This is a genomic window from Sphaerimonospora thailandensis, assembly GCF_016863115.1.
Taxonomy (GTDB): Bacteria; Actinomycetota; Actinomycetes; order Streptosporangiales; family Streptosporangiaceae; genus Sphaerimonospora; species Sphaerimonospora cavernae.
On the sequence record NZ_BOOG01000016.1, the window covers coordinates 1 to 55234 of the forward strand.

Annotated in this window: 63 protein-coding genes and 1 tRNA gene (1 of these 64 cut by a window edge); 49 read left to right on the forward strand and 15 right to left on the reverse strand. The window is 68.2% G+C overall.

All coding sequences use genetic code 11. The features are described 5' to 3' along the window. Positions 1-499 (reverse strand): SDR family oxidoreductase (locus tag Mth01_RS08920; protein ID WP_239089489.1); only part of this gene is annotated, 499 nt, incomplete at its 3' end. 181 nt (positions 500-680) lie between these two features. On the opposite strand from Mth01_RS08920, the gene mshA reads away from it, so the two are divergent. From mshA to Mth01_RS08945, 5 genes are all read left to right on the forward strand, one after another. Then, positions 681-1964 (forward strand): D-inositol-3-phosphate glycosyltransferase, encoded by a 1284-nt coding sequence (mshA, locus tag Mth01_RS08925; protein ID WP_239089490.1) that lies wholly within the window; start codon positions 681-683, stop codon positions 1962-1964. Positions 1965-1973: 9 nt separating this feature from the next. Next, positions 1974-2489: a type III secretion system chaperone family protein gene (locus Mth01_RS08930; protein ID WP_204014306.1), complete on the forward strand. Its 516-nt coding sequence runs from the start codon at positions 1974-1976 to the stop codon at positions 2487-2489. 48 nt (positions 2490-2537) lie between these two features. Beyond that, on the forward strand, positions 2538-3281 hold the full coding sequence (locus tag Mth01_RS08935) for a phosphoglyceromutase (RefSeq protein WP_204014308.1): 744 nt from the start codon (positions 2538-2540) through the stop codon (positions 3279-3281). A gap of 132 nt (positions 3282-3413) precedes the next feature. Then, positions 3414-4619 (forward strand): sensor histidine kinase, encoded by a 1206-nt coding sequence (locus Mth01_RS08940; RefSeq protein WP_407695928.1) that lies wholly within the window; start codon positions 3414-3416, stop codon positions 4617-4619. Next, on the forward strand, positions 4616-5305 hold the full coding sequence (locus Mth01_RS08945) for a response regulator transcription factor (RefSeq protein ID WP_204014310.1): 690 nt from the start codon (positions 4616-4618) through the stop codon (positions 5303-5305). Before Mth01_RS08940 ends, Mth01_RS08945 begins: the two co-directional genes overlap by 4 nt. Before the next feature lie 62 nt (positions 5306-5367). Here Mth01_RS08945 and Mth01_RS08950 read toward each other — a convergent pair whose 3' ends face one another. Next, a complete protein-coding gene (locus Mth01_RS08950; protein ID WP_204014312.1) occupies positions 5368-5991 on the reverse strand; it encodes a copper chaperone PCu(A)C in 624 nt (207 codons plus the stop codon). A gap of 263 nt (positions 5992-6254) precedes the next feature. Here Mth01_RS08950 and Mth01_RS08955 point away from each other — a divergent pair, with 263 nt between their 5' ends. The 3 genes from Mth01_RS08955 to Mth01_RS08965 all read left to right on the forward strand — a co-directional run bounded on the left by Mth01_RS08955 (position 6255) and on the right by Mth01_RS08965 (position 7611). Next, a complete protein-coding gene (locus tag Mth01_RS08955; protein WP_030510364.1) occupies positions 6255-6737 on the forward strand; it encodes a CarD family transcriptional regulator in 483 nt (160 codons plus the stop codon). Between the two features lie 2 nt (positions 6738-6739). After that, entirely contained in the window at positions 6740-7210 is a 471-nt protein-coding gene (ispF, locus tag Mth01_RS08960) for a 2-C-methyl-D-erythritol 2,4-cyclodiphosphate synthase (RefSeq protein ID WP_204014314.1), read from the forward strand. A gap of 131 nt (positions 7211-7341) precedes the next feature. Next, positions 7342-7611, forward strand: coding sequence for a GlsB/YeaQ/YmgE family stress response membrane protein (locus Mth01_RS08965; protein WP_204014316.1), 270 nt, complete (start codon positions 7342-7344; stop codon positions 7609-7611). Positions 7612-7884: 273 nt separating this feature from the next. Here the strand turns inward: Mth01_RS08965 and Mth01_RS08970 are convergent, their stop codons facing one another. Continuing rightward, a complete protein-coding gene (locus tag Mth01_RS08970) occupies positions 7885-9438 on the reverse strand; it encodes a DUF2637 domain-containing protein (protein ID WP_204014318.1) in 1554 nt (517 codons plus the stop codon). 214 nt (positions 9439-9652) lie between these two features. Here Mth01_RS08970 and Mth01_RS08975 point away from each other — a divergent pair, with 214 nt between their 5' ends. The 10 genes from Mth01_RS08975 to Mth01_RS09020 all read left to right on the forward strand — a co-directional run bounded on the left by Mth01_RS08975 (position 9653) and on the right by Mth01_RS09020 (position 18415). After that, positions 9653-10033: a PPOX class F420-dependent oxidoreductase gene (locus Mth01_RS08975; protein ID WP_204014321.1), complete on the forward strand. Its 381-nt coding sequence runs from the start codon at positions 9653-9655 to the stop codon at positions 10031-10033. A gap of 130 nt (positions 10034-10163) precedes the next feature. Then, a complete protein-coding gene (cysS, locus tag Mth01_RS08980) occupies positions 10164-11558 on the forward strand; it encodes a cysteine--tRNA ligase (RefSeq protein WP_204014324.1) in 1395 nt (464 codons plus the stop codon). Between the two features lie 46 nt (positions 11559-11604). Further along, positions 11605-12570 (forward strand): 23S rRNA (guanosine(2251)-2'-O)-methyltransferase RlmB, encoded by a 966-nt coding sequence (rlmB, locus tag Mth01_RS08985; RefSeq protein ID WP_204014327.1) that lies wholly within the window; start codon positions 11605-11607, stop codon positions 12568-12570. Between the two features lie 48 nt (positions 12571-12618). Beyond that, positions 12619-12691: transfer RNA gene (locus tag Mth01_RS08990), tRNA-Thr, on the forward strand. Positions 12692-12905: 214 nt separating this feature from the next. Beyond that, on the forward strand, positions 12906-13145 hold the full coding sequence (locus tag Mth01_RS30370; protein WP_204014329.1) for an N-6 DNA methylase: 240 nt from the start codon (positions 12906-12908) through the stop codon (positions 13143-13145). Positions 13146-13432: 287 nt separating this feature from the next. Further along, positions 13433-13876: an HAD family hydrolase gene (locus Mth01_RS09000; RefSeq protein WP_204014331.1), complete on the forward strand. Its 444-nt coding sequence runs from the start codon at positions 13433-13435 to the stop codon at positions 13874-13876. Between the two features lie 121 nt (positions 13877-13997). Next, positions 13998-14783, forward strand: a complete 786-nt coding sequence (locus Mth01_RS09005) for a hypothetical protein (RefSeq protein ID WP_204014333.1) — start codon at positions 13998-14000, stop codon at positions 14781-14783. A 165-nt stretch (positions 14784-14948) separates the two neighbouring features. Beyond that, on the forward strand, positions 14949-15554 hold the full coding sequence (locus Mth01_RS09010) for a GNAT family N-acetyltransferase (RefSeq protein WP_204014335.1): 606 nt from the start codon (positions 14949-14951) through the stop codon (positions 15552-15554). 1460 nt (positions 15555-17014) lie between these two features. After that, positions 17015-17563, forward strand: coding sequence for a hypothetical protein (locus tag Mth01_RS09015; protein ID WP_204014337.1), 549 nt, complete (start codon positions 17015-17017; stop codon positions 17561-17563). A gap of 468 nt (positions 17564-18031) precedes the next feature. After that, positions 18032-18415 (forward strand): VOC family protein, encoded by a 384-nt coding sequence (locus Mth01_RS09020; protein WP_204014339.1) that lies wholly within the window; start codon positions 18032-18034, stop codon positions 18413-18415. Between the two features lie 48 nt (positions 18416-18463). On the opposite strand, the gene lepB is transcribed toward Mth01_RS09020, so the two are convergent. After that, positions 18464-18985, reverse strand: coding sequence for a signal peptidase I (lepB, locus tag Mth01_RS09025; RefSeq protein ID WP_204014341.1), 522 nt, complete (start codon positions 18983-18985; stop codon positions 18464-18466). A 144-nt stretch (positions 18986-19129) separates the two neighbouring features. Between lepB and Mth01_RS09030 the strand changes: the two genes are divergently transcribed. Then, positions 19130-19633 carry a hypothetical protein gene (locus Mth01_RS09030; protein WP_204014344.1) on the forward strand — a complete coding sequence of 168 codons (504 nt, stop codon included), beginning with the start codon at positions 19130-19132 and terminating at the stop codon, positions 19631-19633. A gap of 18 nt (positions 19634-19651) precedes the next feature. Here Mth01_RS09030 and Mth01_RS30120 read toward each other — a convergent pair whose 3' ends face one another. From Mth01_RS30120 to Mth01_RS09040, 3 genes are all read right to left on the reverse strand, one after another. Then, a complete protein-coding gene (locus Mth01_RS30120) occupies positions 19652-19780 on the reverse strand; it encodes a hypothetical protein (protein ID WP_275408911.1) in 129 nt (42 codons plus the stop codon). Positions 19781-19849: 69 nt separating this feature from the next. Next, on the reverse strand, positions 19850-21289 hold the full coding sequence (locus tag Mth01_RS09035) for an MFS transporter (protein ID WP_239089492.1): 1440 nt from the start codon (positions 21287-21289) through the stop codon (positions 19850-19852). 66 nt (positions 21290-21355) lie between these two features. After that, positions 21356-22003: a LysR substrate-binding domain-containing protein gene (locus tag Mth01_RS09040; protein ID WP_239089493.1), complete on the reverse strand. Its 648-nt coding sequence runs from the start codon at positions 22001-22003 to the stop codon at positions 21356-21358. On the opposite strand from Mth01_RS09040, the gene Mth01_RS09045 reads away from it, so the two are divergent. The 9 genes from Mth01_RS09045 to Mth01_RS09085 all read left to right on the forward strand — a co-directional run bounded on the left by Mth01_RS09045 (position 21975) and on the right by Mth01_RS09085 (position 28595). Further along, on the forward strand, positions 21975-22688 hold the full coding sequence (locus tag Mth01_RS09045) for a Rossmann-fold NAD(P)-binding domain-containing protein (RefSeq protein WP_204014769.1): 714 nt from the start codon (positions 21975-21977) through the stop codon (positions 22686-22688). The two genes, Mth01_RS09040 and Mth01_RS09045, sit on opposite strands and share 29 nt — an antisense overlap. Next, positions 22673-23569 carry an aldo/keto reductase gene (locus Mth01_RS09050; RefSeq protein WP_204014351.1) on the forward strand — a complete coding sequence of 299 codons (897 nt, stop codon included), beginning with the start codon at positions 22673-22675 and terminating at the stop codon, positions 23567-23569. The genes Mth01_RS09045 and Mth01_RS09050 overlap by 16 nt, the downstream gene beginning before the upstream one ends. A gap of 202 nt (positions 23570-23771) precedes the next feature. Beyond that, on the forward strand, positions 23772-24197 hold the full coding sequence (locus Mth01_RS09055) for a DoxX family protein (protein ID WP_239089505.1): 426 nt from the start codon (positions 23772-23774) through the stop codon (positions 24195-24197). A gap of 118 nt (positions 24198-24315) precedes the next feature. Beyond that, positions 24316-25545: an NAD(P)/FAD-dependent oxidoreductase gene (locus Mth01_RS09060; RefSeq protein ID WP_239089494.1), complete on the forward strand. Its 1230-nt coding sequence runs from the start codon at positions 24316-24318 to the stop codon at positions 25543-25545. A gap of 122 nt (positions 25546-25667) precedes the next feature. Then, a complete protein-coding gene (locus tag Mth01_RS09065; protein ID WP_204014360.1) occupies positions 25668-25997 on the forward strand; it encodes a hypothetical protein in 330 nt (109 codons plus the stop codon). Positions 25998-26093: 96 nt separating this feature from the next. Beyond that, positions 26094-26597 carry a GNAT family N-acetyltransferase gene (locus Mth01_RS09070; RefSeq protein WP_204014363.1) on the forward strand — a complete coding sequence of 168 codons (504 nt, stop codon included), beginning with the start codon at positions 26094-26096 and terminating at the stop codon, positions 26595-26597. 163 nt (positions 26598-26760) lie between these two features. Then, the gene (locus Mth01_RS09075; protein WP_204014366.1) at positions 26761-27672 is read left to right on the forward strand and encodes a hypothetical protein; all 912 of its coding nucleotides are present in this window, start codon (positions 26761-26763) and stop codon (positions 27670-27672) included. A gap of 32 nt (positions 27673-27704) precedes the next feature. Further along, positions 27705-28112, forward strand: coding sequence for a PIN domain-containing protein (locus Mth01_RS09080; RefSeq protein WP_204014373.1), 408 nt, complete (start codon positions 27705-27707; stop codon positions 28110-28112). Between the two features lie 105 nt (positions 28113-28217). Next, on the forward strand, positions 28218-28595 hold the full coding sequence (locus Mth01_RS09085) for a VOC family protein (protein ID WP_204014375.1): 378 nt from the start codon (positions 28218-28220) through the stop codon (positions 28593-28595). Positions 28596-28669: 74 nt separating this feature from the next. Here Mth01_RS09085 and Mth01_RS09090 read toward each other — a convergent pair whose 3' ends face one another. Both Mth01_RS09090 and Mth01_RS09095 read right to left on the reverse strand, forming a co-directional pair. Continuing rightward, the gene (locus Mth01_RS09090) at positions 28670-29227 is read right to left on the reverse strand and encodes a Clp protease N-terminal domain-containing protein (protein WP_204014378.1); all 558 of its coding nucleotides are present in this window, start codon (positions 29225-29227) and stop codon (positions 28670-28672) included. A gap of 2 nt (positions 29228-29229) precedes the next feature. Continuing rightward, positions 29230-29463: an RNA polymerase subunit sigma-70 gene (locus Mth01_RS09095; protein WP_204014381.1), complete on the reverse strand. Its 234-nt coding sequence runs from the start codon at positions 29461-29463 to the stop codon at positions 29230-29232. Positions 29464-29650: 187 nt separating this feature from the next. Here Mth01_RS09095 and Mth01_RS09100 point away from each other — a divergent pair, with 187 nt between their 5' ends. Further along, positions 29651-30028, forward strand: coding sequence for a VOC family protein (locus tag Mth01_RS09100; RefSeq protein ID WP_239089495.1), 378 nt, complete (start codon positions 29651-29653; stop codon positions 30026-30028). Positions 30029-30147: 119 nt separating this feature from the next. Beyond that, positions 30148-30849 (forward strand): alpha/beta fold hydrolase, encoded by a 702-nt coding sequence (locus Mth01_RS09105; protein WP_204014401.1) that lies wholly within the window; start codon positions 30148-30150, stop codon positions 30847-30849. A 20-nt stretch (positions 30850-30869) separates the two neighbouring features. Here the strand turns inward: Mth01_RS09105 and Mth01_RS09110 are convergent, their stop codons facing one another. Continuing rightward, complete coding sequence (locus Mth01_RS09110; RefSeq protein WP_204014404.1) at positions 30870-32096, reverse strand: cysteine desulfurase-like protein; 1227 nt, start codon at positions 32094-32096, stop codon at positions 30870-30872. A gap of 93 nt (positions 32097-32189) precedes the next feature. On the opposite strand from Mth01_RS09110, the gene Mth01_RS09115 reads away from it, so the two are divergent. Next, the gene (locus tag Mth01_RS09115; RefSeq protein WP_204014407.1) at positions 32190-32936 is read left to right on the forward strand and encodes an SDR family NAD(P)-dependent oxidoreductase; all 747 of its coding nucleotides are present in this window, start codon (positions 32190-32192) and stop codon (positions 32934-32936) included. 2 nt (positions 32937-32938) lie between these two features. Here the strand turns inward: Mth01_RS09115 and Mth01_RS09120 are convergent, their stop codons facing one another. Next, positions 32939-33466 carry a GNAT family N-acetyltransferase gene (locus Mth01_RS09120; RefSeq protein WP_204014410.1) on the reverse strand — a complete coding sequence of 176 codons (528 nt, stop codon included), beginning with the start codon at positions 33464-33466 and terminating at the stop codon, positions 32939-32941. A gap of 132 nt (positions 33467-33598) precedes the next feature. On the opposite strand from Mth01_RS09120, the gene Mth01_RS09125 reads away from it, so the two are divergent. The 9 genes from Mth01_RS09125 to Mth01_RS09165 all read left to right on the forward strand — a co-directional run bounded on the left by Mth01_RS09125 (position 33599) and on the right by Mth01_RS09165 (position 42162). After that, complete coding sequence (locus Mth01_RS09125; RefSeq protein WP_204014413.1) at positions 33599-34549, forward strand: hypothetical protein; 951 nt, start codon at positions 33599-33601, stop codon at positions 34547-34549. A 93-nt stretch (positions 34550-34642) separates the two neighbouring features. Next, positions 34643-36703, forward strand: a complete 2061-nt coding sequence (locus Mth01_RS09130; protein WP_204014416.1) for a glycosyltransferase family 2 protein — start codon at positions 34643-34645, stop codon at positions 36701-36703. 88 nt (positions 36704-36791) lie between these two features. Beyond that, on the forward strand, positions 36792-37844 hold the full coding sequence (locus Mth01_RS09135) for an energy-coupling factor ABC transporter permease (RefSeq protein ID WP_204014420.1): 1053 nt from the start codon (positions 36792-36794) through the stop codon (positions 37842-37844). 13 nt (positions 37845-37857) lie between these two features. Next, positions 37858-38622: a cobalt ECF transporter T component CbiQ gene (gene cbiQ / locus Mth01_RS09140; protein WP_204014423.1), complete on the forward strand. Its 765-nt coding sequence runs from the start codon at positions 37858-37860 to the stop codon at positions 38620-38622. 41 nt (positions 38623-38663) lie between these two features. Further along, entirely contained in the window at positions 38664-39437 is a 774-nt protein-coding gene (locus tag Mth01_RS09145; protein ID WP_239089496.1) for an energy-coupling factor ABC transporter ATP-binding protein, read from the forward strand. Positions 39438-39477: 40 nt separating this feature from the next. Beyond that, a complete protein-coding gene (locus Mth01_RS09150) occupies positions 39478-39825 on the forward strand; it encodes an STAS domain-containing protein (RefSeq protein ID WP_204014426.1) in 348 nt (115 codons plus the stop codon). 33 nt (positions 39826-39858) lie between these two features. Beyond that, positions 39859-40638, forward strand: coding sequence for an SDR family NAD(P)-dependent oxidoreductase (locus Mth01_RS09155; protein WP_204014429.1), 780 nt, complete (start codon positions 39859-39861; stop codon positions 40636-40638). A 36-nt stretch (positions 40639-40674) separates the two neighbouring features. Next, positions 40675-41439 (forward strand): crotonase/enoyl-CoA hydratase family protein, encoded by a 765-nt coding sequence (locus Mth01_RS09160; RefSeq protein WP_204014431.1) that lies wholly within the window; start codon positions 40675-40677, stop codon positions 41437-41439. A 99-nt stretch (positions 41440-41538) separates the two neighbouring features. Next, complete coding sequence (locus tag Mth01_RS09165; protein WP_204014433.1) at positions 41539-42162, forward strand: rhomboid family intramembrane serine protease; 624 nt, start codon at positions 41539-41541, stop codon at positions 42160-42162. 71 nt (positions 42163-42233) lie between these two features. Here the strand turns inward: Mth01_RS09165 and serC are convergent, their stop codons facing one another. Continuing rightward, positions 42234-43352, reverse strand: a complete 1119-nt coding sequence (gene serC / locus Mth01_RS09170; protein WP_204014435.1) for a phosphoserine transaminase — start codon at positions 43350-43352, stop codon at positions 42234-42236. Positions 43353-43511: 159 nt separating this feature from the next. Next, entirely contained in the window at positions 43512-44618 is a 1107-nt protein-coding gene (locus Mth01_RS09175; RefSeq protein ID WP_204014437.1) for a citrate synthase 2, read from the reverse strand. 169 nt (positions 44619-44787) lie between these two features. Between Mth01_RS09175 and pdxH the strand changes: the two genes are divergently transcribed. Beyond that, complete coding sequence (gene pdxH, locus Mth01_RS09180) at positions 44788-45444, forward strand: pyridoxamine 5'-phosphate oxidase (protein ID WP_239089497.1); 657 nt, start codon at positions 44788-44790, stop codon at positions 45442-45444. Positions 45445-45573: 129 nt separating this feature from the next. On the opposite strand, the gene Mth01_RS09185 is transcribed toward pdxH, so the two are convergent. Then, entirely contained in the window at positions 45574-45735 is a 162-nt protein-coding gene (locus Mth01_RS09185; protein ID WP_204014439.1) for a hypothetical protein, read from the reverse strand. 78 nt (positions 45736-45813) lie between these two features. Here Mth01_RS09185 and Mth01_RS09190 point away from each other — a divergent pair, with 78 nt between their 5' ends. The 3 genes from Mth01_RS09190 to Mth01_RS09200 all read left to right on the forward strand — a co-directional run bounded on the left by Mth01_RS09190 (position 45814) and on the right by Mth01_RS09200 (position 49116). Beyond that, positions 45814-46518, forward strand: coding sequence for a metal-dependent transcriptional regulator (locus Mth01_RS09190; protein ID WP_204014441.1), 705 nt, complete (start codon positions 45814-45816; stop codon positions 46516-46518). A gap of 147 nt (positions 46519-46665) precedes the next feature. Then, a complete protein-coding gene (locus tag Mth01_RS09195) occupies positions 46666-48900 on the forward strand; it encodes an ATP-binding SpoIIE family protein phosphatase (protein ID WP_204014443.1) in 2235 nt (744 codons plus the stop codon). A 54-nt stretch (positions 48901-48954) separates the two neighbouring features. After that, positions 48955-49116 carry a hypothetical protein gene (locus tag Mth01_RS09200; protein ID WP_204014445.1) on the forward strand — a complete coding sequence of 54 codons (162 nt, stop codon included), beginning with the start codon at positions 48955-48957 and terminating at the stop codon, positions 49114-49116. 177 nt (positions 49117-49293) lie between these two features. On the opposite strand, the gene Mth01_RS09205 is transcribed toward Mth01_RS09200, so the two are convergent. Next, the gene (locus Mth01_RS09205) at positions 49294-50439 is read right to left on the reverse strand and encodes an acyl-CoA dehydrogenase family protein (protein ID WP_204014448.1); all 1146 of its coding nucleotides are present in this window, start codon (positions 50437-50439) and stop codon (positions 49294-49296) included. A gap of 238 nt (positions 50440-50677) precedes the next feature. On the opposite strand from Mth01_RS09205, the gene Mth01_RS09210 reads away from it, so the two are divergent. From Mth01_RS09210 to Mth01_RS09230, 5 genes are all read left to right on the forward strand, one after another. Then, positions 50678-52114: a hypothetical protein gene (locus Mth01_RS09210; RefSeq protein WP_204014450.1), complete on the forward strand. Its 1437-nt coding sequence runs from the start codon at positions 50678-50680 to the stop codon at positions 52112-52114. Positions 52115-52127: 13 nt separating this feature from the next. Beyond that, a complete protein-coding gene (locus Mth01_RS09215) occupies positions 52128-53006 on the forward strand; it encodes a class F sortase (RefSeq protein ID WP_204014451.1) in 879 nt (292 codons plus the stop codon). 226 nt (positions 53007-53232) lie between these two features. Continuing rightward, positions 53233-54153: a hypothetical protein gene (locus Mth01_RS09220; protein WP_204014453.1), complete on the forward strand. Its 921-nt coding sequence runs from the start codon at positions 53233-53235 to the stop codon at positions 54151-54153. A gap of 8 nt (positions 54154-54161) precedes the next feature. Next, positions 54162-55121, forward strand: coding sequence for a class F sortase (locus Mth01_RS09225; protein ID WP_204014455.1), 960 nt, complete (start codon positions 54162-54164; stop codon positions 55119-55121). Positions 55122-55210: 89 nt separating this feature from the next. Beyond that, on the forward strand, positions 55211-55234 hold the 5' portion of the coding sequence (locus Mth01_RS09230) for a hypothetical protein (protein ID WP_204014457.1). 858 nt of this gene lie beyond the right edge of the window; the window shows 24 of its 882 coding nt (coding positions 1-24); it begins with the start codon at positions 55211-55213; its stop codon lies beyond the right edge, outside the window.

A 55234-nucleotide genomic window follows, 5' to 3' on the forward strand; every position in this document is an offset into this window, starting at 1 on the left:
CGCCGCACAACTCCAGCCGCAGCGTCTCGGTCATCGACGTCTGGGCGTGCTTGGCGGCGCAGTAGCCGCCGCCCCCCTCGTAGGAGACGAGCCCGGCGACCGACGTCAGCATCACCAGCACGCCGTCGCCCGAGGCGATCAGCTTCGGCAGCAGGGCCCTGGTCATCCGCAGCGAGCCGAGCACGTTCACGTCGTACATGCGCTGCCAGTCGGCCACCCGTCCGGCGGCGACCGGTTCCAGGCCGATCGCGCCGCCGGCGTTGTTCACCAGCACGTCGCAGCGCTCGAGCGAGGCGGCCAGGGCGTCCACGGACTCCTGCGAGGTCACGTCCAGCGTCGCGGCCCGGACCCCGGGGACCTCGTCGGCCAGTTTGTCCAGCCGGTCGCGTCGCCGCGCCGCCGCCACCACCTCGAACCCCTCGGCGGCGAGCCGCCGGGCGGTCGCCTCGCCGATCCCGCCGCTCGCGCCGGTCACCACCGCGGTCCTGCGCTTCGTCACCGCAAACCGTCCTTCTCGCATCGCTCGGCACCTCGCTTCGGTCCCCGCGCGGGCGGCGTCGCGGGACACGTCCAGAGCGGGGACACCATCCTCTCAGGAGATGCATGTGGTCGGACGCACACGCACCCCCGGGAAGTTTGTGAAGAACTTTTCGGTTATAAGCGTCTCGGAGGTGGTTCGGGTGACGCTCAGACGGCGTCGGATCAACCGGGTCGCGACGATCAGCGTGCATACGTCCCCGCTGGACCAACCGGGCACGGGGGACGCGGGAGGGATGAACGTCTACATCGTCGAGGTGGCCAAACGCCTGGCGGCCCTTGGCATCGAAGTGGAGATCTTCACCCGGCGCACCGCACGCGATCTGCCGCCGGTCGCCGAGATCGTCCCCGGCGTCCTGGTCCGTCACGTCACGGCCGGGCCGTACGAGGAACTGGACCGCGCCGACCTGCCCGGCCAGCTGTGCGGCTTCCTGTCCGGCGTGCTGCGCACCGAGGCGATGTACGACCCGGGCCGCTACGACGTCATCCACTCGCACTACTGGCTGTCCGGTCAGGTCGGCTGGCTCGCCAAGGAGCGCTGGGGAGTGCCGCTCGTGCACACCATGCACACGATGGCCAAGGTGAAGAACCTGCTGCTGGCCGAGGGCGACCGGCCCGAGCCGAAGATGCGGGTGCTCGGAGAGGAGCAGGTCGTCGAGGTCGCCGACCGGCTGGTGGCCAACACCGAGGCCGAAGCGGGGGAGCTGATCGACCTCTACGGGGCCGTCCGCGAGCGGGTGGCCGTCGTGAACCCGGGCGTCAACCTCACCGTCTTCCGGCCGGGTTCCAAGAGCGAGGCGCGTCGCCGCCTCGGCCTGGCGCGGGACGCGCACGTGCTGCTGTTCGTCGGCCGCATCCAGCCGCTGAAGGCTCCGGACGTCCTGCTCAGGGCCGCGGCGCGCATGCTCGTCGAGAACCCGGCGCTGCGGTCGAGGCTGGTCGTCGCCTGCGTGGGCGGCCCCAGCGGCAACGGCCTGGCCCATCCGTCGCTGCTCGCCGACCTCGCCGCCGAGCTGGGCGTCTCCGATGTCGTACGGCTCGCGCCGCCAGCCCCGCAGGAGGAGCTGGCCGACTGGTACCGGGCGGCCGACCTGACCGTGGTGCCCTCCCACAACGAGTCCTTCGGCCTCGTCGCGCTGGAGTCCCAGGCGTGCGGTACGCCGGTGGCCGCCGCATCCGTGGGCGGGCTGCGCACGGCCGTCCAGGACGGCGTCTCCGGAGTGCTCGTCGGCACGCACGACCCCGGCGACTGGGCCCGGGCCCTCGGCCGCCTCGTCGAGCGCCCGTCGCTGCTCGACGAGCTGTCCGCGAACGCCGTACGGCACGCGACGGGTTTCGGCTGGTCGGCGACGGCCGCGCGGCTGGTGGACGTCTACGCCGGCGCGATCGCCCAACTCCATCGGATGCCCGTCGCGGTCAACTCGTAGTCTGGATGTATGAAACCGGACCAGGAAGGCCGCCGTCGCGCGGGTGCGGACCCGGAGGGCGTGATCGAGGCCGCGCTGAAGTCGGCGGAGCTGTCGTACGAACGGCCCAGGCCCGGGGCGTTCCTGGTCAAGCTGCCGGGCCAGCACAAGCTCACCACCATGACCTGGCTCATCGTCGGTGACCAGGCGCTCAACATCGAGGCGTTCTTCTGCCGGCAGCCGGACGAGAACCACGCCGAGTTCTACCGGTGGCTGCTGCTCAAGAACGGCTCGATGTACGGCGTGCACTTCGCCGTCGACTCCATCGGGGATGTGCATCTGGTCGGCAGGCTGCCGCTCGACTCGGTGACCGAGGCGGAGATCGACCGGGTCCTCGGCTGCGTGCTCACCTACTCCGACGAGTCGTTCGACCGTGCCCTGGAGCTCGGTTTCGCCTCGTCCATCCGGCGTGAGTGGGCGTGGCGGGTCAAGCGCGGCGAGTCGCTGGCCAACCTCGAACCCTTCGCCCGGGTGATCGACTCCTGATGCCGCTCGCCGACGGAGTGAAAACCGTACGTCGATAAGATTGGCCGCATGGCGACTTTGGTGCTGCTGCGGCACGGCGAGAGCGAATGGAATGTCAAGGGCCTGTTCACCGGATGGGTGGACGTCACACTCTCGCCGACCGGCGAGGAGGAGGCACGACGGGGTGGTCGGCTCCTCGCCGAGGCGGGTATCCACCCCGACGTGGTGCACACCTCCGTGCTCACCCGGGCGATCAAGACCGCCGACCTCGCCCTCGAGGCGGCCGACCTGCTGTGGTTGCCGGTCCGCCGCTCCTGGCGGCTGAACGAGCGCCACTACGGCGCGCTGCAGGGTAAGGACAAGGCCCAGACCCGCGCCGAGTTCGGCGACGAGCAGTTCATGCTGTGGCGCCGGTCCTATGACGTCCCGCCGCCGCCGATCGCGGACGACGACGAATACTCCCAGCTCGGTGACCGCCGGTACGGCACGCTGCCGCCGGAGCTGCTGCCCAGGACCGAGTGCCTGAAGGACGTCGTGGAGCGGATGCTGCCGTACTGGTACGACGAGATCGTGCCGGACCTGGCCGTCGGCCGTACCGTGCTCGTGGTGGCCCACGGCAACTCGCTGCGCGCGCTCGTCAAGCATCTGGAGGGCATCGGCGACGCGGAGATCGCGGGGCTGAACATTCCGACCGGCATTCCGCTGCGCTACGAGCTGGACGCCGACTTCCGCCCGGTCGGCAAGGGCGAGTACCTCGACCCCGAGGCCGCCGCCGCCGCCATCGAGGCGGTCGCCAACCAGGGCAAGAAGTAACCGGTCCGGCCGGCGCCCCGAACGTGGGCGCCGCGTATGCGACCAGCTGAGCGGCGTCCATGAACGAATATTGACCGCTGGGTGAAATTTGCCGGAAAGTCCTGGTCATGCCCAGTACGGCAGGGCAGGCGGATGGAATCGCCGCCTAGCATTCTTACCGTGAACGAGTTGTTGGCGAGCCTCGCGGCGATGGGCGGATTCGTCGCCGGCTCAGTCGTGATGCTCGCGATCCGCCGGCAGGCGAACACCGAGGCGCACGTGACGACGGCACGGCCAGCCGAAACCCTGCCGCCCGGCGTCGCGTCGGTCCTCGCAGTGCTGCCGTCCTCGGCCGTCGTCCTGGACCGGGAGGACCGCGTGCTGCGCGCGAGCTCGGCCGCCCGGGCCTTCGGCCTGGTCCGCGGGGACTCTCTCATGGCGGCCGAACTGCTCGCGCTGGCCAGGAAGGTACGCAGGGACGGCGAGATCCGCGAGAGCGAGATAGAGACGGCCGGTCGCGAGTTCGGGCAGGAGACGACCACGTTCGCCGTCCGGGTGGCCCCGCTGGGCGCGCACGGCCAGGTGCTCGTCCTCGCCGAGGACCAGACCGAGCGGCAGCGGGTCGAGGCCGTACGCAGAGACTTCGTGGCCAACGTGAGTCACGAGTTGAAGACCCCGGTCGGCGCGCTGAGCCTGCTCGCCGAGACCGTACAGGGCGCGGCCGACGAACCCGACGCGGTGAAGCGCTTCGCCGGACGAATGCAGCATGAGGCGTCCCGTCTGACCTACCTCGTACAGGACCTGATCACGCTCTCGCGCATACAGGGCGGCGAGCCCATCCCGGCTCCCGGGCCGGTACGGATCGACGAGGCCGTCCATGACGCCATCGACCGCTGCAACACCAAGGCCTCGGCGAAGGACATCACGCTGGCGGCGGGCGGCGCGGAGGACCTGGTGGCCTGGGGAGACGACGAGCTTCTGGTCACGGCCCTGCGCAACCTGATCGACAACGCGATCGCCTACAGCCCGGAGCACACGCGCGTGGTGGTGAGCGCGCGGGTGACGCGGGGCTCGATCGAGGTGAGCGTGAGCGATCAGGGCATCGGCATCCCGGAGTCGGCCCAGGAACGGATCTTCGAACGGTTCTTCCGGGTCGACCCCGCCCGGTCCCGGGCCACCGGCGGCACCGGGCTCGGGCTCGCGATCGTCAAGCACGTGGCCGTCGCCCACGGCGGCGAGGTCAGCGTGTGGAGCAAGGAAGGCTCCGGATCGACCTTCACCCTCCGCCTGCCCGCGTTCGAGGACGGTCAGGCGGTCGACGCATCGAGTACGACCAACCCCCTGGAGGCCGCCAAGTGACGCGGGTTCTCGTTGTGGAGGACGAGGAGTCCTTCTCCGACGCCTTGTCGTACATGCTCCGCAAGGAAGGGTTCGAGGTCGCCGTGGCGGCGACCGGACCGGACGCGCTGGACGCCTTCGACCGCGACGGCGCGGACATCGTCCTGCTCGATCTGATGCTTCCGGGACTTCCCGGGACAGAGGTGTGCCGAACGCTCCGGCAGCGGTCGAACGTTCCCGTGATCATGTTGACCGCGAAGGACAGCGAGATCGACAAGGTCGTCGGCCTGGAGCTCGGGGCCGACGACTACGTGACCAAGCCGTTCTCGTCAAGAGAGCTGGTGGCCCGCATCCGTGCGGTGCTGCGGCGGCGTGGCGACGTCGAGGAGCCGGAGTCGGCGGTGCTCACGGCCGGGCCGGTCCGGATGGACGTGGACCGGCACGTCGTGGCCGTACGCGGCCGGCAGGTGCAACTCCCGCTCAAGGAGTTCGAACTGCTCGAGGTGCTGCTGCGCAACGTCGGGCGGGTGCTGACCCGCGGCCAGCTCATCGACCGGGTATGGGGAGCCGACTACGTGGGCGACACCAAGACCCTGGACGTCCACGTCAAGCGCCTGCGCGCCAAGGTCGAGGCGGATCCCGCGAACCCGCGCTGCATCCTCACTGTCCGCGGCCTCGGCTACAAGTTCGACCCGATCGAGGACTGACAGCGATCCCAGGTTCCGGTTCCGGTACGGCTGTGGCGTACCGGAACCGGACGTCGGGTGTCTCAGGTCTGCTCGTTGAGATCCGGGGCCGGGGACCCGGACGGCGTGGGGCTCGCGGTCGGGGACTCCGACGGCATCGGGGTGGCGGACGGCGGGGCGGCCGGCGGAAGCGAGGCGAACTCGCGGCTCCTGGTGATCACCGGCACGTCGAGCGGGATGGCTCCGGCGTTCTTGAACTGCAGAGTGAGCCGCAGGGTCTCGCCGCCGCGCAGCGGCCGCTTGAGCCCCTCGACGGTGACGCCGGGCGTCTTGACGAGTGTGGCCGGCTGCACCTCGATCGGGCTGGGCACGTTGACGCGGACGGCCTGCTGGTCGTCCGTCGCGATGGAGGTGAGGGTGTCGGCGCCCTCGTTGTTGCTCACGAGCGTGAGGTAGACCGGTGCCGAGCCTCCGGCGGCGATCTGCTGACCCGAGTCCGGGCCGAGGACGAACGCCTGGCTGATCATGACGCCGTTCTTGCCGTAGCTCATGCCCGAGCCGGTGTTCTCCATGAGGACTCCCGCCTCCGTCGGGGAGTAGGGCATGTTGGTGTTGGCGTCGAAACCGGCGCCACACGCGGCCAGTGCAGGGATGGCGGTGAGGAGCGCGGCAATGGCGATCACCCTGCGGCGGCTGCTGCTGGTCACGGTTCGAGGTCTCCTTGGTACGGACGTGTATGGGGCAGCAATCACCTTATCCGCGCGGCTGACCGGTTCGACGGCCGCTCCCGGCGGTGTCGGAAAGGCCTGGCAGTGCAGGTCACCCTGTATGCCAGAAATGCCGATTCATAGAGTCGACGGCTTGTCAAGTCCCAAAACGAGGCTTTGACCTGCAGTTATGTTCCTTTCACTGTTCCGAGAGGCGGTGGCCACGTGGTACCCTGGAGTACAGCGGAAGGGGTACTCGTCACATGACTTTCCAGGTCGGCGACACTGTCGTCTACCCCCACCATGGGGCTGCTCGGATCGAGGCCATCACGACCCGAACCATCAAGGGTGAGGAAAAGACCTATTTGGTGCTGAAGGTCGACAAGGGCGACCTTACCGTACAGGTGCCAGCGGAAAACGCCGAACTCGTCGGGGTACGCGACGTCGTCGGCCAAGAGGGACTCGAGCGCGTTTTCGACGTGCTGCGCATGCCGCACACGGAGGAGCCCACCAACTGGTCCCGCCGCTACAAGGCCAACCTTGAGAAGCTCGCGTCGGGTGACGTCAACAAGGTGGCCGAGGTCGTACGCGACCTTTGGCGCCGGGACAAGGAACGCGGCCTGTCCGCGGGTGAGAAGCGAATGCTGGCGAAGGCACGGCAGATTCTCGTGAGCGAACTCGCCCTGGCCGAGAAGACCAACGAGGACAAGGCCGAAGCTCTGCTCGACGAGGTGCTGAACTCCTGAATATGACATCGCCAAGGGTGGGCGTCGGAGTCGATGTCCACCCTTTCGCGTTCGGTAGGGATCTCCACCTCGCAGGGCTGTACTGGCCCGGGGAGACCGGCCTCGCCGGGCACTCGGACGGCGACGCCGCCGCCCACGCGTGCTGCGACGCGCTGTTGTCGGCCGCCGGACTCGGAGACGTCGGCGGCCTGTTCGGCACCGCCGACGCGAGATGGGCCGGGGCCTCCGGTGTCGCACTCCTCGAGGAGACCGTACGGCAGGTGCGGGCGGCCGGTTTCGAGATCGGCAACGTGGCGGTGCAGATCATCGGCAACCGCCCGAAGGTCGCACCGCGACGTGCGGAGGCGGAGAAGACACTGGGGGCGGCGATCGGCGCGCCGGTCAGCGTCAGCGCCACCACCACCGACGGTCTCGGTCTCACCGGCCGGGGCGAGGGCATCGCGGCCATCGCGACCGCCGTCATTCTCCGTTGACGTCGACCGGGACCACGCGGTGAGAACGTCCGGGACCGCCACTCTTTTTCGTTTGCTGGACGCATATTTCCCGGACGTGGGGTATCCCTCCCCCCTGAGAGTGAAAGGGTCACCCTCAAGGGGAGGTCGATATGACAATCGGGACGATTTTCGGCGCCATCATCATCGGTGCGATCATCGGTGCTCTCGGGCGCCTCTTCCTGCCGGGCCGGCAGCCGATCGGCTGGATTCTGACGATCGTGGTCGGCATCGTCGCCGCGCTGATCGGAACCGCTCTCGCCCAGGTCATGGGAGTGTCGACCACGCCGGGTGTCGACTGGATCGAACTCGTCATGCAGGTGGTGCTGGCGGTCGTCGGCGTCTCGATCGTGGCCGGCATCCGCGGCCGATCCCGCGTCTAGGCAATGGGTAGCCCGCAAGCCGGCATGCGAGGCGGAACCGGCAAGCCGTGTCATGACCAGTGAGGGCCCGCCAGGCCGTTGAAGCGACCTGGCGGGCCGTAGCACGTTGTACGGGTGTCACGGGTGGTCCCCCGGTCACATCCGTCCGGATTCTCTCTGCTCCTCCGGGTCTGATTCCGCTGCCACGGATGGCGGCGTGATTCGTGGCGTGATTCAAACGGTTCACGCGGAATCGGCGATTATTGGCCGATCTGGTCCTTTCGGGGAGCTTCGTTATTTGGGCGGGAGCGGGGTGCTCCGCATGCGCCCGGACGGCGGGGCGAGCGGCACGTCGTCGCGTTCGTCGCCGTGGTCGGGGCGGGCGCCGCTGGGGGCGTGTTGTTCCTCCGGGTCGGCGGCCTCCATGTCATGGGCCGGGTCAGAGGCACCTGGGATGTCAGAGGCGCCGGGGATGTGGCGGAGCGGTTGCGTGTCGACGCCCGACTCGTCCATCGTCGCGGGTTCCATCGCCCGATCCGGCGCGGACGCGGGATCGGACACGACATCGGGCACCGGAGCGGGCAGTGGGCCGGGCGCCGGCGTGGACCCGGCGGTCGAGGCGTCATCGGGAGCCTCGGACGCCGCGGAGGCGTGTGCCGACTCGGGCTCGTCGGGAGGTTCGCCGGCGGCCCGGCGCCTGGGATGGACGAGCACGTCACCCGTACGGGGACGGACCAGGTCACCCCAGCGGAGGGGACGGTCGCGCGGCGGCTCCGATGACCCCGGGGACTCTGATGACTCCGGTGACTCCGATGACCCCGGGGATTCGGGTGGCTCTGGCGACTCGGGTCGCTCTGCCGACGGGGATGGCTCTGGGGACTCCGAGGGCTGTTGAGCCTTGGCCGGTTCAGCGGCCGAGGCTTCGGCGGCAGAGTTCCGGGTGTCGGGGCCTTGGGTGTCGGAGGACTGGGCGTCGGAGGACTGGGCGTCGGGGGACTGGTCGGTGGGCGGCTGCCCTGCCGTGGACCGGAGACCGGAGACCGCATCCGTCTCGCCGGGGTCGGCGGGAGCGGGTGGCGTAGCCGACGCGGCAGCCGTACCGACCGGGCCTGCCGGGGCGGTACGTGGAGGAACGGCAGGACTGGGTCCGACGCCGGGTGTGGGTTCGTCGCCGGGAGTGGACTCGAGGGGGAGGGCCCTCCGTTCTCGGTCGAACGGCACGAAATCCTCGTCCTCCCCGGCATCCTCCCCGGCATCCTCCCCGGCATCCTCGTCGTCGAGGTCGGCCCGGTTCGTACGTGCGTGTTTGAGAAGGAGCAGCAGGAGCCAGAGCCCGAGAACGAGCATCACCCAGGGAAGCATCGCCACGACGACGGCCGCCTGCCTCGGGTCGAAGGTCGTCTCGGTGGCGGTCGACACGGCGGCCGCGGCAGCGGCCGCCAGCAGGAGGATCAGGATGAAGCCGGCCTGTGACCGCACCAGCGGTCGCACGCCGCGCAGCAGGGGAACGCACACCAGGGCGACGATCAGCAGAACGTCGAACGCCGCGGGGTAGAGGTAGGCGAGCTGCGGATCAGCGCGTCCGGCGAGGGCCAGTTGACGCAGATCCTCGAAGGAAAGCGCGCAGGCCGCCCCAGCCAGCAGGGCAAGGGCGACGGCCGCCAGGCCGACGGCCGTACGGCGCAGCGCGAGGGGGGTCTCGGCGGCGGTGGATCGAGAGGAGCGGGAAGTGGACCGCACGACGGCGCGGGTTCCGGCGGCCGTGGTACGGCGTTCCGAGGTGCTGGCGACACCGTGTCCTCGAGAGTCGGCGCCACGGTGTCCTTGAGCGGGGGGAGTCGCGTTCATGGCTTTTCGAGCCTACAGAATGGGCCCGGTAGGTAGATCGGTACCGCAGGATCCAGTGGTGAAGTGGCGCTACGGGGCCGTCAAGAGCCGTCAAGAACCGTCAAGAGCCGTCAAGAGGCAGAGCCGGGCGGGAACGGAGTGGAATCATCTGCGATGGAAGAGCGTTAGGCGCTCTTCGTACAGCTGCTCTTCACATGAACGAAGGAGGATCCCGATGCTGCCGGACGGCGCCCGTGATCTGTTCGATGGAACCAACTTCGCCACCATCGCGAGCCTCAACCCCGACGGAAGCCCCCAGGCGTCGGTGGTCTGGGTCAAGGCCGACGGCGACGACGTCCTGTTCTCGACCGTGAAGGGCCGCCGCAAGCACCAGAACATCGTCCGCGACCCGCGGGTGTCGATCGTGGTCGTCGACGCGGCCAACCCCTATCGCTACGCCGAGGTCCGCGGTACGGCCGAGTTCGTCGATGACAAGACGGGCGAGCTGATCCAGGAGCTGTCCCGCAAGTACACCGGCCAGGACTGGGCGGAGGCCGACCCGAACGCCGAGCGAGTCATCGTGCGCATCACCCCGAACAAGACAATCGTCCGCTAGGTGATTTTTCCCTATTGACGGGACTTATGGGGCACGAGTGCTGGCCGTACGGTGGGAAATGCGCCCGCGAACGCGTCCAGGGGCTCACAAGTAGGCCAGGAGCGCGGCGTCAGGCGTTAGCCTTGCGTGTGTGAGCCTGCACCTCTACGACACCAGCACACGTGCTGTCCGCGAATTCGTTCCGGTCGAGCCCGGCCGGGTCTCGATGTACCTGTGTGGTGCGACCGTTCAGGCTCCGCCGCACATCGGTCACATCCGGTCCGGCGTCAACTTCGACGTGCTCCGCAGATGGCTGATGCGGCAGGGCTACGACGTGACGCTCTGCCGCAACGTCACCGACCTCGACGACAAGATCATCCGAGTGGCCGCCGAGGAAGGCGTCCCGTGGTTCGTGGTCGCCGAACGCAACCAGCGTGCCTTCTCCTGGGCGTACGACCAGCTCGGCTGCCTGCCGCCCACGGTCGAACCGCGCGCGATGGGCCACGTCCCCGAGATGGTCGAACTGATGCGGCGGCTCATCGACAAGGGCCACGCGTACGCCGCGGGCGGCGACGTCTACTTCGACGTCGTGTCGTACGCCGAGCGGTACGGCAAGCTCTCCAACCAGAGGCTGGAGAACATGCGGGCCGCCGGCGACACCGACACCGACTCGCTCAAGCGCGACCCGCGTGACTTCGCCCTGTGGAAGGGCGCCAAGCCCGGCGAGCCGACATGGCCGACGCCGTGGGGCCGCGGCCGTCCCGGCTGGCACCTGGAGTGCTCGGCGATGGCCACCAAGTATCTCGGAGAGACCTTCGACATCCACGGTGGCGGCGTCGACCTGATCTTCCCGCACCACGAGAACGAGATCGCCCAGTCGCAGGCGGCGGGCGACGGCTTCGCGCGCTACTGGCTGCACAACGGCCTGCTGAAGCTCGGCGGCGAGAAGATGAGCAAGTCGCTCGGCAACTCACTGCTGATACCCGAAATGCTCCGCAAGGTCCGCGCTGTCGAGCTGCGTTACTACCTCGTCGCGGCCCATTACCGGTCGGAGATCGACTACTCGGAGGAGGCCCTCCAGGAGGCCGCGGCCGGTTATCGGCGGATCGAGGGGTTCGTCACGCGGGCGGCGGAGGTGATCCACGATGTGGACGCCGACGCCCCGCTGCCGCAGGCGTTCGTGGACGCCATGGACGACGATCTGAACGTCTCCCAGGCGCTGGCGGTGATCCACGAGGTCGTCCGCGAGGGCAACGTGGCATTGGCCCAGGGCAACAAGGAGCAGGTCGCCCGACTGCTGGCCGAGACGCAGAACATGCTCGACGTGATCGGTCTCGACCCCAGGTCGGAGCAGTGGCGTGCGAGCGGCGGCTCGGGGATGCGCGAGGTGGTCGACGCGCTGATCGCGGTCGCGCTGGAGCAGCGCCAGGCCGCCCGAGCCCGCAAGGACTACGCCGCGGCCGACGCGATCCGCGAGCAGCTCGCCGCCGCCGGCGTCGTGGTCGAGGACACCCCCAAGGGCCCCCGCTGGGAACTGGCCCGTTAGGTCGTGTCTGACAAAGCTCCCCGGCGTGGGCCGTACGCTAGAGACCATGGCTGGACGGGCTTCAGGGAAGCCATCAAAGAAGCAGGGTCCGACTAGGGGTACGGGCGGGAAGGGCCGGCGTTCCCTGGAGGGCAAGGGAGCGACTCCGCCCGCGCACATGCGGCACTGGTACAAGGACAAGGCACGCGCCGAGCGGCTCGAGCGCGAGGCCGCCGGGCGTGCGTCCGGCGAGCGTACGGCTCGCACGCCGAGCCGCCAGCGCCGGGACGACGCTCCGGAGATCATCGGCGGGCGCAACCCCGTCCTGGAGGCGCTGCGCGCCGCTATCCCGGCGAACGCGCTCTACATCGCGCAGCGGATCGACAGCGACGACCGGGTCCGGGAGTCGATCAAGCTCGCGGCCGATCGCGGCATCGCGCTGCTGGAGGTCACCCGCGACAAACTCGACCGGCTGACGGAGAGCACCGTCCACCAGGGCATCGGCCTGCAGATCCCGCCCTACGAGTACGCTCACCCCGAGCAACTCGTCGAGCGGGCGCAGGACGCCGCGGAGGTGCCGTTGATCGTGGCCCTCGACGGGGTGACCGACCCGCGCAACCTCGGCGCCATCGCGCGTTCGGCGACCGCGTTCGGAGCGCACGGACTCGTCGTCCCGTCGCGTCGGTCGGCCGGCGTTACGGCGGGCGCGTGGAAGACCTCGGCCGGCACACTCGCCACCCTCCCGGTCGCCCGCGCGTCGAACCTGACCCAGACGCTCACCGCGTACCGCGAGGCCGGCCTGTTCGTGATCGGCCTCGACGGCAACGCGACCGTGGATGTCGCCGACGCCGAGTTGGCCACTGAGCCGCTCGTCGTGGTCGTCGGCTCCGAGGGCAAGGGCCTGTCCCGGCTGGTGCGGGAGGCGTGTGACCTGGTCGTACGCATCCCCATGAACGCCGCGGCCGAGTCGCTCAACGCGGGCGTCGCCGCCGGGATCGCCCTCTACGAGGTCGCACGTCGCCGTCGCCGGTGATTTCACCGTGACGATCGGGCCTCCGGCCCACTAAACTCGTCCCGGTAGGCCGCCTTAGCTCAATCGGCAGAGCATCTGTCTTGTAAACAGAAGGTCTGGGGTTCGATTCCCCAAGGCGGCTCTCACGTACAAGGCCCCTGACCAGCGGTTTCGCGGTCAGGGGCCTTTGTCTGTCCGGTGCATTCCGACGATCTTGCTGATCTTTCGCGCTCCCCGCGACAGCAGGGCCTGGAGTTGGGCGCGGCTGTCAGTCGACACCAGGCCAGGCACGTCGGACGCGTGGAACGTCCCGGTGATCTGAGTGTCGAGGTCGATCCGGTCGGTGAACGCGCGGTATGCATTCAGAAGGGAGTCGGGAAGGCGAAACGGTTTACGACCCCGCTTGTGGGACCGGAGGCATGCTGATTGAGGTGATCGAGCACGTGAAGGCCAATGGTGGACGACCTCAGACGTTGTGGGGCAAGTTGTACGGCCAGGAGAAGGTACTCGCAACCTCCGGCCTCGGCTGTACACAACTCCGCCCGAACGCACTCCGGACTGTATGGCGGCACGTACGATCAGCTGGCGCGCCATGATCAGGAGGATTCCGGTTGACGAGCATAAGGGTACGTCCGCATGTCGCCCGTGTCCTGGAGCGGACCCACGCCGTGCTGCTCCCCTTCGACGGCACGCTGCGATCTCTTCATCGACGTGGACACCGCGGCGATCACCGAGAAGATCTACAACATGCTCTTCTCCGCGGGACACAGGATGTCGATCCTGACCGCCGTCGTGGACGATCCCCTGTGGAAGATGGGACTACGCCCACCACGTCGGCCGGGACTACGGCGCGGAAGCCGAGAAGATGGTGCGGGAGGCCGAGATGGGTGCGGCCATAACGGCCGCACCCACACCTGGGGCGCTTGAGGTGTTGCAGGCCTGCCAGGCTAGCGGCAGGCCGGTCGCGGTAGTGGGTGACACCTGTTCCGCGGCCATGGAGACCTACCTCGATGCGCACCGCCTACGTCACCTGGTGGGACCGGTCATCGGGCGTGAGCGACGGCCGATCTCGTCGGAGATGCCGGGTGTCGACCTCGTACGGCAGGCGGTGAAGGTCCTGGGGGTGGAGCCGTCCAACTGCACGCTGGTCGGCAGGTCCTTCATGGGAATGTACGTAGCTGCGCAGGCCGGCATTCAGGCGATCGGTGTTGTGAGCAAAAACGGCAGCCGCAAGCATCTCGCGGGTGTCCATGGGTCGGTCGTCGTCTCTACGCTTCCTCAACTGGCCGATGCACTCACGACCGTCTCGGTGACCACTCCGCCTTGAGCGTTACCCGCAAGGTGTGGCAGTTGACCGCTGACCCGAGGGTTGGATCCCAGTTGATGTCGTACCGGGTGAGTAGGCTGTGCGCCACGTGTAGCGCCGTGCCGTTTCCCAGGAGAACCTCGTGCGACTGTTAGCCTCCACCGCTATTCTCATTCTCATCGCGACTGGTCCGACCGCCGCGCCGGCGCAAGCCTCCTCTCCCAGGATCGCGTACGGCTGGGCCTGGCCGGACGGAGCGGGAAAACTCCGTATCGTGCCGCGCGCAGCCAAGCTGGTCACAATGCACTACGGAATCAAGAGTTACCGTCTGAAGCCTCTGGCCGGAGCTAAAGAGATCCGGCTCGACTACTCCTCGGCCTCCTTTTACCGGACGTCGGTCACATGCGACGCCAGGGACAACGGAGGCAAGTACGCTGTGAGCGCCAAGGGCCTCGGCAAGACCGCGTGTGCTCCTGGCGACCTCGCTTTCATTTTCACTCTCGGACCCACGCTGGTCCGCATCGCCTATGACGGCACCAAGGCCACCACGATCCATCAGTTCTGGCCCGGCGTCGCGACTGAGAGACTCAAGACCGCGTTTGGCGCCCTTCGGTACCTCGGAGACGGAACTCCGGGCCCCAGCATCAGCGGCATAGTGAGTTTCACTCCGGAGGGCGGCCAGCCGATGAAACTCGGGTACGACGAAATGGCTGGCTTCACTCGGATCACTGAAGTATGTAGCGCCGACTGGCTCACCGGTGGTGATCCGCGCAACGCGGACGGGGAGGGCGTAGGGTCAATTGCCTGCAACGCCCGTCAGATGACCGCGGTTCTTAAGCGCCTGAAGCACCCCGTTCTCGTCAAAGTTAGCTACTCCCCTTTGGCAGGGGGCATCAGCCGGCTATGGGAAGTCAGCCGCGAAGCCTGACGGTCTAGTGGAAGCCGATATATCGCCCGCTAGTCTAAGTCCTGAGCGTCGGCAGCTCCGTGACGGCAACGTTGACGGCAACGTCCACCACCAACCGTTGAGCAGCTCAACGGCCGCCTTTTGCAGTCATCTCCAGTCTTGGTCAGCACGGGTTAGGTTGGTCGGGTGGGGACCTATGAGGATCTACCGGCGGAGCTGGTGACCGAGCGGCTGCGGTTGCGGCGGTGGGTACCGTCGGATGCCGAGGGGTACCGCGGGTTATGGCTTGAGCGGGATTCACGAGCGATACGTCGGATCGACGCCGAGGGACGCCCGACGGTCGAGGACATGCGCGGCTGGCTCCTCAACAATCCGCTGATGGCGGATCCGGGGCTCGGGTTGCTGCCGATCGAACTGCGAGACACCGGTGAGTTCATTGGGTACTGCGGATTGACTGTCGGCCAGGGGTCTTTCGACGAACCTGAGATCGCGTACGAGTTGGCACAACGAGCTCACGGCCATGGTTATGCGACAGAAGCCGCCCGTGCGGTCATCGAAGCCGCGACGCGAACAGGACGTCGACGACTCTGGGCGACCGTGCGGGAGTGGAACGCACCCTCGTTCCGCGTCCTCGAGAAGCTCGATTTCTATCGAAGCGACCGCATCACCGAGGACGCCGAACGGGGCAACACGATCTGGATGACGCGCGTACTCGATCCATCAGATCTAGCGAGGGGACTGTCGGATTCATCCGGCGGGGAATCGCTTGCCGCTGCCAGCCGCGCCCGATGAGCAGGGACTGACCACACCGTAGGCGGCTGCGGTCCTTCGCTGTGGGCCGGGGCCTGCTCAATCGTTAACGGAGCCGGATCGACGGGGACCCCTCGAAGATCACGATGGGGGCATGGCGGGAGGGAGAGACGCGGTGAGGGACACTGCCCATCCCCGATTGGCAGGCCATTGTATCGCCCCCCATCATGATCTTCCCTCGCCGATCCAGCACCACCGTAATGATTGCTCCGGCACCTCCTGGCCGTCGTCGGACAGCCGGAGCGCAGACAAAGAAGATGCGCCAGCCGTACAGTTCGACCATGACCCGCGACATGCACCCAAAACGCCTGTCCCTCACTCGTACACAATTAGCCTTGGTCACAGTCGTCGCCGCCCTCGTGGGCGGTTTCGTCGCGACATACCTTCCATTCGGGACGGTCCCTCTGCGCGTGGCGGAGGGGCAAGCATGGCTGATGGCTGATGGCAGGGTGGGGTCCTTCCAGGCGGACAACGGGGTCACGACGGCCTTCAGCGCAGACCTGGTGTGGACAAATGCCAACGGCCAGACCACAGCAGGCGTTCGCCCATCCTGTCTCTGGGAAACTCAGGCCCACGCACCACTCAGTAGAGGGGCCAAGGTCGAAGCCGGGTACCGCTGGGTCAAGACGCCGGATGGGGTCAGTTCCCCCATCGTTGCCTGGCTGAAGTGCCTTTAGCTACCTCATCGGAGCATCCGGAATATGCCCGGAATGAGCGGGGTGTGGTGCGTGACGCCGTACGGCGGGAGCGAGGGAAACCCGCAGGTCAGCCAAAATTTGCGGCAGGGCACGGCGATGTGTGATTCAGGGGCCCGTGAGCAGCTCAGAGGACGAGGTTTGGCCAGCCTATCTCGAGATCTTGAGCATACCCGCGATCTCGCGGGGCAGCTCCTCCGGCGGTCGGCCCTTACAATGTCGGCCTGCAATTCATGGGCGACGCGATACTCGTCCGAAAACGCAGCCTCTGATCAGGGAATCTCTTGATCGCTGCATGTGAGTTTCGCCGCAGCCCTACGATCAGTTCATGCGAGCTGCGTATAACGAGGCGTTGGTGATGCTCGGGTACGTGCTGGGCACGGTCATCACGCCCGTCGTCGGCGGTTGGGCGAGTGAGTGGGTTGGCGGGAAGCTGCTCAACGAGACCATGCTCATGTGTGCCCTGTTGTTCGAGGTTGCGTTCCTCTTCAGCCTTGCTCGGCTCCTCTTTCGAGGGTCGCGCTGGCTCGTCCGCACATCTGTACGGCGTTGGCGGACGCCGAAAGCGCAGGAACCCTCATCATCAGCCCTTAATCGCGTGCCATAAGCGTGCCAGTCACAGCGGGGAATCGAAGGTATGGTCGGGCAGGCCTTGAGCGCCTGCGACCAGCTCCGAAGCAGGTTGAGCGATAGTGACCGAACTCTTCCGAACTGGTGAACCAGCGTCGGGGTTGGTACCGTACGCCGGTGTTCACTATCCGTATGAACGAGGCGGCGGCATCTGCGCTTCAACCGCTGGCACCTGCCGATCCGACATCCGCCGTCCCAGTTGTCAGTCAGGCTCTACGTGACAAGTTCGCCCAGGGGCTCACGTACAACGAAGGCGCTCTGACCTTCGCTGAGCACGATGGCCAATGGGTGGCTGCGCCGGCTTCTGCGTCGGCAGCGATCGTCAAGATGGGCTGGCAGGATCTGACCGGCTATGAGTGCAACGTCAACGCTTTTCATTTGGAGGACTACGCGCCGGTACATGTGGCGATCAGCGATGACAGGCGACCTCAGATCAGGTACGAGGATCAGGTCATGTTGCTGCGGCTCGGCCTGGTTGTAGCGGACAGCCTGTTTGGTCTTATCCAAGCCCTGCCAGAGCCAGTTCCCGTCCGATGCGTTATCAACGCGAACGACACCGCCGCTACGTTTCGCTTTCACCAGATCCGCTCAGGGGAAGACTGGGTCAATCTTGAGTTGGATGAGTACCGGATGGACATGATGGTCGTCGTTGACCGCCATCCCTGATCAGAGATCAACTCCTGTAAGCGTGCCCGCTGGGAGTCGTTGTACGACCCGCGGATGAAGAGGCTCCGCGTCAGAGCGGGGTGAGGACGCAGAACTCGTTGCCTCCCGAAGCCTTCGGGATCGAGGTTGGTCACCCGGGCTCCTCGCTGGAGATACCCCAGCCGAGCGCAGAGCGGGCCAGAGGGGGCCATAGACCACTCCTGTGACGCCAACGATTGAGGCCGGGCCTTGCCCCGGCCATGGCTGGGCGCTAGGGTCAGCCGGGTGACTGCCGGGTCGGCCATGGGCCATTCACGAGTGAGGCACCCGGTCTCAGCGTGAGCATGAGGCGGGCAAGAGCCCCGCCGCTCTCTCCGTGTCTTCCCTTCCGGCGCCCCCGCACGCGGCGCCTCATCCCAGCGGAACCCAAGACCCGGAGAGGCACCACAGATGCCAGATGACCAGCAGCATCAGCACAAGCTCCCCATCATGACCGTCCAACTCGATCACACCGTTGTTCACGCCACGGATCGGCAACTGTCAGCCGAGTTCATCGCCGCGATCCTTGGACTGAAGGTCGGCACCCCTGTCGGGCCGTTCCTGCCCGTGGACCTCGGCAACGGCGTGACGCTCGACTACTACGAAAAGCGTGACGAGCCGATCCAGTCGCAGCACTACGCCTTCCTCGTGCCCGACGATCAGTTCGACGCCATGATCGACCGCCTGGAAGCGATCGCGGTCACCTACTACGCCGACCCCGACCACATCGAACCTGGCCAGATCAACCGCCTGTTCGGCGGCCGTGGAACGTACTTCGCCGACCCGGACGGCCACAACATGGAGATCATGACCCGGCCCTACGCCCGGCCCTGAAGCCTCGGGGGCCGTTAATGCCTGTTCAAGGGGCGCGCTGAGGATCAGTCATATGACGACGCCGACGACGTCCGACAGGGGGATTGTTCCGTGGTGGGGATCGGTCCGGTAGGCGCGCGAGTCCAACGCCTGGTCCCGGTTGTCGCCCATCACCCAGAGACGGCCCTGGGGTACGGTCACATCGAACTTGAGCAGGTAGATCGGAGGAGCGCCCAGGTAGGGCTCGTCCAGGGGTTCCCCGTCGAGGAGCACTTTGCCCGCGGGGTCACAGCAGGCCACTCTGCTCCCCGGAACACCGATCACGCGTGCGATATGCTCTCTCGCCCCTGATCGGCCGTCGCTCCACGAGCGGGGGGCGTGGAAGATGATGATGTCGCCGACTTTCGGCGTGTAGTCGCCATGGGTCAGGCGGGCGTCCACCCGGCTGCCGTGCTTGATCGTCGGTTCCATGGAGCGGCCCGGGACCGTGAACGCCTTCTGCCGTCCGGTGATCCTGTCGGCGACGGCACAACTGGCGGAAGCCGCTGTGAGCAGGATGGCGAGCAGTACGTGGAGCGCCCGGTTGGTCATCCCCGCATTGTCGAGCACGGACGGACAAGTGATCTTTCCGTTCGATCACGATCGCGTTGCGGGGTTACGCGGCATGCCGAACGCATCGAAGCCATGGGAACGCTCCTCCGGTTTCACGAAGGTCACGTACCCCGAAGTACCCATATGATCGTGATTATGCGTCGAGGCGTGGTGACGGTTGTGGCCGCACTGGTGGTGGCGGGCTGCACAGCCGAGTCGGAGCGGCCCGTGCCACCTCCTGCGGTCGCGTTCACGCGGGGGATGGCGGAGGCGGTCCTCGCCGAGGTCGTCGCCGGAGTCGGCAGGAACGGCGTCGCCGATTTCTGCGCCACGTTCGCGCGGAGCAAGGAGACATGCGACATTCTCCTGAGAGATGCCCTTCGAGGGTGTCTCCTGCCCGGAGACAAGCCGACCGTGAAGAGCGCGGTACGTCTGCCGGCCACAGGCAAGTCCGAAGAGACCTGGCGGTTGGTGGTTCAGGGGAGAACGCTCGACGGCCAGAAGTACGTTTCGGATTTTCCGGTCATCCGATCGGCGGGTGTGCCGAAGGCGGCATTAGCCATCTACTGGATCGGCTTGGGCTACGGCGAGGATATGGATGACCCGCCGGACTACACGGTCATCCCACAGAACGCCTGCCCCAAATAACAGTGTCACGCCGCCTCTCTACAGTTCGGCGGCGCGGTCGAGCAGCGCGCGGCGTTCGGCCTCCTGCGCGCAGTCCTCGGCCAAGGTCCAATCACCTGTGACACGGATCAGCGTCGCGACGATGCGGGGGTACGCGTCGACCGCCACGATCGACGGACCCTCGTCCGGACGACTATCCGGAAATGAATTGCTGCGGCGGCTGACCGAGCCCGATCGTCAGGAGACGGCCACCGCTTCGGTCGCGACGGCGTCGTCGTCCGAGGATCTGGCCGGGTGTGCGGGAATGGCCGAGGCGGTGGCGGCCGCGAGGAGCGCGATGCCACAGCCGATCAGCATGCAGGTGCGGAAGCCGCTTTCGGACGGCAGGGTGTGACCGCCCAGCCGCACGGTCATCTGGGCCAGGACGACGCCGACCAACGCGGCCGACACCGAGGTGCCGATGGAGCGCATCAGGGAGTTGAAGCTGTTGGCCGCGGCGGTGTCCGACGGGGGAACCGCCCCCATGATCAGTGCCGGCATCGCCCCGTAGGCCACCCCGATGCCCATGTTGCAGACGCAGGCGACGATGAGCAGGCCCCACGTCGACCCGAGCAAGGCCATCGAGGATCCGTACCCGAGCGCGATGACCAGGCTGCCGACGATCAGGGTGACCTTGGGCCCGCGGGCGGCCGACAGGCGTCCGCCGAGCGGTGAGACCGCCGTCATCACCAGGCCGGAGGGGGCCATCCACAGGCCGGCGGCCAGCATCGACTGGCCCAGGCCGTACCCGGTGGCCTCGGGCAACTGCAGGACCTGCATCACCACCAGCGACTGGGCGTACATCGCGAAACCGACCAGGATCGAGGCCAGGTTGGTCAGCAGCACCTGCTTGCGTGCGGTTACGCGCAGGTCGACCAGCGGGTCGCTCCGCCGCAGCTCCCACCAGCCCCACACCACCAGGATGATCGGCGATGCGGCGAGCAGCCCGATGGTGGTGCCGCTCGCCCAGCCCCAGTCGGCCCCGTTGGAGACCCCCAGCAGCAGGCACACCAGACCGGCGCCCAGGCCGAGCACGCCGACCACGTCGAGACGGCCGGTGGCCCGCGTGGGCGTGGCAGGCACGAGCAGCCAGATCAGTACGGCGACCAGCGCGCTCAGTGCGGCCGAGCCCCAGAACAGGGCCCGCCAGCTCGCGTACTCGGCGACCGTCGAGGCGATCGGCATGGCGACCGCTCCGCCGATGCCCATGGACGAGCTCATCAGCGCGATGGCGGAGTGCAGCCGCTCGGGCGGGAGCAGATCGCGCATGGCGCTGATGCCCAGGGGGATCACGCCCATGCCCATCCCCTGCAGGCCCCGACCGATGATCATCGGGGCCGCGGTGTCGGCCAGCGCACTGATCACCGACCCGGCGATGAGTGGAAATGTGCTGATCAGCAGCATGCGGCGTTTGCCGTACAGGTCGCCGAGCCGGCCGATCACCGGCGTGGTGACCGCTCCCGCCAGCAGCGTGACGGTGATCACCCAGGCGGCGCCGGAGGGCGTGGTGTGCAGCATGCTCGGTAGTTGACCGATCAGCGGCACCACCAGGGTGTGCATGAACGCGGCGACGACGCCGGTCACCGCCAGCACGCTGACGATCCCGCCGGAGCGTGTGGTGGGCGTGGAGTCGGCCACGTGTATCTCTCTTTTCAGGACAAATCTGAGCAAAACGCATGATACATAACTGTGATTTAGGCATTCCTAAGTGGTCGCGGACATGAGGAGGCAGCGGAGCGCGTCGAGGTACGGCTGTGCCGGACCACGTCGGCGGCGGGAGGTGGCGATGCCGATGAAACGGCAAGGGCTGGGCGGCTCGAGCGGGATCGCGACCAGGTCGTCGGCCTGCGTCAGGGCGATCGACGGAATGAGGGCGATGCCCACGCCCGCGCCGACCAGGGACTGGGCGAAGAGATAGTCAGTCGCGCCGCACGAGATCCGCAGTTCGAATCCGGCGAGATCCGCGTAGTGCCGGAGGAGATCGAGGGTCTTCATACAGCCGAGGACCCATCGCTCCCCGGCGAGCTCGGCCAGATGGATGCTCCTCCGGCGGGCGTGGGGGTTGGCGTGAGGAAGGACGACGCGGAGCGGGTCGCTGATCAGCGGCGCCCAGTCCAGGCCCGAACGGTCGCCGGGCCGCGCGGGCGGCGGACCGTCGAAGTGGTAGGCGAGGGCCAGATCGGCGCGTCCCTCGCGGACGAGCGGGAGGCTGTCTTCCGGTTCGCGTTCGAGGATCGTCAGCTCGACACCGGGATGGTCGGCGACGAAGCGGGAGAGCGCCGGAGGCAGGAGGGCACGGCCTCCGCTGGCGAAGGTCGCGATGGTGAGCCGGTCGCGGTCCGCGGCCAACACGCCCAGGCAGGCGGCCGTCGCGCGGCGGGTGTTCGAGGGGCGCACCCGACGCTACGTCATGACCTCGACGATCGAGGTGTACGCCGACCTCGATGGGCCGCCGTTCGCCGAGGACGCGATCGATCCGACCACATGGCCGGTGCGCATCGATGCGCCCTGGGACGATCCGGAGTATCTCGACCGCAACTACGGCGAGGGGAAGCGCCAGGCGGAGGCGGTCTTCACCCGGGACGCCGCGTTCGGCTTCGTCAGTGTGCGGTCCGCGCACGTGCTCGGCGGTGCGGACTTCACCGGTCGCCTCGACCACTACGTGCGGAGGATCCGTATGGGCCTTCCGGTGATCGTGCACGAGGATCCCCGGCCGTCGTCGTTCATCCACGAGCGGGAGATCGCGGAGTTTCTGGCCTGGGTCGCGGGAACAGGCTTCATCGGGCCGGTCAACGCCTGTTCGCACGGGACGCTGGACGTCCGGCAGCTGTGCCGGGCGATCGGGGAAGCCGTGTACGCGGTCGGCACGGACACCTCGCCGTTCTCCTTCGGCCGCTCCTATGCCATGGACAACGGACGGGCGGTCGGTCTCGGCTTCGCCTTCTCGCATATCGACGAGTGGCTGCCGCAGGTCGTACGGGACGTCCTCAAGAAGGACACCCTGAAGCAGGAGGACAGGACATGCGCATCCGCATGATCGGAGACGTACCCGTGTTCGCCGTCGGACTCGGGGCGATGCCGCTGTCCATCGAAGGCCGCCCCGACGAAGCCCAGGCGATCGCCACCATCCATGCCGCCCTCGACGCGGGCGTCACACTGCTCGACACCGCGGACTCCTATCACTGGCACCACGATGAGGTCGGCCACAACGAACGGCTCATCGCACGAGCACTGGCCAGGTATGGCGGGGATGCCGGCGGTGTCCTCATCGCGACGAAGGGTGGGCGTGGCCGCCTCGGAGACGGCTCCTGGACGGTGAACGGCGATCCACGCCACCTCAGACGGGCGTGCGAGGCGTCGCTCAAGCGCCTCGGCGTCGAGGTGATCGGGCTCTACCAGCTCCACAAACCCGACCCCGGCGTTCCCTTCGCCGAGTCGGTCGGCGCGCTTCGCGACCTGCTCGACGAAGGGAAGATCCGAATGGCCGGGATATCGAACGTCGACAGCGAGCAGATCCGCCAGGCGCGGCGGGAACTCGGCGGCGGCCTGGTCTCCGTACAGAACCGCTGCTCGCCGGCCGTACGGGACGGTGACGCCGAGCTCCGCCTGTGTTCCGAGCTCGGCATCGCCTTCCTGCCGTGGAGCCCCCTCGGCGGGATCTCCCGCAGTGCGCTGGATTCCGAAGGCCCCACCGGACGGACCGCGTTCCACGAGATCGCCGATGAACACGGGGTGAGCCCCCAGCAGGTCTGCCTCGCCTGGCATCTGGCCGCATCACCCCGGGTCATCCCGATCCCTGGCGCAAGCCGTCCCGCGTCGATCCGGGATTCGGCCCGGGCCGTGGAGCTGACGCTGACCGCCGAGGAACTCGCCAGGTTGCACTCGGCCGCGGATGGTTTCGCCGCGTCGGCCGGGTAGCACATCTCAGTCGGGAGGCCCGACCAGAGGGTCGCGAGGCGAATTGCTGGACGGAGCATTGACCGGCACAAGGTTGTACGGACGTTGGTCCGCCATAACGTTGGACGTGAAGCTCATCGATCCAATGGACTGCCCACGCTCTCATGGGGACCGGAACACCTCCGCGAGCGGCGGCAGGGAACAGGGGACTCCCGTGATCGAGATGGCACGGCCGATCGCGCTGCTGCTCGCCCGCGTCGCTCTCGGCTTCATCTTCTTCGCGCATGGTTGGGAGAAGTTCGTGGTGTCGGGCATCGACGCCACGGCCGCCTACCTTCGGTCGGAGAGTGTGCCGCTTCCCTGGGTCGCCGCTCTGGGAACGGCCATCCTCGAGCTGGTCGGAGGCGCGGCCTTGGTGCTCGGGCTGCTGCTTCCGGTGTTCGGCATGCTGTTCACGCTCGACATGCTGGGAGCGTTCATCTTCGTCCATGCCGACAAGGGCATTTTCGTGAGCACCGACGGCTTCGAGCTCGTCCTGGGGCTGGCCGCGGCCAGCCTAGCGATCGCCTTCAGCGGCGGTGGGATGCTGGCCGCCGACAGCCGGCTGCGGAGGCACCGGGCGAAGGCCGCCGAACACGCCGTGCGGTGAAGCGCGCCGGCCGTACTGGCCGTACCACCCAGGTCGCGAGAGACTGGCGACATCACTTCCGTCGCACCACTCACGGCAGCAGGGAGCACGCCTGATGGCACAGCCACAGCCTACGTTCGTGATCGTCGGAGCAAGCCTGGCCGGGGCGAAGGCGGCCGAGGCGCTGCGCGGGCACGGGTTCGACGGCCGGATCGTGCTGCTGGGGGACGAGCAGGAGCGTCCGTACGAGCGTCCGCCGCTGTCCAAGGGATTTCTGCAGGGCAAACAGGAGCGGGAGAAGATCTTCGTGCACCCGCCGGAGTGGTACGCCGACCAGCGCGTCGATCTGCGGCTGGGCAGCACGGTCGGCGCCATCGACCGGGACCGGCGGGTGGTGACCGTCTCCGGCGGCGACCGGGCCGGTGGGGAAGAGATCGGCTACGACAAACTGCTGCTGACCACCGGCGCATCCCCGCGCCGCCTTCCCGTCCCCGGCGCCGACCTCGACGACGTCCTCTACCTGCGCGGCGTCGGCGACTCCGAACGTATCCGGCAGGTCTTCCAGACCGCCTCCCGCGTCGTCTTCGTCGGGGGAGGCTGGATCGGCCTGGAGGTGGCCGCCGCCGCCCGGGAGGCCGGCGTCGACGCGACCGTTCTGGAGGCGGACGAGCTGCCGCTGCTGCGCGTCCTGGGCCCGCGGATCGCATCCGTCTTCGCCGATCTGCACCGCGAGCACGGCGTGGACCTGCGGCTCGGGGCGCAGGTCACCGAGATCGTGAACGATGGCGGTCGCGCCACCGGGGTGCGGCTCGCTGACGGCACCCGGATCGACGGCGACGCTGTCGTGGTCGGCATCGGCGTCACTCCCAACACCCGGCTCGCCGCCGAGGCCGGTCTGGAGGTCGACAACGGCATCGTTGTCGACGCCTCCCTGCGGACCAGTGACCCGGACATATACGCGGCCGGTGACGTGGCCAACGCCTTCCACCCCCTGCTCGGCAGGCACATCCGCGTGGAGCACTGGGCCAATGCCCTGAACCAGCCCCAGGCGGCCGCGCGTTCGATGCTGGGCGAGCCCGTGGCGTACGACCGTGTCCCGTACTTCTTCACCGACCAGTACGACCTCGGCATGGAGTACGCCGGCTACACCGAGCCTGGTCGCAACGACGACGTGGTCGTACGCGGCGACCTCGCCCGGCGGGAGTTCATCGCGTTCTGGCTGGCGGACGGCCGGGTGCTGGCCGGGATGAACGTGAACATCTGGGACGTCGTAGAGCAGATCCAGGGCCTGATCCACTCGGGCGTCCAGGTAGACCGGGACCGGCTCGCCGACCCCGACGTCCCCCTGGACCAGTTGACCGCCGGTTGACCGCCGGCCGGGCCGCCAGGTTGTCGTGGCCCGCGCAGCGTGCCGGTCAAGGGCATCAGCTTTCGTGCGCTGACCGACCTACAGGATGATCTCGAGCATGTCTTCGGGAAGGACTGGTTGCAGTGACCTCGATCTCCCACAAGGTGACCTTCCGCGTTAGCCGCGAACGCGCTCTCGATCTGGACGCTGAAATCTGGTACGCCGGTCCCGTAGACGCTCCGATCCGCTCGGGGGTGTCCGCGGAGACCCTTGTGGAACTGCGAGCGGCGGTCGAGTCGGTCAAGCACTTCGTGCTGGGTGTTCCAGAGGACGTGAACGTCACCGTCGAGTACCTCTACGATCTTCCTGGGGTCTCTGCCGAAGTTTGGCGGGCACACCGGGAGTTACGGGCTCGACTGTGCGATGCGGGTCTCTCCGAGGGTGATCGAGTCGAGTTGTTGCTGTCCGCTTGAGAGCTTCTGTCCATGGGCTCTCGATGGGTTCTCGTGACCCAATTCCTCTGACTCCTCCTATGCCTATGCCTATGCCTAGGCCGAGGATGCGGATTGATGAACGACTTCGTGATACGACGGGCCAGGGCTGCTGACCTTGAGCAGATCGTACGAGTGCTCGCCGACTCGTGGGGGAGTACGAGCGTCGTGGTCCACGGCCAGGTCTACAACGCGTCGACCCTGCCCGCGCTGCTGGCCGAACGAGACGGCGAACTCGCGGGCCTGCTCACGTACACGATCGTGGACGACGGCCTGGAGATCGTCACGCTGGACGCGCTCACGCGTCACGGTGGGGTGGGTACGGCGCTGCTGGAGGTGGTGACCGGGATCGCGGAGGAGGCGGGGCTTCGGCGGGTCTGGCTGGTCACGACCAACGACAACCTTGACGCGCTCCGCTTCTATCAGCGTCGGGGGTTGCGCATCGTGAAGGTGGATCCGGGTGCGGTCGATGTGGCGAGGAGGCACAAGCCGTCGATTCCGGCGATCGGTGACCACGGCATCGAGATCCACGATGAGTTGACCTTGGAGCTGCTCCTTCCGGCCGGATCCGCTCGACCCTGACCAACGATCTTTAATGTCGGCCTGGCCATTCATGTGCCGCTCGTGCGCGAAGCCTGCGCGGTGGACCCGGCTGCGGTACGGATGACCGACCATTGCCGACAGTGACCGGCGTGTTACTGAAATGGCACTACGGGCTGCGTTCGGTGTGTGTAAAGCTGACGAGGTGGAGACCCTGATCCGAGCGATATTGACGGGCGAAAAGGACCAGCTTGGCCAGATACCCGCGGCTGATGTGGCCAAGCTGATTCTGGGGCTGCAGCAGGCACTGGCGGCAGCCGCATCGACTGTGGTGCGTCAGCGTCGCAAGGGAGTAACCGGTAGGCATCCGGCAGCGATCGAGGCCGCCTCTCGACTTGCCTTCCGGGGGGTCGAGCCGGGGAGCGTTCAGACCCTGTTCGCTCTCCCGGACCTCGGCGCTGACGCCGACGGCGACTCATTCGAGTTCGGGGATATTCCGGATCTTGCTCAGCTGGCTTTCGACCGACTGGTGCGTTCATTCTCCTCCAGCGACCCTGACCCCACGCTCGCCAGGGCTATCGCCAAACTGGGCGATGAACTCAACGTGGGCTCGGGCGGCCGTACTCTGCGGCTTGTCTCCGGAAACGGCATGTCCTCCGGAATCCTCGACCATTCGGTACGGGTCCGCATGAATCGCTATATTCGCAAGCAACCCGTCCAGCGTGACGACGTCCTCGTCGGCAGTCTCGTCGAAGCCGACTTCGAGAGGCACACCGCTCGACTTCAACCCGCGGCGGGGCCACCCGTCCAGGTCACCTTCCCTGAAGAGATGGCGGACGCTGTTCAAGAATGTCTTCGGCGTATTACCGAATTTACCGGAAATGTCACATTTGATCCTGGGTCGCTGGTGGCCTTGAAGATCGAGCTTGACAGGCTGTCCGCAGCCGATCCTCTCGAGTTGGAGATCGAGAGTGATTCCTTCTGGCATCATCAGACGGTCGACCAGTTGGCGCGAGAGCAAGGGGTTCGCGGCCCGCAAAGGATCGAAGACTTGCATACTGATCTGAAGCTCACCTCGGAGGAGATCGAAGCGTTCTTCGCTGTGGTCGACGAATGACACCCGCAGACGTGCCAGGCGGTCCCCTCCTGGTGGACACCAATGTCGCCTCCTTCGTGTACCTTCAGAAGCCGAACAGCGGATGGGAGAATTTCGCGGCGCTGATGCAAGGCCACGTGCTGTGCATGAGTTTCGCCTCGGTCGCCGAGATGTTGGTCATGGCCCACCGGAATTCATGGGGTCCTGCGAGAAGGCGCGACCTGATCAACCACGTGCGCCTGTATACCGTGCTCAAGTTCGATATCGAAGTATGCAAGACATGGGCACCCATGTACGCGAAGCTGCGTGGGCAGCTAAAGGGCGAGGGCGTCAATGATCTGTGGACAGCTGCATGTGCCATGGCGCAGAACCCGCCGCTCCCGATCATCACCGACGATCTCACAGATTTTGGAACGATCGGAAAGCATTTCGAGCTTACGCTTGTCCACCCCACCCTTTGAGGTCGTGTTCCGACCCAGGGCTGATAATTAGACGAGCTGGAGTCGGCCTTCCCCCTGCGGCGATGTCCTCATCTTTTACCGGCCCTCCGATCGGGGAGGTAGCACATGATCGGCAGACTGCAGTGTGTGGTGGTGGACTGTCCTGACGCCTTGGAGCTCGCGCGCTTCTACCAGTCGGTCCTCGGAGGCGAGCTCAACCGGCCGGATCCCCGGTGGGCGCTCAGCGATGACTGGGCGACGCTGCACACCGACTCCGGCCTCGTGCTCGCCTTCCAGGGCGTGGATGAGTACGTGCCGCCCCGCTGGCCGGATCCGGCCCGTCCCCAGCATTTCCATCTGGACGTCGACGTGCCGGATCTCGACCGAGCCCAACGGCAGGTCCTCCGGCTCGGTGCCACGCTGCTCGACGACGGCGGCGGGACCCGTGGATGGCGGGTCTACGCCGACCCCGCGGGGCACCCCTTCTGTCTCGTACGCGGCTGAATGGGCGATGTGTATCACACCGCCGCAGTCCGAGGCGGTGTGCGCCACCCATCTGTTCTCACGGAGGCCCATCGTCAGGTCAGCCGGGTCCGGAGCATCGTGCGGAGAGATCGCGGGTCGATGCCGGCGTCGGTCATGACTCTCACCCCCAGGCCCTCGCCATCCCTGAGGATGCCGAGCAGGATGTGGCCATCGCGGATTTCCTTGCTCTTCATCGCGAGCGCCTCGCGCAGCGAAAGCTCCAGGGTTTTCTTCGCTCGGGAGGTGATGGGAATGTGGCGGCCGCTGCGCAGCGTCCCGCGATGATTCAGGCTGGGCGGGCGGTCGAGGGAGCCAGGACCGAAGGCGGCCTCGACCTTCTCCCGGACGGCTGACAGGTCGATGCCGATCATCTCCAGGGCGTCGGCGTCGAGGTCTTCGGCCGGACTGCCCAGAAGCCGGGTGATCGAGTTGAGTGCCCGTTCGTGGTCGAGCCCGTGGTCGTTCAGCAGCTGCGCCGACAGGCTCTCGGGCTGCCGCAGGAGGCCCAGGAGCAGGTGTTCGGTGCCGATGTGGGTGTGACGCAGCCCTCGCGCCTCTTCTTGGGCACGCTTGACCACCTGCCGGGCATCCTCGGTGAAACGCTCGAACATCGCTACTTCTCCCGCCTTATCAGTCCTCGTCCACCCGCGTACTTCTTGTGCACCGCCTGGCGCGAGACGCCCAGCAGCAGCGCGATGTCCTGCCAGGACCACCCCGCTTCACGTGCGTTCTCCACCTGGAGCGCCTCGAGCCGCTCGACCAGTAGTCGCAGTGCCCGTACGGCACGCAGGCCGATGGCCGGGTCCCGGTTGCTCGCGTCGGCGGCCAACTTCGCCGTGTCGTTCATGATGTCAACCTACGTTGACGCGACTCGGCTGTCAACCTACGTTGACGCCACTTTCTGCAGGGCTCGTGGGCGTCAGAGTTCGCCGAGGCCGAGGCAAGATCGACGAACTGACCGCCGGCTACCGGACAGGCCTCTAAGATCACGAGAATTCCGGCTTTTCCGGTCCAACTGATCAAGGGGGGAAGACGTGGTCGGCAACGTGCAGTGTGTGGTGCTGGACTGCTCCGATGCGGTGGCTCTCGCCCGCTTCTACCAGTCGATTCTCGGCGGCGAGGTCAACCGGCCCGATCCTCGCTGGAGGGTCAGAGACACCTGGGCGACACTGCACACCGCTTCCGGTCTGGTGCTCGCGTTCCAGGGCGTGGACGAGTACGTGCCGCCCTGCTGGCCGGATCCGGCCCGCCCGCAGCATTTCCATCTGGACGTCGACGTGCCGGACCTCGACCAGGCCCAGCGGCAGGTCCTCCGACTCGGTGCCGCGTTGCTGGACGACGGCGACGGGACACGCGACTGGCGGGTCTTCGCCGACCCCGCCGGCCATCCCTTCTGCCTGATTCGCAACTGAGCGCGTGATCTCGTACGGCCCCGCCGTTCAGGCGATCGCGCGGGCGGCGCCGAACGACTCCGCCAGGGCCGTACGGAAATGCGTGGTACGCGAATTTTTCGCAGCCGTATCCTTCGGAGATGGCTGATCACCAGAGGGTCGTCGTCAACGGCATCCGGCTTGCCTACCGCGTCTACGGCCGCGCCGACGCCCCGCCGCTGGTGCTGCTCCACGCGCTGGGCGAGGACTCGACGGACTGGAACGGCGTGATCGACGCCTTCGCCGCGCATCGACGGGTGTACGCCCTCGACCTGCGTGGCCACGGCCGGAGCGACTGGCCGGGGGAGTACGGCCTCGAACTCATGCGGGACGACGTCCTCGGGTTCCTGGACACGCTGTCGCTCGCTCGGGTGGACGTGATCGGACATTCGATGGGCGGGATGGTGGCCTACCTGCTGGCCGAGGAGCACCCGGGGCGGGTGGGCCGGCTGGCACTGGAGGACATCGGGGCCCCGATGCCGCGCGAGCGGCGCGTTCCCGCCAGACCGGACGGGCCGCTGCCGTACGACTGGGCGATGGTGACGGCCATTAGGGCCCAGATCGACGACCCCGACCCGGTCTGGCTGGAGCGGCTGCAGGAGATCACCGCGCCCACGCTCGTCGTGGGCGGCGGACCGGCCAGCCCCATGCCGCAGGAGCGGGTCGCCGAGTTGGCCCGCCGCATCCGCGACAGCCGGCACGTCACCATCCCCGCCGGCCACCTCGTCCATCAGGCCGACCCCGAGGCGTTCACGAGAGCCGTGCTGGCGTTCCTGCTGGGTACGGAAGATCCGCCGCGGTGACGGGTCCCGCCGGCTCCGGGCTACCCGCCGTTGACGTCGCCGTGGCGCGGCAGATCGTCGAGCGCCTCGAGGAGCCGGTCGACGTCGGACCGGTCGTTGTAGTGGACGAGCCCGGCCCGTACGGCGGAGCCCTCGTCGCGGATGCCGAGCGCCCGCGTCAGCTCCCAGGCGTAGCAGTGTCCGTCCCACACGTTGATCCTTCGGGCCGCGAGGTGCTCGGCGACCCGCTGCGGCGAGTGTCCGGCGACGTTGAAATACACGGTGGCGGTGCGACGGGCGGGCGAGCCGACCAGCCGTACGTATGACAGCGATGACAGCCCCTTGAGCAGGTGGGCCAGCTCGGCCTGCTCGTAGGCCTCGACCGCCGCCATCGAGGCGAGCAGCCGTTCCCGGCGGGTTCCGGTGGCGTCCGGGTCCAGATCGGCGAGGTGATCGACCGCTGCCGCGACCCCGGCCAGGTCGGCGAAGGGCAGGGTGCCGGTCTCGAACCGGTCGGGCACCTCCGACGGCGAGGAGGCCAGCTTGTCGGGCTGGAGCCGTTCCAGCAGTTCCGGCCGGGCGATGACCGATCCGATGTGCGGGCCGGACCACTTGTAGGAGCTGGTCGCGTAGAAGTCGGCGCCGAGCGCGGCCACGTCGATCGGCAGGTGCGGGGTGGCGTGGACGCCGTCCACGTAGGTCAGCGCGCCCACCGCGTGGGCCCGCTCGGTGATCCGCGGGATGTCGGGCATGGTCCCGAGGATGTTGCTCGCCGCGGTGACCGCGACCAGTCTGGTGCGTTCCGTCACGAGCTCGTCGTACTGCTCGGCGGGCAGTTCACCGCTCGGCACGTCGACGGACGCCCAGCGGACGCGCGCGCCGGCGCGGGTCGCCGCCTGCACCCAGGGGCGTACGTTGGCGTCGTGGTCGAGCCGGGACAGCACGATCTCGTCGTCGGGTCCCCACTCCTTGGACAGCGCGTACGCGAACCGATAGGTCAGGGTGGTCATGTTGGGACCGAAGACCACGCCCCGGGGATCGCCGCCGACGAGGTCGGCGACGGCCTGCCGGGCCTGCCCGACGATGGCGTCGGACCGGGCGCTGGCCGGGAACGCCCCGTGCGAGTTGCCGATGCCCGCGGTGTAGGCGGCGGCGATGGCGTCGATCACCGGCTGGGGCACCTGGGTGCCGGCCGCGGCGTCCAGCCAGGCGTAGCCGTCGGACAGCGCGGGATAAAGGGCGCGGACGCGTTCGATGTCGAAGCTCATGGCTCACCAGTGTCGTGAGATATCAGGCCGGTGGGAAGAGGGAATTTCCGTACGATATCGGGAGGAATATCACTAAACTGGTAACCTCTGCCGATGAGCGGAAGAGCAGTGCTGGTGACGGGGGCATCCCGCGGCATCGGACGGGCGATCGCGCTGGCCTTCGCCGCCCAGGGCGACCGGGTCGCCGTCCACCATCGAAACTCCCCCGACCTGGCCGAACGGCTCCGGGCCGAGCTACCCGGAGACGGCCACGTCGTCGTACGGGCCGACGTCGCCGATCCCGCCCAGGCGCGGCGGATGACCGAGGAGGTCGCGACCGCCCTCGGCGGCATCGACGTGCTGGTCAACAACGCGGGGATCTTCGTCCACCACCCGATCACCGAGGTGACGTACGAGGAGTGGCAGGCCGTGTGGCGGGAGACGCTGGACGTCAACCTCATCGGTCCCGCCAACGTCACCTGGAACGCCGTACGGCACATGGGCCGCGGCGGCAGGATCGTCAACGTCTCGTCACGCGGCGCCTTCCGCGGTGAGCCCGACAGTCCCGCCTACGGCGCCAGCAAGGCCGGCATGAACGCCATGGGCCAGTCGCTCGCCATCGCCCTCGCCCCGCTGGGCATCGCCGTGGCCACCGTGGCGCCCGGTTTCGTGGAGACCGACATGGTGACCGAGCACCTCAAGGGGGAGCGGGGCGACGCGATCCGGACGCAGAGCCCGTTCGGGAGGGTGGCCAGGCCCGAGGAGATCGCGGCAGCCGTGCTGTATCTCGCCTCCCCGGCCGCCGAGTGGGCCAGCGGCACGATCGTCGACCTCAACGGCGCCTCCTACCTCCGCAGCTGAACTCAGAGCGGGTTTTCGACACCTCGGGAGTATCTGAGCTCCGGAACGGAGGTCCCGCCGACGGGCCATTCGGCCTGCGAACCGTCGAAACGGAATCCGGCGCGCTCGTAGAAGCGTCGGGCACGGTGGTTCTCCGCCAGCACCCACAGCGTGAGAGCGGTGAACCCCGACTTTTCTGCCCGGGTGACCAGTTCTGCCATGAGGGCGCGGCCGACGCCTGTGCCGATCCGTGCCTGGGCCACGTACAACGCGTATATCTCGCCGTCGGTGTCGGCGGCGTCGTCGTCACGGCAGGGGCCCAGAGCTCCCCAGCCTGTCACGCCCTGATCGTCTTCAACGACGAGGTTCTGGATGCGGGAGTCCTGTAGAAACAGCCTCCCGCGCCGTTCCGCGTCGGCCTCGACGCTGAGCCCGTCCAGGTAGTCGTCGGGAATGATCCCGCGGTACGCCGTCTGCCAGCCGGTGACGCGGAGCGTCGACACCGCCCGGATATCGTGCTCGGTCATGTCCCGGACGTGGACACCGCTCACGAGGTGCTCCCCCTGTCAGGTGAATCCGATGCGGTGATCCTACGGTCGGGACGACATTTCGGTCGATCGGATACTCTCGTGGCCCTGATCGTCGCCTGACAGCGTGTTTACCGACGTGGGAAGAGGCAATTCGTGGCTCCCCGACATTTTCCGGCCCTTGCGATCGGCGTCCTGGTGGCGGGCGTGCTGACCGCGGGTGTGGCCACTGTTTTCAGCAGCGGGAGCGCCGAGACGGGCGGGCCCCCGGTGCCGGTGCCCACGTCCGCCGAGGACTTCGTCCTCCCGATGGACGCCTACGACCTGTCGCCCGCGCAGCATCTGGAGGTAGCGCGGGTTCACGCCAAGCTGGCTGAAGAGTGTATGCGGGCGTTCGGGCACCACTTACGGATCCCTGTGGCCGACTCGACCCCTTATCCGGGAAATATGGGCTATATCCTCTGGCTCGGTGACAATCAGATCGAAAGATACGGTTACGGCACACCACCGGGTCGAGTGGACGATCCATACGAGTCCTACGGGGTTTCGGACGCGGAGTTCCGCGTTCTGGAGGGCAAGACCACCCGCGTGGGCGGCAAGAAGGTTCCCGTCGGAGGGTGCAACGGCGCGGTCGAAGGAATCCTCAACGCCGGCGCGCCGGGTCTCGACGGCAGGGGGAGGCCGGGGAAAGCGGACGCCTCCCGCCTTGCCGTCTTCATGGACGACGCGTCGTTGTCCGCGTACAAGGACCCAGGACTCCGCGTTGCCGATGCGGCCTGGGCCGAGTGCATGCACCGGGTCGGTTACGCCTATGAGCACCCGATGGACGCCGTAGGCGACCGGCGCTGGGCCATCACCGCCAAGAACGACCACGATCCTCCCCCGCAGGGGACCCCGGCGGAGATCCGAACCGCGGTGGACGACCATCGGTGCCGCCTGGAGACCAACTACTACGGGAAGCGCCAAGCGATCTACGTCGCGCACCAGCAGAAGATCATAGATGCGGATCCTCATCTGTTCGCCAACCTGCGGATCCTGATGGACACGCGACTGCGTAACGCCCGGCAGGTCAACAGCGGCGCGCCGGTCGTACGCCCCTGGGGCTGATCGGCCGGCGGCGCCCCGCGTCAGAGGGAGCATCCGGCGGGTCGTGGCGGATGGTCGATGGTTTGCCGTGTCCACGTCACATAATGGTTGACGATGGATGCGGAGCGTGATGGAGCGGTCGACGTCAGCATTGTGGTGGCGGCGTACGACTGCCGTGCGCACCTCGACGACTGCCTGACCGCCCTCCTCGTGCAGCGCGTGAGCACAGAGATCATCGTGGTGGACGACGGCTCCCGCGACGGCACGCGCCGACTCCTCGAGCTCTACGCGACCCACCACCCCCGCGTGATCACCGTGATCCGTCAGCGGCATACGGGCCTGCGCGGCAGGGCACGCAACGTGGGGCTGGCGGCGGCGACCGGACGCTACGTCTTCTTCTGCGACCCGGCCGACCGCCTCGGCGTGGAGGCGCTGCGGCGGATGGTCGCCATGGGCGACCGGAACGGTTCCGACATCGTGCTCGGGAAGGTCGTCCGCCATGGCCGGGCGGTTCCCCGCCCGCCCGCCGCCCTCTACCGCGAGAACGCCGAGCGCGTGGCCTTACGCGGCAGCGCCGTCTACGACGATCTGTCCTGCGCCAAGCTGTTCCGGCGCAGCCTGCTCGAACGGCACGGCATCCGCTTCGACGAGGCGCTCCGCCTGGACGCGGACATGGACACGGGCGCGGACACGGGCGCGGACATGGACGCGGATGCCGGTGGGGACGTAGGGACGGGCTCGGCGGCGGATGCCGACACGGACGCCGCCTCGGACCTGGTCTTCTCGGTCCACGCGTACTGTCATGCCCAAGTGATCTCCGTGGTGGCCGATCACGACTGTTATCACCGGCTTTCTCATGCCGCCGGTCCCGACCCCGACGCCGCCGAGGCGGAACACGACGACCTCGATGCCGACGACTCCGATTCAGACGACTCCGATTCAGACGGCCAGGACTCCGGCAACGTGGAGTCCGGGCGGCAGGGGCCGATGGCCGGCCCCGACCCGCTCACCTGGCTGCGGGTGATCCGTACCCCCATCGCGTTGATGGCACGGCACATTCCGCCGGGGCCGCTGCGCGATCATCTGCTCCTGCGCCACTTCCGCCTGGACGTCTTCGCCCAGCTCGGCGCGCCGTTCCTGGCCGCGGGTGAGGCCGAGCGCGAGAAGATCGCGCACGAGGTGGCGGGCATCTGCGCGGACTGGCTGACCAGGGGCGTGCGGGACCGGCTGGACGGCGCCGACCGCGCCCGGGCCGGCTCGCTGCACGATCTCGACCGGCTCGTACGGCTCGCGCGCGTGGAGACGGCACGCCTCCGGCACCGCCTGACCGGTGTGGAGTGGCAGGGCGGACGGTTGACGATCTCCGGACGCGTCTCGCTCGGCGGCCTCGACGGACGGCCGGGTGTCGTGCTGCGCGAGCGGACCTCGCTGGAGGAGCGTCGGCCCCCGGTCACGCGGGTGGCCGACGTGTTCAGCGCCGTGATCGAGGCGGCCTCGCTCCCCGCGGGCGTGTGGGACGTGTACGCGGCGGTCGAGTGCGAGGGTGCGCGCAGGCTGGCCAGGCTCGGGCGGAGGCGGGCCACCGGCGTGTGCGTCCCCGGCCCCCGGTTCGCCGACGGCGTCGTGGTCGTGCCGTTTCTCACCCGGGCTCACGGTCATCTCACCCTCGACGTCGGCGGCCACGTCGTCCGGGTCCCCGGCTCGGTACGGCTCACGCGCAGCCAATGGGTGGGCAGACGTCTGCGGGTCGCGGGCCGCGTGCACGTGGGCAAGACGCCGGGGGCGGCAGCCGTACGGCACCTGATCTGGCGTGAGCGGTCCTCGGGCCTGGAACGGCGCGTGGCGGCGCGGGCGACCGGGCCGCAGACGTTCACGGCGGAGACGGGCCGCCTGCGCCCCGGGACGTGGGACGCGCATCTCGAGCTCGACGTCGGCGGGCCGCCCGCCAGGTTCCCGGTGAAGGTCGGCAGGCCGGAGGCACTGGAGCGGCCGCTGCGCTGGTGGCACGGCCCGGTGCGGTGGACGGCCAGGCCGTACGCGACGGCGGTCAACCGCCGCCTCAGCCTCGCGGTGCGCGCGGCCACGCCGCTCACGCTGCTCCGGCGGTCGCTTCGCCGTCTCCGTGCCCTTCGTGTCGGCCTCGGCCTCGCCATGCCCCGTCTCCGGCGTCACTAATGGGCCACATCACTAGTTGCAAGTAGTTTGCAACTACACTCTCTTGTCTTAGAGTTGAAGTAATTGCCCGTTTTTGAAGGGGTTTGGCATGCACGTGCCCGATGGGTTCTTCAACCTCCCCGTGTCCGTCGGCGCCGGTGCCGTCGCCGTGACCGGGGTGGGGGTCTGCCTCCGCGGCGCCCGGCGTGAGCTGGACGATCGGACCGCGCCGATGGCCGGTCTGGTCGCCGCGTTCATCTTCGCGGTGCAGATGCTCAACTTCCCCGTGGCGGCCGGGACCAGCGGGCACCTGTTGGGCGGGGCGCTGGCGGCGATACTCGTCGGGCCGTACACCGCGGTCCTGTGCGTGTCCGTGGTCCTGCTCGTCCAGGGGTTCTTCTTCGCCGACGGCGGCCTGACCGCGCTGGGGATCAACATCACGCTCATGGCGATCGTGACGACGATCGTCGGCTGGGCGGTCTTCCGGCTGATCACGCGTAGTGTGCCGGGCGGCCGTGCCGCCATCGTGGCCGCATCGTTCGTGGCCGCGCTGGTGTCCGTGCCGGCCTCGGCGCTCGCGTTCACGTTGCTGTTCTGGATCGGCGGCACCGCGCCCATCGACATCGCCTCGGTGGCCGCCGCGATGGGCGGGGTGCACGTACTGATCGGGATCGGGGAGGGGCTGATCACCGCGCTCACCGTGAGCAGCGTGCTGGCGGTCCGGCCCGACCTGGTGTACGGCGCGCGCGGCCTGGCCCGGCGCCTGGTGCTGCGCACGGCTGAGGGCGCCGAGGTTCCGGTCACCGAGGTCCCCGCAACCGAGGCCCCCGAGCCGACCGCCACCCCCTCCGCCGGTCGCCTCCGTCCGCTGTTCATCGGTGGTGGCCTCGTGGCCATCCTGCTCGCCGGTGTGGTGTCCTTCTACGCCTCCAGCTCCCCTGACGGCCTGGAGAAGGTGGCCGCAGACAAGGGGCTGAACGCGCACGAGCAGGATCACGGCCTGAGCGACGCGCCGCTGGCCGACTACGGCGTCAAGGGAATCGACGACGAACGCCTGTCCGTCGGTCTGGCCGGGGTGGCCGGTGTCGGCATCACCGTTCTCGCCGGCGGCGCCGTCTTCTACACGGTACGGCGCCGGCAGCGGCACAAGGCCGCGGTGTGATTGTGGGACGCCCGTGAGCGCCGGGCATCACCACCAGCTCTACCGGGCGGGCGACACGCCCGTCCACCGGCTGCCGCCGCAGTGCAAGCTGGTGGCGGTGGCGGCCTTCGCGGTGGCCGTGGTGGCGACGCCGCGTGAGCGCTTCTGGGCCTTCGGGGTCTACGCGCTGCTGCTGGCGGCCGTGGCGGTGGCGGCGCGGGTGCCCGCTGGGTTCATCCTGCGCCGGATGGTCATCGAGGTGCCGTTCGTGCTGTTCGCCGTGGCGATCCCGATCATCGGCACGGGTGAGCGGGCCGAGGTGCTGGGGATGTCGCTCAGCGTTCCGGGTATGTGGGCGGCGTGGAACATCCTGGCCAAGGCGAGCCTCGGAGTGGTCGCCTCGATCCTGCTCGCGGCGACCACGGAGCCCCGGATGATGCTCCTGGGCGCGGAGCGGCTCCGCCTGCCGCGGCTGCTCGTGCAGATCGCGGCGTTCATGCTGCGCTACATGGACGTGATCCTCGACCAGATGCGCCGGATGCGGATCGCCAGGGAGTCGCGGGCGTTCGTGGCCAGGGACATCCGCCAGGCCCCGGTGCTGGCCAGATCGGCGGGTGCGCTGTTCATCAGGTCGTACGAGCGCGGGGAGCGGGTGCATCTCGCCATGCTGAGCCGGGGCTACGCCGGAGAAATGCCAGCAATTCGGGATTTGTCGGCGTCTGGGCGAGACTGGGGTATGGCCGTCATCCTGCCCTGCCTCGCCGCCGCGACAGCCGTACTCGCCTGGAGCATCGCATGACGGAACCTCGCATGACGGAACCTCGCATGACGGAACCTCGCATGACGGGCCCTCGCATGACGGGCGCGGACTCGCCGCCGTCGCTGACGGTCAGCCGGCTGGCGTACGCGTACCCGGACGGGACGCAGGCGCTGTTCGGCGTGGACCTGACGATCCGGCGGGGGGAGCGGGTCGCGCTGCTCGGCCCGAACGGCGCGGGGAAGACCACGCTCGTCATGCACCTCAACGGCATCCTGACCGCGGGGCACGGCACGGTCGAGGTGGCCGGGCTGCCGGTGCGCAAGGACACGCTCCTGGAGATCCGCCGCCGCGTCGGCCTGGTGTTCCAGGATCCCGATGATCAGCTTTTCATGCCGACGGTCCGGGACGACGTCGCGTTCGGCCCCGCCAATCTCGGCCTGCGGGGCGACGAACTCGATCGGCGGGTGTGCGACGCGCTGACGCGGGTCGGCATGCTGGACGCGATCGACCGGCCGCCGCACCACCTGTCCTTCGGGCAGCGGCGGCGGGTGGCGGTCGCGACCGTGCTGGCGATGGAGCCGGAGATCCTCGTGCTGGACGAGCCGTCGTCCAACCTCGACCCCGCTTCGCGCCGCGAGCTGGCCGACATCCTGAAAAGCCTGGACGTGACCGTGCTGATGGTCACGCATGATCTTCCGTACGCACTGGAGTTGTGCGAGCGCTCGCTGATCCTCTCCGGCGGCGTGATCGCGGCGGACGGCGCGACGCACTCGCTGCTCGCCGACGCCGGCCTGCTCGCCGCCCATCGCCTCGAACTGCCGTACGGCTTCGCCGTCCCCGCTCTTCAGGAGTGATCCCCCAGTAAAGTGGGCCTCGTTGAGGAGGTACACGACGATGAAGCTGCGGCTCGCACGCCGTCCGCTCTCCGATGCCGTCGTCGTCGTGGCGGTGGAGGGGGAGCTGGATCTTTTTACCGCCCCGTTCCTGCGCGACGAGGTACGCGACGCCATCATGAATGACGGTCCGACGCTCGTTCTCGACCTCACGGATCTGTCGTTCATGGACTCGAGCGGGCTCAGCGTGCTGATCGAGGCGTGGCGGCTGGCCACCAGCGAGGGCGGCGTCGTCACCCTCGCCGCGCCGCAGCCACCCGTGGCCCGCATCCTCCGGACGACCGGGCTCGACCGGCGGATCAAGGTGTATCCGGACGTCGAGACCGCGATTTTGCCCGACCCCGAGTAGAACTTCATTCGGTTGTCGGGTTAGGGTCCGGCTATGGATCTGAACGGAGCATCAGCAATCGTCTCGGGTGGTGCCAGCGGCCTCGGCGAGGCCACGGCACGTGAACTGGCTCGGGTCGGCGCGACCGTGGTCATCGCGGACCTGAACGCCGAACGCGGCAAGGCGATCGCCGACGAGATCGGCGGCGTGTTCGCGCAGACCGACGTGTCCGACGAGGCGTCCGTACAGGCCGCCGTGGAGGCGGCCGTCGCCACCGGCCAGCCGCTGCGCGCCGTGGTCAACAGCGCGGGCATCGGCTGGGCGCAGCGGACCGTCAACCGCGACGGTTCGCCGCACGACCTCGCGTCGTACCGCAAGGTGATCGACGTCAACCTCATCGGCACCTTCAACCTCATGCGCGTCGGCGCCGCCGCCATGGCGAAGACCGAGCCGGCCGACGCCGACGGCGCGCGTGGCGTGGTCGTCAACACCGCCTCGGTCGCCGGCATCGAGGGTCAGACCGGCCAGGTGGCGTACTCGGCCTCCAAGGGCGGCATCATCGGCATGACCGTGCCGGCCGCACGCGACCTCGCGGCCATCGGGGTCCGCGTGCTGACCATCGCGCCCGGCATCATCGACACCCCGATCTACGGCAAGATCGGCGACAAGAACGCCGATGAGTTCAAGGCCAAGCTCGCCGCCCCCGTGGTGTTCCCCAAGCGGATGGGCAGCGCCGCGGAGTTCGCCCACCTGGTCCGCTCGCTGATCGAGAACGACTACATGAACGGCGAGGTCATCCGCTTCGACGGCGGCATCCGCTTCCAGCCGAAGTGAGCCCACACGACTCGAGTCCGATCGGCGGAGGTGTTCATGTCTGACGAGGTTCTTGTAGAAGCCGATGGCGGCGTGGCCGTCGTCACCATCAACCGGCCGCAGGCCAAGAACGCGGTCAACGGTGCGGTGGCGCGCGGAATCGCCGCCGCCCTCGACGAACTGGACGAGCGCCGGGATGTCTCCGCGATCGTCATCACCGGTGCGGGCGGGACGTTCTGCGCCGGTATGGACCTGAAAGCCTTCCTCGGCGGCGACTTCCCGGTCGTCGAGGGGCGCGGTTTCGGCGGGATCACCGAGAGGTCGGCGCGCAAGCCGATGGTCGCGGCGGTCGAGGGGTACGCCCTGGCGGGCGGTTTCGAGATCGCCCTGTCCTGCGACGTCATCGTCGCGTCGGAGGAGGCGAAGTTCGGCCTGCCCGAGCCCAAGCGCGGTCTGGTCGCCGCCGCGGGCGGGGTCATGCGGCTGCCGCGCCGGATTCCGTACCACGTCGCGATGGAGATCGCGCTGACCGGCGACTTCTATCCCGCGTCCCGGCTCTACGAGTTGGGGCTGGTCAACCGCGTGACACCCGCGGGCGAGGCGCTGGCCGGGGCGCTGGAGCTGGCCCGCAAGATCGCGGCGAACGCGCCGCTGGCCCTCGCCGCGACCAAGCGGGTCGTCACCGAGTCGGCCGACTGGTCACGGGAGGAGATGTTCGCGAAGCAGAACGAGATCACCAGTCCGATCTTCGCTTCGAAGGACGCGATGGAGGGCGCGGCGGCCTTCGCCGAGAAGCGCGCCCCCAACTGGTCGGGGGAGTAGCCCTTCCGGACCCTTCCCCGGCGATTCCGGCGCGGTTTCCGACGGCCCGCGCCGGGATCGTCGCGCCCGTCCGGCCACGCGGCTGCGTACGGTGAAGGCATGAGTGATTCCGGGCCGGGCCTTCCCCCGGCGGGCCGGCCGACGGGTGGTCGCCTCGTCGGCCTTGTGAGCGGGGCGCTGGGCAGCGCGGTCATGATGATCGCCATTGTGTCGGCCATGTGGCTGATCGAGTTCGTCGACTACTTCGGCCACCTCGGGCTGGACGACTACGGCATCCTCGCCCATGAGGTGGACGGCCTGCCGGGCATCCTGTTCGCCCCGTTCCTGCACGACGGGTTCGACCATCTCACGGCGAACACGCTGCCGCTGCTCATCCTGGGATTCCTGAGCGCCCTCCGGGGGCTCGGCAGGTTCCTCGCGGCCAGTCTCGTCATCGTCCTGGTCAGCGGGCTGGGCGTCTGGTTCACCAGCGCGCCGAACTCGTTGACGGTGGGCGCGAGCGGCCTGGTTTTCGGATATTTCGGATATGTCGTGGCGCGAGGGTTCTTCGACCGCCGGGTCCTCGACATCGTCCTCGGTGTGTTCGTCGCCGTGCTGTACTACTCGATCCTGTGGGGGGTCCTGCCCACCCAGCCGGGTGTCTCCTGGCAGGGCCACCTCTTCGGCCTCATCGGCGGCGTCCTCGCCGCCTGGCTGCTGCGCCGCCGCCCGACGCCTGTCTGAAGAGTTACGCCAAGCCGTACGGCACGGGCACGTGAGGCCGTGCCGTACGGCTCGAGCGGCGGAGGGGGAGGTCAGAGCCGGTCGACGACGTAGTCGACGCAGGCGGTCAGCGCCTCGATGTCGGCGGGGTCGATGGCCGGGAACATCGCGATGCGGAGCTGGTTGCGGCCGAGCTTGCGGTAGGGCTCGGTGTCGACGATGCCGCCCGCGCGCAGCACCTTGGCGACCGCCGCCGCGTCGACCTCGTCGGCGAAGTCGATCGTGCCGACGACGTTGGAGCGCTGCGCGGGGTCGGCCACGAACGGCGTGGTGTAGGAGGTCTTCTCCGCCCACGTGTACAGCCGGGAGGCCGAGTCGGCCGTCCGGGCCGTCGTCCAGGCCAGGCCGCCCTGGGCGTTCATCCACTCGATCTGGTCGGCGAGCAGGAACAGCGTGGCGACCGCAGGAGTGTTGTAGGTCTGGTCCTTGACCGAGTTGTCGATCGCGGTCGGCAGGCTGAAGAACTCGGGGACGAAACGGCCGCTCTCGGTGATCTCGGTCACCCGGGCCAGCGCCTTCGGTGAGAACAGCGCGATCCACAGGCCGCCGTCGGAGGCGAAGCTCTTCTGCGGCGCGAAGTAGTAGACGTCGAACTCCGACGCGGAGACGGGCAGACCGCCGGCGCCGCTGGTGGCGTCGACGAGCACGAGCGAGTCGTCGGCGGCGTTGGTCGGCCGCTGGATCGGCATGGCGACGCCGGTGGAGGTCTCGTTGTGGGTGAACGCGTAGACGTCCACGCCGTCCTCGGCGACGGCCGTCGGGTGGCTGCCGGGGTCGGACCTGATGACCGTCGGCTCGGCCAGCCAGGGGGCCTTCTTGGCCACCGTGGCGAACTTGCCGGAGAACTCCCCGAAGTGCAGGTGCTGCGACTTCTCCCGGATCAGCCCGAAGGCCGCGATGTCCCAGAACGCCGTGGTTCCGCCGTTGCCCAGCACGACCTCGTACCCCTCGGGGAGGGAGAACAGGTCGGTGAGGCCGGCGCGGACGCGGGCCACGAGGTTCTTGACGGGCTTCTGGCGGTGGGACGTCCCCATCACGCTCGCTCCGGCATCGGCGAGAGCGGCGAGCTGCTCGGGACGTACCTTCGAGGGCCCGCAGCCGAAGCGGCCGTCGGCGGGCTTGATGTCAGCGGGAATCACGATGTCAGCCACGTGTTCCAGGGTAATGAGCCCCGGCAGTGGTCCAGACCGCAGGTCCGGATGATGAGATCGAATGTCCGGAAAATCACATCGACCCAGGTGAAAGCCGGGGGAAACGGCGAACAGGGCCCGCGGCGGTCGCCGCGGGCCCTCCCGGGGTCGTGACGTCAGTCAGGGCTTGCCGATGACCTCGGAGGCGCCGGGGACGTCGCTGATCGAGCGCTGCGGCGGGCCCACATAGTTGGCGCTGGGGCGGACGAGCCTGCCCGTGCGCTTCTGCTCCAGGATGTGGGCGGCCCAGCCGGCGGTGCGGGCGCAGGTGAACATCGAGGTGAACATGTTGGACGGGACCTCCGCGAAGTCCAGGACGACCGCCGCCCAGTACTCCACGTTCGTCGCGAGCACCCGGTCCGGCTTGCGGGCGTGCAGCTCTTCGAGCGCGGCCGTCTCCAGAGCCGCCGCGACCTCGTAGCGCGGCGCACCCAGCTCCTTGGCGGTACGGCGCAGCACCCGGGCGCGGGGGTCCTCGGCCCGGTAGACCCGGTGGCCGAAGCCCATGAGCCGCTGGCCCTTGTCCAGCTCGCTCTGGACGTACTTGCGGGCGTCACCCACCTTCTCGACGCCCTCGATCATGTGCAGCACGCGGGCGGGGGCGCCACCGTGCAGCGGGCCGGACATCGCGCCGACCGCGCCGGACAGGGCGGCGGCCACGTCGGCACCGGTGGAGGCGATCACCCGGGCGGTGAACGTCGAGGCGTTCATGCCGTGCTCGGCCGCGGAGGTCCAGTACGCGTCGATGGCCTTGACGTGCTTGGGGTCGGGCTCGCCGCGCCAGCGGATCATGAAGCGCTCGACGATGCTCTCCGCCTCGTCGACGCGCTTCTGCGGCACCATCGGCAGGCCGAGACCGCGCGACGACTGCGCCACGAACGACAGCGCGGTCACCGAGGCACGGGCGAGATCTTCGCGCGCCTGGGCGTCGTCGATGTCGAGCAATGGCCGGAAGCCGTAGGTGGGCGCCAGCATCGCCAGCGCGCTCTGTACGTCGACGCGGATGTCACCGGAATGGACGGGAACGGGGTACGGCTCCGCCGGGGGCAGCCCCGGCAGGAACTCGTTGTCGACGAGCAGGCCCCAGACGTTGCCAAAGGGTACGTTGCCCACGAGATCTTCGATGTCGACGCCCCGATAACGCAGGGCGCCCCCTTCTTTGTCCGGTTCCGCGATCTCGGTCTCGAACGCCACCACGCCTTCGAGCCCGGGTTTGAAGTCGGACATTCTCGGCCGCCTCCCTCTCTTGTGAAGTCCAGAGCCTTGATGTCGAGATACCGGCGCGTCAATTTAACCCTCATGGTCACGTTGCCGTGCCGCCGCCCCTCCCGAACGCAGTTCTCCCTGGTAGGGGCGATGCGCCGGGCATGCGTTGAGCGCGCAACAATACCGTTCCGTGGACAGCGCGCATCTGCCGGGGCTCCGGCACAGCTACGAGGGCGAGCCCCTGCTCGAATCGGACATGGCCGACGACCCGGTGACGCAGTTCACGCTGTGGTTCGCCGACGCCGTCGCCGCGGGACTGCCCGAGCCCAACGCCATGATCCTCGCGACCGGCTCGGCCGGGGGGCGTCCCTCCGCCCGCACCGTCCTTCTCAAAGGTTTCGACGAGCGCGGTTTCGTCTTCTTCACAAACTACGAGTCCCGCAAGGGGCGCGATCTCGCCGAGAACCCGCTCGCCTGCCTGCTGTTCCCCTGGCATCCGATCAGGCGGCAGGTCCGCGTCGAGGGCCACGCCGTACGGCTCCCGCGCGAGGACAGCGCGGCCTATTTCCATTCTCGCCCGTACGGCTCCCGCATCGGCGCCTGGGCTTCGCGCCAGTCAGCGGTGGTGGAGTCGCGTGAGGCGCTGGACGTGCGCTACCGGGAGCTCGCCGGACGGTGGCCGGAGGATCCGCCGGTGCCGGACTTCTGGGGAGGTTTCCGGGTGGTGCCCTCGGAGGTCGAGTTCTGGCAGGGGCAGACCGACCGCATGCACGACCGCATCCGTTACCGGTTGACCGGTGGCGTCGGCGCGCGAGACGGCTGGACCCGCGAACGCCTCGCCCCCTGAGAGCGGCACTGAGAGCGGCCCTGAGAGCGGCCCTGAGAGCGGCACTGAGAGCGGCACTGAGAGCGGCCTTGGGAGCCGCTTTGGGAGCCGTCCCGCTCTTCGGCAACGAGGTAGAGACCCGGGCTGAGATCACGAGATCGCGGCGGCGGCCCGCAGATCGGCGAGGAACCCGGCGTAGGCCGCGTCCCGGTCGGGCGCGAGATCGCACCCCTGGCAGGATCGTGCCGCGCCGGCGAGCGCGGGCAGGCTCAGCTCGGCCGGAAGGAATCGTTCCGCACCGATGTTTCCCATCCTGACACGCTTCCCCAATAAGGTCGGCTGCGAACGCGCGGGAGGTCGTAGCATCGATTTACAAGGACTGGAGGAGCCTTGACCGCACACGGCCTGATCGATACGACGGAGATGTATCTTCGTACGATCTTCGAGCTCGAAGAAGAGGGCATCGTGCCGCTGCGCGCCCGGATCGCCGAACGGCTGCAGCAGAGTGGGCCTACGGTCAGCCAGACGGTCGCGAGGATGGAGCGTGACGGTCTCGTGAAGGTGCAGGGGGATCGGCACCTCACGATGACCGAGCTCGGGCGGCGGCTCGCCATCAGGGTCATGCGCAAGCACCGGCTGGCCGAATGCCTGCTGACCCAGGTGATCGGCCTGCCCTGGGAAGAGGTCCACGTCGAGGCGTGCCGCTGGGAGCACGTGATGTCGGAGGCGGTGGAAAGCAGGATCGTCGACCTTCTCGGCAACCCTCAGCTCTGCCCGCACGGCAACCCCATCCCGGGGCTCGCCGAACTGGGCGTGTCGCAGTCCGCTATGAGCGGAGATGAGGCGGTCTCGTCCATGGCGACCGTCGCCGGGGCGGGCTCGATCCCCGTTGTAGTGCGGCGAATCAGCGAACAAGTGCAAAGCGACCCCGCCGTGATGCTTAAACTCAAGCAAGTTGGGATACAACCCGGACGCGAGGTGACGCTCGCGGCTAGCGACGACGGTGTGCGGGTGACGGGTGATGGTGAAGCGGGCGGCACGGCCGTGGACCTACCGCGGGACGTCGCCGCGCACGTTTTCGTCACCAGACGATGACGGAAAGAGTTGTGCCTGGTTGAATCTGGACAGGAAGTCTCTCCTCCTCCTCTCCCAGACCCAGCGGTCCCTCATGACATCAGCGACCCCTGCAGGAGCGCACGTGGCAGGCATGGCGAACACGCGTCCCCGGGGGGTGGTCGCGGGATGAAACGTTGGGGAGACCTGTCTCAGGAGGCGGCCGACCATCTGACGGCCGGATCGGTGCTCGACCAGGCTGAGATGGCGGTGGTCGTCACCGACCGTTTCAGCAACGTCCTCTACTGGAATCCGTTCGCGGAACGACTGTTCGGCAGGGCAGGGGCGCCGTCGGGCAAGGAACCCCTGGTGTCCCTCGGCATCATGGAGAAGGACCACCCGCACGCCGTCGACCTGGCCAGGCACGTGCTGCGCGGCGGTGTGTGGGAGGGCACGTTCGACGTCGTCCGCGCCGACGGCACGATGGTCTACGTACGGGCCCAGGCCGTACCGCTGCGGCACCCGTCCGGACCGATCAGCGGCATCGTGATCATCGCACGCGAGGCGATGCGCGGCAACGAGCGGGAGAAGGACCGGTTCGGCCTGCTGGAGCGCATCGGCGAGCGGCTCGCCGGTTCCCTGTACGTCGAGGAGACGCTCAACCGGGTCGCCGACATGCTGGTCCCCCAGTTCGCCGACCATTGCTTCATCGAGTTGGTCCAGGGCGAGCGGCTCGTACGCAAGGTGTCCACGCACGTGCACGGCTGGACGCCGCCGCCCGGCACGTGGTTGCCGGTCGGCTCGGAGATCAAATATCCGCTCGGCCACTACGCCGACACCGCGCTGCGACGTCAGGAGACCATCCTCGTCGAGGACTTCTCCCAGGTGAGCTATCCGATGCCGAGTGAGGGCTCGGCCCGGCTCTTCGCGCAGGTCGGGATGACCTCGGCGATCGTCGCACCGCTGTGCGTGCGCGGCGAGACGCTGGGCCTGATGTACCTCGGGCTGTCCAACCTCACCGAGCGGCACTCCCCGCACTACGACACCTTCGATCGGGACTTCATGGGCGCGGTCGCCACCCGGGTCGCGCTCGCCGTGGACAACGCGCTGCTGTTCGAGGCGGAACGGCACACGGCGGAGTCCTTCCAGAAGCATCTGCTGCCGCGTGATCTCCCCACGTTCGACGGGCTGGAGATAGCCCACCGCTACTTCCCGGCCGCCCCGCTCGCCTCGCACGGCCAGGGCATCCAGACCCAGGTGGGCGGCGACTGGTACGACGTGATCCCGCTGTCGGCCGGCCGGGTCGGCATCGTGATCGGAGACGTGGAGGGGCGGGGGGCCAAGGCGGCGGCCGTCATGGGCCAGCTCAGGGCCGCGTTGCGGGCCTTCGCCCAGGACGACAAACCGCCCGCCGACATCCTCGCCCGGCTCGACGAGTGGACCCGCGTAGTGGCCGCGCCGGAGCGCGACGACTTCGGCGCCGACATCACCAATCCGCCGATCGTCACCTGTCAGTACCTTGTGTACGACGCGTGGTCGCGGCAGCTCTCCTTCGCCAACGCCGGTCACGCGCCGCCGCTGCTCATCGTCGACGGCAAGGTGACGGAGTTGGACATCACCGAGGTGGGGCAGCCGCTCGGCGTCCGGGCCAAGGGCGTGCACGCCGATCTCGTCTACAAGGAGGAGACGCTGACTCTGCCCCCCGGCGCGACCCTGCTCCTCTACACCGACGGCCTCGTCGACCGCCGGCCCCTCCGTGACTTCACGGGGCCCGCGTCGGAGGAGCCCGAGGAGGACGAGGCGCTGCGGATGCTCCGGGAGGCGCTCGCCAAGGTCTCCATCGAGTCGGTCGAGCGCATCGCGGACGCGGCGATCGTCGCCGTGCCCGGTGAGATCGACGACGACATGGCGATCCTCGTGGTCAGATCGGTCGGAGCGGAGCTGGAGCTACAGGAGCACACGTTCCCCGCGCAGCCGATCATGGTGGGGGAGGCCAGGCGGATGGCGTCCGAGGCGTTCGAGCGCTGGCGAGTGCCCGAAGAACGGGCCGACCTGGCCTGCCTGCTGGTCTCCGAGGTCGTGACCAATGTCGTGCTGCACGCCGCCGGCGCCGGCGTGCCACGCCGTGAGCTGGCGCTCGAAGGCCCGCCGCTGCCGTTCGACGAGTCCTGGGACGTGCCGGGCTTCGAGGAGGAAATCGCCGGCGAGAAGGAGTTCACGCTCCGGCTGCGCTGCGGCCGGGACTCGATCTGGGTCGAGGTGTTCGACCAGGATCTGCGCCTGCCCCGCATCCGCAGCGCCGCCGAGACGGACGAGGGCGGCCGCGGCCTCTACCTCGTCGATCAGCTCGCCCGGCGCTGGGGTTCCCGGCCCACCAGGGAGGGTAAGGCCGTCTGGTTCGAGATCCCCATGGGTGGTCGCTGAGCGTCCCGCCGCGATACCCGCGCGCGCCGCGGGAAACGGCCGCATACTGATCACATGGACCCCGGACTCATCCTTCTGGTCTTCCTGGCGTTCCTGTTCGCGTGGCTGCTGAACCGGGTCCGCAGGTTCTTCCGGCTGGGCCCCATGGGCTACGCGGGCGTGATGATCGTGTTCGTCATCGTCATGCTCGCCATCTGGAGCCGGCACATCACCTAACCCCACCCCCCCCCATTCCCCGTGACCTTGCAGAAGCTCGCACACGGAGCTTGTGACCATGGATGCCGTTCGTGATCTTGCAGTGCGAGATAACGTACGAGCAGCCGCAGGCGCGCGGCCTTCCGGCGAATTCCCGCGAGTTCAAAGAGCTGACACAAGTGGGGCCGGGCGCATCCACTAGAGGTCGAAGGAGCGTCCGATGATCTCCTTCATGATCTCGGTCGTGCCGCCGTAGATGGTCTGGACCCGGCTGTCCAGCCAGGCCCTGGCCACCGGATATTCGAGCATGTAGCCGTACCCTCCGTGGAGTTGGAGACAGCGGTCGACCACCCTGTTCTGCAGCTCGGTCGTCCACCACTTGGCCTTGGCGGCGTCCACGACCGTGAGCTCACGCGCGTTGAGGGCGAGCACGCACCTGTCCACATAGTGCCGCGCGATCTCCACCTCGGTGGCCAGCTCGGCCAGCAGGAACCGGGTGTTCTGGAACTGACCGATGCTCCTGCCGAACGCCTTGCGGTTCCGGCAGTATTCGATGGTCGCCTCCAGCACGCTCTCGGCGGCCGCCACCGCCGCGACCGCGATCGACAGCCGCTCCTGCGGCAGATTGTTCATCAACTGGACGAAGCCCCGGCCGTCCTCGTCGCCGAGGCGGTTGGCGACCGGGACGCGGACGTTCTCGAAGAACAACTCGGCGGTGTCCTGGGCGTGCATGCCGATCTTTTCGAGGTTGCGCCCGCGGGTGAAGCCCGCCATCCCGCGCTCGACCACCAACAGCGTGATGCCGCGGGCGCCCGCCGCGGGGTCGGTCCTGGCGACGACCACGACCAGGTCGGAGTTGATGCCGTTGGTGATGAACGTCTTCTGCCCGTTGACGACGTAGTGGTCGCCCTCGCGTACAGCTGTCGTACGGATGCCCTGCAGGTCGCTGCCGGCCCCCGGCTCGGTCATCGCGACCGCCGTGATCAGCTCGCCGGAGGCGAACCCGGGCAGCCAGCGCCCCTTCTGCTCCTCGTTCGTCAGGTCCACGAAGTAGGGAGCCATCACGTCGTTGTGCAGCGAGAAGCCGAGGCCCGTCGCGCCGGCCCGGATGATCTCTTCGACGATGACCGCGTTGTAGCGGAAGTCCGTGATGCCGGCCCCGCCGTACTCCTCCGGGACGGAGAAGCCGAACACGCCCAGCTCGCCGGCCTTCTTCCACACCTCGCGGGGGACGATGCCGTCCTTCTCCCACTGACCGTGACGCGGGGTCACCTCGCGGGCGATGAAATCGCGAACGGTCTCGCGGAAGAGCAGGTGCTCCTCGTCGAAGAGGTCTCGCCGCATCTGGTACGCCTCCGGCTCGGGGACTGTGCTGCACGGGGATCGGACGACCTGACCAGAATACAATTCTGTTACCCATCGGTCGATCGAGGCGGGCCTCTCGCTCCAAATCGGGCCAGGTGATTACAAATCCGCCACCATCGACGCATTCACCCGTACGGGCCTTGACCCAGCCCGTAAGATCTACCTTCGATTTACTTGCTTTCGCCTGTCTGGGCGGCCCTCGCGATCGGAGTGTGCGGTGGTTCGGTGGAAAGCGGGGCGGCGTGGTGTGCTCGCCGCCGCGGTCGTGAGCGTGATCGGAGGCGGGCTCCTCGCACTTCCGCTGACCTCAGCCCAGGCGGAGATGGCCCAGGTCGACCTCATTTACCGATGCAGGGATACACCCGGCCAGCCCAACCTTCCCAACCCTCTCGTGTCCAACCCGGTCGACCTGAAGATCACCCTCACGGTGCAGACCGCGCTGTCCGTCGGCCAGCCGCTGGACGTCAAGTGGAACATCGCCTACGAGAACGGCACCAGGTTTCTGTCCCCCGGCCTGTTCCAGCCCGGCGCCCGTCTCTCGGCGACGGGTAAGGTCGGCGTCCTGGGCGAGAAGTGGCAGGGCGAGCTGCACTCGCTCGGTGCGAAGGACCAGGAGCTTCTGCAGGCCGGCGGTCCTCTGACCCTGCCCGAGCTGATCTCCGGCGCGGTGAGCACGACGGACAAGGGCGTGTTCGAGATCGAGCCTCGCGATCTCCTGATCGACTTCACCCCGCCGCCTTCAGAGAAGGTCGTCAACGACGACGACCTCTCGAAGATCAGTTACGACGCGAACTGGATCGACTTCAACGACCGTGACCCCAAGTTCCACGACATCCACGAGGACGTACACGCGACCGAAGTGGGGGGCGCGAAGGCGACGTTCCAGTTCACGGGGACGGGCGTCGACTTCATCACCGAGCAGGACCACCGCGCCGGCGAGGTGGACTTCAAGATCGACGGGAAGCCGGGCATTCCGGCGACCGCCGACGCGTCGAAGGACGCCGACGGCAACCCGGTCGTGGTCGTCAACCAGGGAAACCACACGCTGTGGGGCATGCGCGGCCTGCCGTACGGCCCGCATACGCTCGAGGTGACGAACCTTGAGAACAAGTGGATGATGGTGGACGGCTTCAGGGCGGTCACGGAGCAGCTCCTCGGCCCGCCGAAGCAGTTCCAGGCGACGTGCAAGCCGGTGAAGAAGCCGACAGCCATCAGGGTCGTCATCGGCGGCGGGAATTCGACCTCTGGCCCGTCGACCAGTCCTTCGGGTCCGGACGGTCCCCCGGCCAGCCCCGACCAGAGCCCGAGCGGCACCCCCGGGGAACACAGCCCCGGTCAGAGCACCCCGATGAGGACGCCCTCGTTCAGTCCGCGTCCCACCGTGACCGTCACCGCCACCGCCACCGCCGCCGCCGGCGCCTCGCCCAGTCCGACCGCGACGACCACGGTGACGATGACCGCGACGCCCACCGTCGCCCAGGTGGAGGTCACGCCCAAGGGTGGGGCGCAGACCGGTGAGGCCCCGGAGCAGACCTCCTCCGGGGGACTGCTCCTCGGCTCGGGTGGTCTGATGCTGCTCGTCGGCGTGTGGGGTGGCGTGGCGATGCTCAGGCGCAGGGCCGCCCATTCGGGTGACTCGTCGGCGACGCGCTGAGGGGATCGCGACGATGACGTCCACTCCAGACGGCGCCCCCGCCGCGGGGGAGAGCTCCGTACCCGCTGAAGGTGCTCCGGTCGCGGAAGCCGCCAAGCCGACGCGCAGGGCGCTGCCGCAGCCCGTCCTCGCGGCGCTGCTGGTGGTCGGCTCCTTCGGCGGGATCATCGCGGTCATGATCGGGATGCTGGCCGTGCTGTCCCCGGCTGAGCCGGAGTCGCCCGGCGGTCGGGTGGACATCCAGGGCGCGGGCAACATCGCATATCTTCCGGCGACCGTCGGACCTGGTGGGCCGGACGCGCCGCTGACCGCGGCCGACCCGGCGGCGCCCCCGCCGGATCCCGCGCTTCAGCCGTTTCCTCCGCTCACGCTGACCCCGAAGACGGCCTCGGCGGCGACGTCGCGGCTGTCCGCGCTCAAGAGGGCGAAGGGCAGGCCGACCAGGATCAGGATCCCGTCGATCGGGGTGTCCGCCCCGATCGGTTCGATCGGCGTGGACAAGAAGGGTGAGATCGAGGCTCCGCCGCTGAGCAAGCCCAACCTCACCGGTTGGTACCGTTTCGGGCCCGCCCCCGGCGACCAGGGGCCGGCGGTCATCCTCGGTCACGTGAACACGCGACAAGGCGCCGCGGTGTTCAGCCGGCTGCGCGAGATCAAGCGCGGCAACAAGATCGCCGTATACCGCGCGGACGGCAAAACCGCCATTTTCACCGTGGACGGGGTCGAACAGGTCAGCAAGCTGAAATTTCCGACCAAGCGGGTGTACAGCAACACCGCCACGGCGTCACTCCGCCTGGTCACGTGTGGCGGAGTGTTCAACGCCAAGGCGCATCACTACACCGACAACATCATCGTGTACGCCACGCTGACCTCGACCCGCGGCAAGAAGTGACCCCGCGGTTCGAGAGGTCTTTCCGAGCACCATCGCCACGAACGCTGGACAAGATCAGGCCGGAGGGAAGTTGACTGGTAGATTACCCTCCTGTGGGGAGATCGTGACAATTTTACGACTTGTGCGGGCCCCGGCGCGGGTCCTGCGCGTGCCCGATTGAGGATTCTCTCTCCAAGAGAGTCCGAATCCTGAGATCCTGGTGCGCCGGTTATTGGGGTGATTTGGGATGGGAGACAAGCCAGTGTTGAGGTCAGGGGCGCGGGGTCCTGTCGTCAGGAAGGCGGCCCTGGCCGGAGCGGTCGGCGCCGGCATCATCTTCTTCGGGCTGCCCGCCCTGGGCGCGCTGGCGCCGGCTCCCAAGACCGTGTCGTACGTATGCGTCCCCACGCCGTCGATGGAGGTCCCGCCCTCGCCCGATCTGTCGGTCACGCTGGGCGGCCCCGCGAGCGCGACACCCTCCCAGGCGGTCACGCTGTCGTGGTCGAACTCCCAGTCAAACGATACGAACAAACAAATCAAGGCCGTTGCCGAGATTCCCACCACCGATCGCATCGTCATGATCGGTGAACTCGTCATCACGGGCCCCGCGGCCAACGTGACGGCCACGGTCACGGCCACCAGCACCTACACGCCCCCGACGAAGATCGTCGCCGGTGCTCCCCTCCCGTTTCCGACGATCAGCGCGACGGTGACGCCCACGGTGGCCGGGACGCTCGTCGCGAAGGCCGAGAAGTTCACGCTTCAGGTCGTTTCGGCTGCCGCCGGCGGCGGTGGTGGTGTCATGTACATCTGCACGATCGGGACCGCGGGGGCGAACATCGCCCCGGCGGAGGCCTCCGTCACCGTCACGCCCGCCGCGTCGAGTTCGTCCAGCCCGTCGCCCAGCCCATCTCCGAGCGCCACACCGAGCGCGACCCCGACACCCCGGCACACGAAAACCGTGTACGAGACGGTGACACTCGGCGCGTCACCGAAGCCGAAGAAGAAGGGCCAGGTGAATACGCCCGACGGCGGCGTGTCCACGGGCGGGGGTGGTGAGGCCGGCCCGGACGCGAGGGTCCTCATCCTCACCGGGGCGGGACTGATGCTGGCGGCGGCCGCCGGAGGACTCGTGCTGCGCACCCGCCGCCGGGCCGTACGGCAGTAGGGCAGCCCATGGGCACGCCACCGCCTGGGCGCTATCCGCCGGATGGGTCCGGCGGGCCGTTCGGGCCGCACACAGGGGACGCCGGCGCCCAGGGCGTTCCCGGTGCTTTCGTGCCGCAGGGTTATCCCCAGCCGGTGTACGGTCAGCCGATCTTCCAGCCGGTCGTGTTGCACCAGCAGGTCCAGCCGCAGACTCGGCAGGATGCCGAGGCGCGGGCCGGGAGCGGCGTGGAGGGGATCGGCACCCAGGCGATCAGGGGTGTGCTCATCCTGGCCGCCGTCGTGGGCCTGGTGATCGTTCTCATCGGGGCCGGATTCATGATCATGTCGCCGGACCAGTACACCACGCCGGACCGTACGTCGCTGCAACGGCCGGGCGGCGTGAACCAGATGGCGGCCACCGTCGGCCCCGGGGGCCCCGGGAACCCACTGACGCAGGCCGATCCGACCGCACCTCCGCCGCTCCCGTCCCTGCCCGCGGCTCCGCCGATGCAGCCCTCCTCGCCCAAGCGGCTGATCATTCCCAAGCTGGGCGTCAACGCGCCGATCAGATCGGTCGGTACAGACAAGTCCGGCGCCATCGAAACTCCGCCGATCAACAATCACAACCTCGTCGGCTGGTATCGGGGCGGCCCGACGCCGGGCGAGGTCGGTCCGGCCATCATGCTCGGCCACAAGGACACCCGGACCCGCGGCGCGGTCTTCAGCAGGCTGCACGAGATGCAGTACGGCGACCAGATCGAGGTCGTTCGCATGGACGGCACCATCGCGGTCTTCACCGTGGGCGGCATCGAGCAGGCGGCCAAGCAGACGTTCCCGACCAGCCGGGTGTACGGCGATGCCAAGAACGCGGAGCTCCGGCTGATCACCTGCGGGGGCACGTACAGCCATGCGACCGGCCATTACGTCGACAATGTCATCGTTTATGCCGTCATGACCGGAACCCGGCTCGCCAAGGCGGACTCCTGAACGTCGTGAGTGCGCGCAGGTCCGCGGAACGGCTCGTGTATCGCGCCGGGTGAGGCTATCGTCTCAACAAGCGATCAAGAGGAGGGGCTGTGGGCTGGTTCTCCGATCTCCTG

Coding starts and splice junctions, on each gene's coding strand:
- Mth01_RS08930 (WP_204014306.1), top strand. CDS start 1,974: ATGAAACCGGACCAGGAAGGCCGCCGTCGCGCGGGTGCGGACCCGGAG.
- Mth01_RS08935 (WP_204014308.1), top strand. CDS start 2,538: ATGGCGACTTTGGTGCTGCTGCGGCACGGCGAGAGCGAATGGAATGTC.
- Mth01_RS08940 (WP_407695928.1), top strand. CDS start 3,414: ATGGAATCGCCGCCTAGCATTCTTACCGTGAACGAGTTGTTGGCGAGC.
- Mth01_RS08955 (WP_030510364.1), top strand. CDS start 6,255: ATGACTTTCCAGGTCGGCGACACTGTCGTCTACCCCCACCATGGGGCT.
- ispF (WP_204014314.1), top strand. CDS start 6,740: ATGACATCGCCAAGGGTGGGCGTCGGAGTCGATGTCCACCCTTTCGCG.
- Mth01_RS08965 (WP_204014316.1), top strand. CDS start 7,342: ATGACAATCGGGACGATTTTCGGCGCCATCATCATCGGTGCGATCATC.
- Mth01_RS08970 (WP_204014318.1), bottom strand. CDS start 9,438: ATGAACGCGACTCCCCCCGCTCAAGGACACCGTGGCGCCGACTCTCGA.
- Mth01_RS08975 (WP_204014321.1), top strand. CDS start 9,653: ATGCTGCCGGACGGCGCCCGTGATCTGTTCGATGGAACCAACTTCGCC.
- rlmB (WP_204014327.1), top strand. CDS start 11,605: ATGGCTGGACGGGCTTCAGGGAAGCCATCAAAGAAGCAGGGTCCGACT.
- Mth01_RS30370 (WP_204014329.1), top strand. CDS start 12,906: ATGCATTCAGAAGGGAGTCGGGAAGGCGAAACGGTTTACGACCCCGCT.
- Mth01_RS09000 (WP_204014331.1), top strand. CDS start 13,433: ATGGGTGCGGCCATAACGGCCGCACCCACACCTGGGGCGCTTGAGGTG.
- Mth01_RS09020 (WP_204014339.1), top strand. CDS start 18,032: ATGACCGTCCAACTCGATCACACCGTTGTTCACGCCACGGATCGGCAA.
- lepB (WP_204014341.1), bottom strand. CDS start 18,985: ATGACCAACCGGGCGCTCCACGTACTGCTCGCCATCCTGCTCACAGCG.
- Mth01_RS09030 (WP_204014344.1), top strand. CDS start 19,130: ATGATCGTGATTATGCGTCGAGGCGTGGTGACGGTTGTGGCCGCACTG.
- Mth01_RS09050 (WP_204014351.1), top strand. CDS start 22,673: ATGCGCATCCGCATGATCGGAGACGTACCCGTGTTCGCCGTCGGACTC.
- Mth01_RS09055 (WP_239089505.1), top strand. CDS start 23,772: ATGGCACGGCCGATCGCGCTGCTGCTCGCCCGCGTCGCTCTCGGCTTC.
- Mth01_RS09070 (WP_204014363.1), top strand. CDS start 26,094: ATGAACGACTTCGTGATACGACGGGCCAGGGCTGCTGACCTTGAGCAG.
- Mth01_RS09085 (WP_204014375.1), top strand. CDS start 28,218: ATGATCGGCAGACTGCAGTGTGTGGTGGTGGACTGTCCTGACGCCTTG.
- Mth01_RS09090 (WP_204014378.1), bottom strand. CDS start 29,227: ATGTTCGAGCGTTTCACCGAGGATGCCCGGCAGGTGGTCAAGCGTGCC.
- Mth01_RS09095 (WP_204014381.1), bottom strand. CDS start 29,463: ATGAACGACACGGCGAAGTTGGCCGCCGACGCGAGCAACCGGGACCCG.
- Mth01_RS09105 (WP_204014401.1), top strand. CDS start 30,148: ATGGCTGATCACCAGAGGGTCGTCGTCAACGGCATCCGGCTTGCCTAC.
- Mth01_RS09110 (WP_204014404.1), bottom strand. CDS start 32,096: ATGAGCTTCGACATCGAACGCGTCCGCGCCCTTTATCCCGCGCTGTCC.
- Mth01_RS09115 (WP_204014407.1), top strand. CDS start 32,190: ATGAGCGGAAGAGCAGTGCTGGTGACGGGGGCATCCCGCGGCATCGGA.
- Mth01_RS09130 (WP_204014416.1), top strand. CDS start 34,643: ATGGATGCGGAGCGTGATGGAGCGGTCGACGTCAGCATTGTGGTGGCG.
- Mth01_RS09135 (WP_204014420.1), top strand. CDS start 36,792: ATGCACGTGCCCGATGGGTTCTTCAACCTCCCCGTGTCCGTCGGCGCC.
- Mth01_RS09145 (WP_239089496.1), top strand. CDS start 38,664: ATGACGGGCCCTCGCATGACGGGCGCGGACTCGCCGCCGTCGCTGACG.
- Mth01_RS09150 (WP_204014426.1), top strand. CDS start 39,478: ATGAAGCTGCGGCTCGCACGCCGTCCGCTCTCCGATGCCGTCGTCGTC.
- Mth01_RS09155 (WP_204014429.1), top strand. CDS start 39,859: ATGGATCTGAACGGAGCATCAGCAATCGTCTCGGGTGGTGCCAGCGGC.
- Mth01_RS09160 (WP_204014431.1), top strand. CDS start 40,675: ATGTCTGACGAGGTTCTTGTAGAAGCCGATGGCGGCGTGGCCGTCGTC.
- Mth01_RS09165 (WP_204014433.1), top strand. CDS start 41,539: ATGAGTGATTCCGGGCCGGGCCTTCCCCCGGCGGGCCGGCCGACGGGT.
- Mth01_RS09175 (WP_204014437.1), bottom strand. CDS start 44,618: ATGTCCGACTTCAAACCCGGGCTCGAAGGCGTGGTGGCGTTCGAGACC.
- Mth01_RS09185 (WP_204014439.1), bottom strand. CDS start 45,735: ATGGGAAACATCGGTGCGGAACGATTCCTTCCGGCCGAGCTGAGCCTG.
- Mth01_RS09195 (WP_204014443.1), top strand. CDS start 46,666: ATGAAACGTTGGGGAGACCTGTCTCAGGAGGCGGCCGACCATCTGACG.
- Mth01_RS09200 (WP_204014445.1), top strand. CDS start 48,955: ATGGACCCCGGACTCATCCTTCTGGTCTTCCTGGCGTTCCTGTTCGCG.
- Mth01_RS09205 (WP_204014448.1), bottom strand. CDS start 50,439: ATGCGGCGAGACCTCTTCGACGAGGAGCACCTGCTCTTCCGCGAGACC.
- Mth01_RS09215 (WP_204014451.1), top strand. CDS start 52,128: ATGACGTCCACTCCAGACGGCGCCCCCGCCGCGGGGGAGAGCTCCGTA.
- Mth01_RS09220 (WP_204014453.1), top strand. CDS start 53,233: ATGGGAGACAAGCCAGTGTTGAGGTCAGGGGCGCGGGGTCCTGTCGTC.
- Mth01_RS09225 (WP_204014455.1), top strand. CDS start 54,162: ATGGGCACGCCACCGCCTGGGCGCTATCCGCCGGATGGGTCCGGCGGG.